The following is a 54,898-nucleotide window of genomic DNA, read 5'->3' on the forward strand; positions in this document are numbered from 1 at the left end:
TAAAAAAAGCAAGCTGGGATGACAATTATCGGGCACAACTATTCTTTGGTTAAATAACCAACAAAGTATGCTCCCGCCCTGGACCGATGGATGCTTCCAGCGCATTAATACTTCGGCGCCACAGATTTCATGGCTTTTGGCATCCACCAGGGGCTGGACGAAGGGAATAAATTCATGCGCCCGAATCGCGCGGGCTATTTCACCAATCGGCGAGCGGGGACGCCCCAATAACCACCAGGTCACCGCAGAAACCAGCAGGGAGAATAGTGTTAAAAAGCCAACACTCACTTTATTGCTGCTTAACGCATCGCTAAGACGGTTGACTGGGGATAAGAGAATATGAATAGAGAGGGGGAACTTTGTCGAGCTCAATGTTTCATGACGAAAGTGTTCCGAAAAGGTGGCGTTATGCCTAAATTCGCCTTGGCTATCCAGCCAATAATAGCCGACATTTAATAGTGCATTTGAATTTTCCCGCCGCGTTGATAGTACGTATCTGAGTGTTTCAGAATCAATGGTACTGACTACTTCGCCATTGGGGAATGCGGAGCGTAAAGATAGAAATGGATGTTCAGGGGTGACAAAATTACCCGGGAATAGCTGTAACCGACCCGCTTGATAGTCGGGGTCTTTTTCTCGCCAGGAGCGAACACCAAAAATAGAGGAACAATAAAACTGACCATCACGGGCCAGACTGCTGGAGCGAATCACGGGTGATAAGGCCGCAATCTTACTCAAGGCGATGGTGACATTCGCACAGGGAGCAGTTAATAATTTGGCTGCTTGATGATTGCTCTTATCTGCTTCAAGGAGTAACGCCTCGACATCCGTCAAGATACGCTTGGCATCGCGCAGCGAGGCTTCTTCTAACTGAGTTTTATAACTCTTTTGCAGTAACAGCATGCCGACACAGAGGAATAACAGAAAACACAGCAGGGCATAACACAATCTCAGCCAAGGGCGGGAGATATCCAGAAAAGGTAGGGTCATAGTAGCCTGTACCGAGTGGCAAAATTATTTAAATGACTTGCGAAAAGCCCGCCTAAACAGTGAAAACAAAAGCCAACTTACAATCGAAATTTGTTACTTTTGAATTTAAAATTTCGAATAAGTCTAACATGATACATCTATCATTTAGATGATTCCATAACAAACGAGCCCTGTAAATACACCTCTGCAAGCGCTTTCATGATTTTTTATTTCAATATACATGTGGCGCGAATGGATCTGAATGTCGGGGCGGACTAACCAGGAAAGCCATTATTTGGATTCTTTTGGGGCATATTTGGCTGCGCCAGAGGGCAATACCAGTCCGTGAGCGAAGGCGAGATCGCCAGCGGCTGGGAATGAGGAGGGATGGAGTCTGGACGAAAAGCAGACCGATGGCGGCAGGGATGCCGCCATCGAGATTATTCGGCTATACGGATAGTTTCAGCCGATCCAGGGTGTAGGCTCTGACCTGAGCCGATAGTTCGGCATCCGTGATCAAGGAGCGGCCGAAGGAGGGGATCATCGCCTTGAGCTTGTCCTGCCAGGCGGCCGATTGCATCTGCTGCGGGAAGCAACGCACCAACACATCCAGCATGGTTTTGACACTCACAGAGGCGCCGGGCGAGGCACCCAGTAACGCCGCCAGGCTACCATCCTCGGCGGCAACTATCTCGGTACCAAATTCGAGTTTTCCCCATTTCTGGTGACAGCCCTTGATGATCTGCACCCGCTTACCGGCGTGCGCCAGTTTCCAGTCCTCCGGACGGGCCAGCGGCATAAACTCCGTCAGCGATTCCATGCGTTGGCTGTGGTTTTTGAGGGCCTCTTTCACCAGATATTTCGTCAGTTCCAGGTTATAGGTGCCAGCGCCAATCAGACTCTTCAGATTGTTGGGTTTCACCGATTTGACCAAATCCAGCCGGGAGCCATGTTTCAAAAACCGGGTGGTAAAACCGGCGTAGGGACCGAACAGCAGACTGGGTTTGCCATCAATGATCCGGGTGTCCAGATGGGGTACCGACATGGGTGGGGCGCCGACCGGAGCCAAGCTATACACTTTGGCATGATGCTGCTGAACGATGGCCGGATCCTGGCAAATCAACCACTGGCCACTCACCGGAAATCCGCCATAACCTGCGGCTTCCTTGATCCCCGATTTTTGCAGTAAGTGCAGCGCACTGCCACCAGCGCCTAAAAAGACAAATGGGCTTTCAATGGTCAGCGTCTCGCTGCCGGGCTGTTTTCTCGCTTTCAGGGTCCAGCTTTTTTTCCCGCCATGGCTTGGGTGTAGCCCCATCACCTTGGTGTTGGTCAGTAATTCGAAACGACCATGCTGCTGCAAATAGTGGATCAAGGTTCGGGTCAGGGCACCGAAATTGACATCCGAGCCATGCGCCACGCGAGTGGCTGCTAGCTTGGGCTCGACCGCCCGGCCAGCCAGCATCAAGGGCATCCATTGTTGCAAGGTGTGCGGATCGTCCGCCCATTGCATCGACGCGAACAGGGGGTGAGATTTCATCGCGGTATAACGTGATTTAAGAAACGCGATATTCTGCTCGCCCCACACCGCACTCAGGTGCGGAACCCGGTTGATAAAGGTTGATGCATCGAGTGTGGGGTCGGACTCCACCAGATGGGACCAGAACTGCAACGAGATCTCGAAAGCGGCATTGATCTCCAGTGCTCGCTGAATATCGACGTGCCCCTGTGAGTCGGGCGGGGTGTAATTGAGCTCGCAATAACCGGCATGGCCGGTACCGGCGTTGTGTAACGCTTGCGAGCTTTCCTGAGCCACATCCGAGAGCTGTTCAATCATACAGATATGCCATGCCGGGTTCAGACGGTGCAGCAACATGGCGAGTGTTGCGCTCATAATACCGCCGCCAACCAAAGTAACATCTGCCTGAATCGAAGCCATGGAGCCCACTCGCTAGTAATGCCAAAGGACTAAATTATATATATTTTCTCCGGCCCATGTCGCACGTTTTCTAACGTGCGGAAGCATTCGGCATGGGCGCAGTTTGGCCGCCAGTTGGGGAGAATGGTGCTGTCACGGGGATACCGGCTTAGTCGCTCACGGGATGAGTAATATTTTTCGACATATTAAAACCGGTGATAGCGAACCCGAGCTCTTGATAGAGTTTGCAAGCGCGTTGATTGTGGTAGGCCACTCGCAGTTTGATCTGCTGAATGCCGAGCGGTTGCAGTTGTTGCTCCAACGCCACCATAGCCTGCTTGCCAAAGCCCTGACTGCGATAGGCCGCTTCTACATACAAGTCATAGATAAATGTCGAGTGATCGGCAGCATGGATGGCATGCCATAAATAGCCAACCCGGCAGATCTGGCCAGCAATCTCGGCATCCAGACACAGCAGGGAATGGCCCTGGCTGACCGGACCGGCAGGGAAATAACGCTGCAGGTCACTCTTGGCTAATTCAATAGCCAGCGCTTTGGGGTGGCCATAATTTTCGACCAGCTCCTCGCTGTAGTCGGCGATAAAATAATCACAATAAGCAGGAAACTCTTCCGGCAACATGGGTCTGAGTCTAAGCATGAATATCTCCTACGACACTTGTCGCGTGAATGGGGCGACGGCGCTACCGCTATGGACGGAGTTCGGAGGGACAGATCATTCTAATGATTTTTTCCACAATCGAATCCGCCGCTTGGTCATCGATATTGAAATTATGGTCAGTATCGAAAAATGAAAGTTCAACCCGCGGACTCAGCATATAACGCTCTGGAACATCCAGGCCGCCATATTCATCCTGGGCGCCCTGAATAATAATCATCGGCGTATTGATCGCGGACAAATGTAAATACCGCTCCGGCTCATCCGGTTGTTGGGGGTGTTTAAATGGATAACCCAAACAGATAATCTGTTTTAGTGCCATCTTGTCTGCGATAAGGGATGAGACCCTCCCTCCGGATGAGCGTGATAACAGGGTCACGCAGTCGGCTATGCCGAGTTCCCGAATGCGCAGCTCCAGATAGTTACAGCGGCTCTCGATAGCCTGTTTTTTGCGGCGGAAAAGATAGCTGAAATAAGATGGGTGAAGCAGTGCATAGAATAACTGCACGATTCGTAAATTAAATGTCTTAACGCCCTTGGGGAGTCCGCTTATTTTTTGTTCGAGCTGTCGCAGTCGATAAATGACGGCTCCTGCCGGATCCTCCCAATAGATCTCGATAGGTGTCTTGCGGAGCCTGGTCAGTAGTTTCTGGTTCAAGGCTTCGTCTTTCTGCCAATTATCACGGCCAACCAACAGCAGTGCGTGCGTTTTGCGCGGCATGATATCCCAGAAGAGGCGTTATCAATCGATACGGCGCATTGTAATGGAGAGCTGAAGCAAGTGCGATGGTTAGAGGATAAGTTTTAGATAAACGATTATTTATGCATTGAATTGTTATTCATTGCCAATGAATGGCGCATCAATATATGCGCCATCCACGGATTCAAATAAATGTCATTGGCTAACAATCAACTTGGATTCCTGAACACCTTTTTTCCCTTGGAAATCACTCACCACGGATAATTTTGTTCTGGCATATAAAACACCCATTTTGACTTCTTGCCATACATATGTGAGTGTGCCTGGCTTGGCATCTATTTCGATGGTGTCAGTATTTTCTGATTTTGAGGTGATGCTGTGTTTTCCGGGAATAAATAAAGGTATGTGCTGCAGTTTGTCCTACCGGCGCGCCATCAATCAATACATCCATCTTCACACCAGCACCCATACCTTCATTACGGAAGATATAAAGTGCAGCTTTATCTTGGGCCACGGTAAAAAATTTGAATGATATTGGCTTGGAATTTAACGGGATCCATGCAGTCCCATTAAGAGCGAGACTTCGCGCATAGTGTTACGTGGAAAAATTGAAAAAAAGCCCGCGGATAATCGCGGGCTTTTGAGCAGAATAACAGCGGGATTACAGGACGCGGACGACCAGGCCCTTGAGGTAGAAACCTTCCGGATAGGCGACTGATATCGGGTGGTCGGCGGCCTGGCCCATACGCTCGATGATCTGCGCTTCGCGGCCGGCATCCAGTGCGGCATCGGCGACCACTTTCTGGAACAGATCGGAAGTCATCAGACCGGAGCAGGAGAAGGTCAGCAAGATGCCGTTCGGGTTCAACAACTGGCAAGCCAGCAGGTTGATGTCCTTGTAGCCACGGCAGGCGCCTTCAAGCTGGGTTTTGCTCTCGGCAAACTTCGGCGGATCCAGCACTATCATGTCGAACTTGTCGCCACGCTCGCGACACTCGCGCAGCATTTTGAACACGTCCTGCTTGAGAAACTGGGCCTTGCTCAGATCCAGCTGGTTGAGCTCGGCATTGCGCCGGGCCAACGCCAGCGCTGGCTCGGAGACATCGACGTTGATCACTTCACTGGCGCCACCTTGCAGGGCATAGACACCGAAACCGCCGGTGTAGCAGAAGCAGTTGAGAACCTTGCGTCCCTTGGCATAGCGGCCAGCAATGGCGCGGTTATCCCGTTGGTCCAGATAGAAGCCGGTCTTGTGGCCGGTCTTGATATCGATGGCGATCTTGACGCCATTGTTCTCTTCGATCACCAGCTCATCCGGAGGGGTTTCACCATACACCACGCCATGGCGTTCGCTCAGGCCTTCTTTCTTGCGTACCGGCACATCGGAGCGTTCGTACAGGCTGCACTCCGGGAACAGTTGTTTGAGGGCATCAAACAACTGCTTCTTGTGGAATTCAGCGCCTGCGGAGAGCAGTTGGCAAACCAGAAAATCGTTGTAGCGGTCGATGATGATGCCGGGCAGGCCATCGGATTCCGCGGCCACCAGACGATAGGCCGACAACCCTTGCTGCTCGATCAGGGTCTGACGACCGGCTTGGGCGGCAGCCAGACGGCGGACGAAGAAATCGGTGTCGATCTGCTCGCTACGGGTAAAGGTCCAGACCCGGATGCGGATCTGGGATTCCGGAGACCAGGCACCTCGTGCTAACCAGCGGCCATCATTGCTGAAGACTTCGACCGGTGCGCCGTTGTTCGGTTTACCTTTGACGTTCTCGATAGCCTTGGAAAAAACCCAAGGATGACGGCGTAAAAGGGACCGCTCCCGCTCTTTTTGCAGGTAAACGAAGGTGCTCATGGGATTCTCTCAGGACAATTACAGAATAAGGGCGCACATTTTAGTGCTGTCGACGACAAAAAGGAAATGGCCGCGCCAATAACACCGGTGAATATTGCTGATTTCACGCAATTTATTGAATTGCTTGTGCTATGCAAAATCTTGTAAGGTTCCTTAGAGGTCCGACCGCGGCTATTTATCATGCTCGGCGTTACCAAAAGCCCTATGTCTGCGCGGACAAGTATCATGAATGAGGAGAGGGGATGAAATCCTGGGTGCTGCGTTATCGTGGCCGTGTCGTACTGTCATTGATAGCGGCCGGTTTATTATTCTGGTGGGGCATGCCCTTGATATTTCCACCGCCGGTCGAATACATGACGGTGCCGGTCAGTCGTCAGGATATCCGCGAAACGGTACTGGCCACCGGTTCGCTGGAGGGGCGTAAACAGGTCAATGTCGGTGCCCAGGTTTCCGGTCAGCTCAAGCAGCTCAAGGTTCAGCTCGGTGATACTGTGACTCAGGGCCAACTGCTGGCCGAGATCGATCCGGTGATCCAGCAAAATGATCTGCGTGATGCCCAGGCGGCGCTGGATAACGTACTGGCGCAAAAACAGGCCAAACAGGCGTTGCTGAAACAATATAGTGCCGCACTTCGTCGCCAGCAGACGATGCGCCATCAGGATGCCAGCGCCGAAGCGGATCTGGAGCAAGCCGTGGCGGCAGAGGCCCAGACTCGAGCCGAGTTGCGGGCACTGGATGCGCAAATTCGTCAGGCCCATATCAAGGTTGACACCGCCACCGCGAATCTGGGATACACCCGCATCAGCGCGCCCATGGATGGCGTTGTGATTGCCATTGTAACCGAAGAGGGGCAGACCGTGGTCTCATCTCAATCGGCACCGACCATTTTGAAACTCGCCGATCTGGATACCATGACCGTCAAGGCCCAGATCTCGGAAGCCGATGTGATCCGGGTGCAACCGGGTCAGGCCACCAGTTTCACCATCCTCGGTGATCCAGATAGCCGCTATCAAGCCACCATGCGGGCCATTGAACCGGCACCGGAATCGGAAAGCTCGGACTCCACCAGTACCACCACCAGTTCGACGACCACCTCGGCCATCTATTACAACGGCTTGTTTGATGTGCCCAATCTGGATCACAAGTTGCGTGTTTCCATGACTGCCCAGGTGGAAATCACTCTGGGGGAGAGCAAGCAGGTACTCGCGATCCCACTGTCGGTGCTCGGTGCCCGCCAAGAGAACGGTCAATATGAGGTACTGGTACTCGATCAGGGTCAACCCCAGCGCCGTCTGGTGACCATAGGACGTAAAGACAGCGTGAATGTGGAAATTCGTGCCGGCTTGCAAGAAGGGGATCGGGTGGTGATGGGTGACAGCATGAGTGCCGCCGCCGCGCAAGCGAACTCATCCGAACGGCGTGGCCCGCCACCCCGGGGATAAGTCATGACCGAACCCTTATTGCAGCTGGAAAATCTAGAGCGCTGCTTCCTCAGTGGCGAGGAGGAAGTCAGCGTGCTCAAGGCCATCAACCTGAGCATCTATCCGGGCGAGTTGGTAGCCATTATTGGCGCCTCCGGCTCCGGTAAATCCACCTTGATGAATATTCTCGGTTGTCTGGATCGACCCACCCGGGGCGATTACCGGGTACGCGGACAATCAACCCGTGAGTTGTCGGTGGACGATCTGGCGGCGCTGCGGCGGCATCACTTCGGCTTTATCTTCCAGCGCTATCATCTACTGCCCCATCTGGATGCGGTAGGCAATGTGGAGATCCCGGCCATTTATGCCGGTGATGACAAGCCACGGCGCCATGAACATGCCCGTCAGTTGCTGACCCGATTGGGATTGGCGGATCGGCTCGGTCATACCCCCGGACAGCTCTCTGGTGGACAACAGCAGCGGGTCAGTATTGCCCGGGCATTGATGAATGGCGGCGATGTGATCCTGGCCGATGAGCCGACCGGGGCGCTGGATAGTCGCAGTGGACAGGAGGTGATATCCATACTGCGCGAGTTACATGCCCAAGGGCATACCGTGATCCTGGTGACCCATGATCCGCAAGTGGCGGCTCATGCCGAGCGGATCATCGAAATCCATGATGGCGAGATCATTGCCGATCGACGTCATCAACCCGAGCAACCACAACAACCACAACAACCACAAAAACCACAGGTGGAATCGACGCCCGGCAATGCCAGCGCAGCAACCGCCAGCAAGCAGGATACGGTCGGCACCTTGCAACGTCGCCAGCACTGGCGAGCCCGCTGGGGACAGTTCAGCGAGGCCTTCAAGATGGCCGGTATTGCCATGGCCTCCCATCGCATGCGTACCTTGCTGACCATGCTGGGGATCATCATCGGCATTATGGCGGTGGTCAGTGTGGTGGCGTTGGGGCAGGGCGCCCAACAAAAAGTGGTCAACGACATCAGCTCCATCGGCACCAACACCATCGATATCTATCCGGGCAAAAGTTGGGGTGACGAGCGGGCGGCGGCCATCGAGACCCTGGTGCCTGCGGATCTGGTGGCTTTGCAAGCCCAAGTTTACACCGATAGCGTGACCCCGAGTCTGAGCAGCAGCCAGATCCTGCGCTATGGCAATATCACCGCTAATGGCTCGATTGGTGGTGTCGGCGAGCAATATTTCCGGGTGCGCGGCTATACCGCGGCCCAGGGAATGCTGTTTAGCCGTGACGATGTTCAGCAACAAGCCCAGGTGGTGGTCATTGATCACAACACCTGGAAGAAATTCTTCCCTCACGGCGAAAATCCGCTGGGGCAGGTGATGCTGCTCGGGAGTTTGCCCTGCCGCATAATCGGCGTAACGGCGGAGAAAGAGAGCCCGTTTGGCAACTCCGATAGCCTGAATGTGTGGATCCCCTATACCTCGGCCATGAGTCGTCTGTTGGGGCAGAACTATTTCAGCTCGATCACGGTACGGGTAAAAGAGGGGATGTCGAACGCGATTGCCGAGCAGGGGATCCTGAAACTGCTGACCCAACGCCACGGGGTGCTGGATGTGTTTACCAACAGCAGTGACAGCATCTTGAAGACGGTACAAAAAACCACGGGCACCCTGACACTGCTGATTTCGGCCATAGCAGTGATCTCGCTGATTGTCGGCGGGATCGGGGTGATGAATATCATGCTAGTGTCGGTCACAGAGCGTACTCAGGAGATCGGGATCCGCATGGCGGTAGGGGCGCGACAGAGCGATATCCTGCAGCAATTCCTGATCGAGGCGGTGCTGGTCTGCCTGTGTGGTGGCGCTCTCGGCGTACTGTTGTCGCTCGGGATCGGGGTGGTGTTCTCCTGGTTTGTGCAGGCCATGAGTATGGTGTTCTCATTTTCCTCCATTCTGGTCGCCGTATTCTGCTCGACGCTGATTGGCGTGTTGTTTGGGTATCTTCCGGCGCGCAATGCGGCGCAGCTTGATCCGATTGAGGCGTTAGCTCGTGAATAAATCAACATTGACCCGACGTGTGTGCCAGCATCCGCTGGCACTGTTGATCCCGATGTGTCTGGGACTTCCCTTGCTGCTGAGCGGTTGCACGGCGCTGCACTCCGACTATCAGCGCCCCGTCGTTTCATTGCCGGAGCACTGGCAGCAACAGACCACTGCGGATGGCGATTCTGCTCGACAGAATGCTCTCTGGTGGCAAGCCTTTGCGGATCCGACTCTCGACCAATTGATCACTCAGGTGCTAGCCCGCAATAACGATCTGGCGGTAGCGGGCATCAAATTGCACAAGGCCCGCCTGCAGGCCGATCTGACGGCTACCAATCGCACGCCGGACTTGGCCGTTAGCGCCAGCTCCCAGAGCTCGCGCCCCTTAAGCTCGGGCGGTAACTCGACGCAAAGCCACACCGTAGAAGCCTCGGTTAGTTATGAGCTGGATCTTTGGGGACGCCTAGCCAGTAGCCGTGATGCTGCACGTTGGGAGGCCGAGGCAACGGCGCAAGATAAGGCAGCAACCGAGCTGAGTCTGATTGGCACCACGGCCCAGCTCTATTGGCAAATCGCCTATTTGCATCAAAGCCTGACCCTGGGGGAAGCCAGCCTGCAAGATACCCGTCGGGCACTGGAGCTGGCGCAACTAAAACATCAAGCCGGTGCGACCGACGGTCTGGATCTGCTGCAAGCCGAGCAGGATCTGGCCACTCAGGAGGCGAGCCTGACCCAGACCCGGCAGCAACTCACGGCCCAGCGCCATGCCTTGGCGATCTTGTTTGATGCCCCCCCAGAACAACAGCAGGCCGAGCGTACCAGCCTGAATGGCGTTGTGCTGCCGCAACCGCAGGCCGGAGTCCCGGCGCAGCTGTTGGCGCGGCGGCCCGACTTGCAGGCCAGTGAATATCGGCTGCGCTCCACTCTGGCCAGTGGTGATAACACCCGTCTGAGCTTGTATCCGGTGTTGTCATTGACTGGGAGTGCGGGCGGGCAAAGTACCGACTTGAGCCAGGTGCTCCAGGATCCGGTCGGTACGCTGGGTGCCGGATTGAGCTTGCCTTTCGTCAACTGGAACCAGCAGCAGTTGAATGTACAACTGGCCGATGAGGAGTACGCCCAAGCGGTGGTGGAGTTCCGGCAATCGCTGTATCAGGCGCTCTCCGATGTTGAAACTGCGTTATCGGCCCGTGAGCACTATCAACAACAGCAACGCTATCTGGCGCGCGCGCTGGCACTGGCGGAGCGCAGTGAGCAACTGGCCGAAGTGCGTTATCGCCAAGGTGCCACCGGCGTGCAGGAGTGGCTGGATGAGCAGGAGAAACGCCGCACTGCCGAGCTGGCGCTGGCGGGCAATCTGCGCGATCAGCTAAATAACCAGATGACCTTGTTCCAGGCCTTGGGCGGTGCCGAGCAGCCAGCATCGACAACCTCCGGCTCGTAATCGCGTCGGGTAGAAATATAAACGCCTGGTATTAACCAGGCGTTTATATTGGCAGCTACCGACGATCAGACGGCGGGTTCTTCCAGCTCAAGTGGCTCCGGAGTCAGATGATGACAAAACAGTGCGTCCAGCAACTCCAGCCCCCGAGACAGTGCTTCTTCATCAAAATCGAACAAGCTGGCGTGATGGCCGGCACTGAGCGTCGCTCCCAAGACCAGATACGCCGCTTGGCCGCCGTTTTTTTGCACGCGTTCGAGCAAGAATCCGGCGTCATCACTGGCGCCGAACGGCCGGTTGTGGATAACGTTGAATCCCAACTGACTGGCCACCAGGGTCACGGTATGGACCAGCGCCGGCGAGTTATGGATGGAAATCGCTTCCCCCTGACGGCGGATACGGTAATCCACATCGTGGGCGAGGGCAGTGCCCTGCACGATCCGTTGCACCGCAGAAAAGACATAGTCGTTGAGTTGCGCGGTGCCACCACGGGTTTCCCCTTGCAACAAGGCGTAGGCGGGCACCACATTGCGCTCCCCATTGCTGGTTAGCTGGCCGATGTTCAGCCGCGTCATGCCATCGCGATGACGCGGAATGGCCAGCATCTGACCTACGGCCTGGCAGGCAGCGGCGAGGGCATTGGCTCCGGCGTTGGGCTCCAGTCCGGCATGGGCGGCGCGCCCGATAAATTCCACATCAAACTTGGTAGAGCTTAAAAATCCATCCGGGCAAACCACCAGTTCACCACTGGCCGCATGGATCCCCAGATGAATGGCATACAGCTGGTCGACATCATCCAGTTCGCCACCCGATGCCAGGGCCTTACCACCGCGACAGCCTTCTTCAGCCGGTTGGAAGACCAGCTTGATGCGACCACACAGCTGATCTTTTTTCTCGGCTAGCATCAGACCCAGTACCACGCCTAAAGCCGCATGACCATCATGGCCACAGGCATGCATGCAGCCCGGATTTTGCGAGGCAAAACCGGCTTGTACCGGATAGTGATCTGCTTGCTCCGATTCCTGAAGATGGACCGCATCCAGATCAACCCGCAGCGCGACACAAGGGCCGGGCCGACCGGTATCCAGCTCGGCAATGAGACCGGTCAGGCTGATTTTATCCAGCCACTCGGCATCGGCCCCTTGCGCCAACGCCCGCGATTTCTCCTGCTCTTCATCAATATGGCGACCCATGACTGCCGAAATGGAGACGATCTGATCGCCGAGTTTGATCTCATAACCGGCATGGGCCAAGGCCGCTGCAATCAGACTGGTGGTACGGTACTCACACCAGGCGGGCTCCGGAAACCGGTGAAAATCCCGGCGCCAGTGACGTAATAATTCGTGTGTGGAATGCTGCATGAAATGCTCCGCTTCAGATCCAGGATTACAGATCGGCATCAATAGAGGGGGCAGGGAGCTGGGTCACCAGCAGTTGGTCAATCTTGTAGTTGTCGATATCAACCACTTCAAATTTGTAACCGGCAAAGTTGACCGAATCGGTGCGCTTGGGGATTTTGCGCAATATATACATCATGAAACCAGCGATGGTTTCATAATTCTCCGCCTCCGGGAATTCCAGGATCGACAGTGCTCGCATCACATCATCGATCGGGGCTGCGCCATCAATCAGCCAGGAGTTTTCATCTCGTTTCACGATCTGCTCTTCGAGGTTGTGCGGCGATACCAGATCGCCCATCAGGGTATTCATCACATCGTTGAGTGTGATGATGCCGACCACCAGTGCATATTCATTCAGCACCACGGCGAAGTCTTGGCGATTCACCTGGAAGCTTTCCAAGGTTTCTGAAAGCGTCAACGAATCGGGGATCATCAAGGGGGCTTTGATCAGACTTTCACTGCGCAGGGAAACGCTCTGTTGCTGGATAATCCGCAACAGAATGTCCTTGGTATCGACGAAACCGATGACATGATCGATGACATCCTCACACACCAGAAACTTGGAGTGCGGATTATCGGCAATTTTCTGTTTCACCAGCTCTTCGTTGTCCAGTCGATCGAAGAAGATGATGCTGTCGCGGGCTGTCATGGCCGAAGGGACGGTTTTAGTATCCAGCTCGAAGACGTTCTCGATCAGCTGATGCTCCTGTTTGCGCAGTGCGCCAGCCTGAGCACCAGCAGCCACCATGGCATAGACATCATCCGGCGTGATCTCTTCCTTTTGCTGGATATGCATATTGAACACCCGCAAAAACAGACTGGCCGAACCATTAAACAGCCATACCAGCGGCCGGAATACCAGCAGCAACAAACGCATCGGGCGCACGATCAACATGGCGATGGATTCGGGCAACATCATGGCAATGCGTTTAGGGATAAGATCGGCGAACAGGATAAATAATGAAGTCACAATCACAAACGACAAGATGAAGCTGACGCTACCCAACATGGGCGGCTCCAGCCAGAACACCAGCAAGTCCGAGAGATAAGGCGTCAACGCGGATTCGCCGATGATACCGGCCAGGATCGCCACCGCATTTAAACCTATGGTCACCACAGTGAAGAAATGGCCCGGGTGCAATTTCAAATCTAGGATCTGTTGGGCGCTGAGATGCCCATCCTCAGCAAGTTGTTGCAGCTTTAACTTGCGTGATGCGGCAAACGCAATTTCCGATGCCGTAAAAAACGCACTGGCAGCAATTAATCCAAGAATGATGAGAAGACTGGAAGTCATAATGGCTCTCGTAAGTAACGATTATACCGATGGGTAACAGCGGAATGCGCTTAGGATAGCATGACATAGGCCCATTTTGAGGAACAAGTTTAACTTCGCATTATGCCGCCTTATGGTAAGTGATGGAAAAATAAGGGGGTTCGCGCAACATGCTTAATTTTAAGGCATAGGGCGTGAATAGAAAAAACATTAACGAAAACTTCATTTTTAGGTTCCACAAGTGCGGATTGAGTCTGGAAAAAACATCGCAATTATGTGACGTAAGTCAAAAAACCGTTGAGGGCTGGGATAAAGGAAAACCAATACCCAGTCATCATAGGCGACTGATGGAACTGTATAGTGGGCTCGATTTGGGGTACCACCACGCAAGCTGGAAGGGATGGAAAATACGAGGCAAGTGGATTATTTCGCCGTATGGCGACAGGATCACGATGGAGCAGATCATGTTTATCGCGATTCGAGATCAACCGCTCGAAAGAGCCAGGAGAGGGATAAAGAGGAAATGAAGAAAGGGCCGAACGGCCCTTTTTAATTTGCGCCAGGTAGCGAACCCATGCGGGAATTTCCCCCCGTATTACTGTACGGGGGGTGGTCGGCCTTCGGCCTCCCGCGCCAACAATGCAGATCAAGAACAAATGCTAATGCTGCGCACTAGGAGCAGTTTGGCAGGAAGGGGGGGAGTTGGGCATAGCAAGACCGAGCGACTACGCGCCGGATTGACCTGGAGACGATAGAGGAAACGGTGGCGGCTTGTGTTGCGGTGCTCCGCACCTTATATGCTGGACGCGTCCAGCATGCCACTGGTAATGCTTGTTACACGCAGGAAGACGATGGCAGCACAACCAGCAATGGTGGCTGCGCGTATCCCATCGCTTTCCGCAGTCGTCGCTTGGCCGCTCCTCCCTACGGAAAGCTCTGGGATGTTGCTAAAACCGGATTGCTAGTCGAGGCAATAATCTGGGATGAATCGACACGGCCAGAGCTAGCCGGATCATGCTGAAGAGGTTTGCAGGTAACAACCTGCTTGTGGCCGTGAGAGTCAGAAAGCTCAATCACGCAATCAGTCCGGATCTGATATGAGTACCCCATCGCCTGGAGTACGGAATCATCAATCGAGGACTCATCCTTGCCATGCTCAAGATTAAAGACGATCACCCCTTTGAAGTGCTGGAAATTATCGATATAGCCAGAAACGCCGGAAACCCAAATCTTGTCGGCCTCGAAAGGCATCACAAAAATATCGCTGCCAACAACCATTTGCTTAGAAACATCAGCGCCAGCAGACCCAGAACGCGGAGCAGCAGCCTTTTGAACAGGCGTAGAAGCGGCAATAGCAACCGGCGCGTGACTGGACGTAGAACGCTCATAAATAGACCACGATAAATAGACCAAATAGCAGAAACAAGCTGGAATAACTCCGAACACCACGAGCTTACCCTTAAATGTTGATAACGGCCCCACAGATTGACCGCTTTTAACCGTTGCCCCAGTTTGAGTTGATTTGTAAAGCATATGAACCGCGACCGGAACGTGACGGGTAAAGACTGGGGAGCGTGGTCCGGGGATACCGGATTCTTTGGGAGGGTGCTCATAGATGCGCGGCTTCCGTTTGCGAAAGAAAAAAGAGTCCTTGCTGGCATAACTAAAAGCTACTTCAGCACAGGCGCGAACAAGGTCATTAAATTCTTTGAGGTTCGGAGTAACAAAAACAATATCCCAATTAAAATGACGATGACGGGAAAACGCTTCATTCAGATTGGGCGGGTAAATAATTGAGCCGTCATCATTCAACAGCAGGCGGCCGGCGTCATCAGTATCGCAAGAGCGTATTTCAGGACGAAAGGCATCATGAGTATCTTTAAAATGTTGAATAAGGGATTGAGGCAAATAATTGCGATAGTAATCGATCGGCTCTAAATCAAGACCTTTAGGGCTCCAGCCGGATAATGAAAAAATGTCCTGGCATTCATCAATAACAACCAATGCGCCGATGGGCATCCAGTGAAACCAACGCCGCCATAATTCGCGAGTATCATCAGCGACAGCAAAGATTCGGAACAGTCTGGCAGAGTCTGGGAATTTCTCCCCAAGCCGTTCTTCTATCTCTTCTATTGGGTACAGGCCAAGAACGTTAGTAACCACCACGCGACCTTCACGCAGAGCGGGAATGATGCGAAACCAGACAACAGACGCAGTCTTATAAGAACCATTGGGGCCGTGCTCAATGACAATCGCCATATCACCACCCAATCATATTCAGAATAAAACGAGTGCCCCAGCAGTTCAGTAAAAAACTAATGCCATTCACGAAGCCAAGCTCATTAACGCAATATTGCAACTTGGAGGGCAAGCGGGATACATAGCCTTGAATTGTTGATGTAACATTAAAAGAAGAAATAATTCCCGATGCCATGTTGTAACAGAATTCAAGCGTTTCCAGTTTGGTCTGGAAATAAAACAAAATCACTTGGCGCGACAGATAAGACATGGCGCGACCAATCATGTCTGGCAGTTCAGAAAAGAACTGGCCGATAGAGTGGACAGTATCGCCAATTGCGGCCAAACCAGTCGAAGGTTCAGCAGCAAAGGAAACAGCAGGAACCAGAAAAAGGAATAACAGAAAGTAACGTATCATTTTTTATTACCCCCAAGCAGAACACCAAAGCCAATCAAAGAAAACAAAAGAGAGACAATAGTTGCGGCACCGTTAGCAACTAACATATCAAATAGAGCGCCGCCAGATAAATCAACCTGTTGCCCTTTTATATCGTGAACATCAGCAGCATAAGAGCCACCACCGGACACAGAGCCAATATTCAGACGGGAGCCAGCTTGACCAACGAGCGTTGAAAAATCGGTTTGCGCCTGAACAATTTGTTGTTCGAGAGCAGATATATCCGCATCGCCAAAAATATCTTTGAACGGATTTTCTGATTCAGTGGGAGCAGTGATATTGAGCGTGTCGGTTAAGTCTTTAATCGCGCTTGTGGATTCATCAACAGCAGTGATAATGCCGTCTTTATCAATGCCCTCCAGCGTAGCCATGCGGGCACCGGTACGAGCGTTGACCATATGAACGTCGATGCCGTCTTGCACAGCCAGAACGGAATCACCATCTTCGCCGGTATCGCCTTTCTCACCTTGAAGACCTTGTATGCCCTGGAGACCTTGAGCGCCATCCGTGCCGTTCTGACCGTCGACACCATCACGGCCAGCAGCACCGGCAGCACCAGAGGACCCAGCTTCACCGGTATCACCTTTATCGCCCTTGTCGCCCTTCTCACCCTTTTCACCTTGAGGGCCGGTAGCACCCGCTTCACCTGGAGCACCAGCCGCACCAACGCCACCCTGTAAACCCTTCTCGCCTTGAGGGCCAGCAGGGCCAGCGGGGCCGGTATCGCCTTTCTCGCCTTTCAACGCGCCGGAATCCAAACGGCTTTTGATGTCATTAATGGAAATCTGATGATTGCCTAATTGCACAGAATGATCGTTCAGGGTTTTATCCTGTGCGGTATTAGTTTGAGACAACGCAACAAGAGAATCATTAATGGGCTGTAAATCAACCGTCATTTCCCCATTCTTGCCACAATCAACGCCCTTAACTTGCCCCAAATCCCATGCGTAACAAGTGCCGGTATCGTCGTTATCGCCTTCTGTATTGGGTTTGCGGTCGAGCCAGCATTGAGTAGAGCCAGAACACGAACAAGTATCACCGCTACCTTTGGCAATAAAAGCGTTTGGTCCGACATTGGATTGAAACGATGACGTGACAGTATATTTACAACCGAATGAACAAGCGGTGCCTGTGCCTAATTCCATAGAATTACTAAACCAGTTGTTATTCGATAAACAAGTTCGTTTATAACAAACCTTTTGCCCATTTAAATCCATAGGGCCAACAGAATAATCTGGGTTGCCAGTTGGAGGGCATTGATAGGTTTCACCAGAGCCCGCAATAGGATCGAATGAAACAGAGATAGGAGAATAGGCAGTAGTAACATAACAGGCGGCTTTATGGGGTACGCCTGGAGATTCATTACAAGTAGAAGACCTATAGTTAGACCCAACAACTGTTTTAATATTCGAAAGAGCAGCAGACAAGCAGCTTCCATTAGCGGAAATAGTTCCCCAGTCCTTATTCATCAGATCATCTCGACATGTATATGACAGGCCGAGATTATCAGCAGGAACATAATCGTCGGCCGCAAAGGCAGAGCCAATCGAGAAAACAAGCAAGAATAAAACAGCAGAATATGTGAGGACACGAAGAAGCATAGAAATTCGGGGGCTATTGCTAACCCCCGATCCGCAATTATGACGTAAACACGCCGGACAAAAACCCCATAACGAAACAGAGAATGCCCGCCGAGGCCAAAATAGCGGTAACGAGCATTTTACTTGCTCAGCCAGGACTTCATCATACCCAAGCCGAACGCCAGAGCGGCCAGAGCGATGACGCCACCCACAACGAGCTGAACAACGGTAGTGCCATCAGTAATGGCACCGGTAACAGTTTCGGAAGTGGTGGCAGCCATAGCGGTAGAAGCCAGGATCAAAGTACCAACAACAACAGCACCAGAGCGACGAGCAACGTTCATGTATTTCATAGGTAAAAACTCCATTTAAATACGCATCAGCCGAGAAATTCGGCCAGCTATATGACCCGAGACGAAAGACAATAAAAACCACCCAACGAACTCGGAAAACAAAGCAGCATCGAAAACAAACGGGCCTTCGAGTGTCTGCTGATATTCCGCCGGAGTCAGCACAGCAAAACCAGTGCACGACTCAGCGGGAATAGTGGAGACGCTGATAATGTTGTTATCGAGCGTCAGGCAATTCATTTTTTACCACCAAAAACTTCAGGTTCATTTTTAGCGGCAGCGGCACTTGACGAAGGCTGGACGGAGGTCTTCGGGCCAAGCGTGAAGCCGTCCGCATCCATCCAGCGAAGAACGCACGGATCCAGGCGATAAAAACGGAAGAGCTTGATTTGGCCTGTTTTGCCGTCTGGATAATTGCCTTCGTGGTCTTCAATCGGAAGGAACAATTTCTGATCAAGCTTGGTTTTCAGCCATTCCAAAACACCGGCCTCGAGCAGGTCGGGCGAGACTCGAACCTCCCACGTCTGGGAAGGGCTAAACACAGAAGCGCGGAAAATAGCCTGTTTGATAGCGGGGCCGTCATCCCGTGTTTTGGATGTCACATTGATGTCGTCAATGTCGTTAATCCGGACTTCAATCTTTGCCATGTTGGGGTTCCTCAAGAGATTTAACAGTTATTGACACAGGTCCAAGGTAACGGGCTGCGCCCGTTACAAGAGCAGAGCCTCTTCATAGATAAAGGGGTCATCGAGTGGGGTGGCCGCGAACGCGTCGAAGTCATAATCGGCGGTAAGATCCAGAACGAGGGAATCCTCTTCCCAAGTGCGGTCAATCATGGCTTGATACTGCTCATAAGCTTCGTCGGCCATGGCGTAATAGGTCTCGGCATCCTGGAGGTGATCGAACATGTTGCGAGTAGTCTGGAGATACTCACGGACACAGCGCATATGACCGGCCTTGTCCTTGACCTGCCATTCCTTGAAGCGGGTTACGATGAAGACCTGATGCCACATCACGCCCTCAATGCGGCGAGCAGCGTCATCGCCAAAGCGGGTGAGCTTCTTGGTCATTTCGCCGGTGAGGCGGTCCATAATCCCGGGCATGTCATAGGCAACGCGCAGGTTCTGGTCCTTGCGGCGTACAGTGATGCCACCCATGGCCTTGCAGAACGCGGCCCAGTCGGCAGAATCGGCAGCACGGCGGAGCTCTTCGAGCGCGATCCATTCGGCCTTGGTGAGTGAATGCATCAAAGGTGAGTCCTCATCGAATTGTTCGCGTAGGCGGCGGAGCTGGCGCCAGGCAGTGACGGACGGGCCGCCAATCGGTTGAAATTGACGAATGCGACAACCGCTTTTCCATGCGTCTACACGGATAGCCATTTCGTCAGCGGGTTTGCCGGTTTCTTCGTCATCGCCAACCTTGTGGCCGTCGATGTTCTTGGAAATGTATTTGCTGCAATAGGCAACGGCGGAGCCCTTGGAAGGGTCTATCCACTCGACCGTGAAGCGGCGTTTCTTCGCCCCTGGCTCATCACCCGAATCAGCAAGCATCACAGCGCGACAAATGCGGAGCATCTCCTTGGCTTGAGCTTTTGGGACGAACAGGACGGCGTGCCAGTGCGGGGTGCCATCGTGATGGGGTTCGACCATGCGGAAACCGTAGGGATGGATTTCAGCCTGGGCCCACTGGACGCGGATGTTCTTGAACTGCTTGTTGAGCCATTCATGGCCATCGATCGCCAACGGGCAACCGGCTTCGAGCCAGTTCGGGTTGATAGCGCCGTCAGTGCCATAGGCATGGAAACGGGAAGGGGTGGTCATCGTCAGGAACAAGGGCTGATGCCCGAGCTCAAGGGCGCACTCTTCGGTGCCCCGTAGGCGGACCATCAATTCGGTGCGGCGGATCATGGGATTGGATACCGAGCTATCAGCCACATCGCTCAGGGTGAACCAATCCGTATCGTCATCCTGATTGACGGCCACAGTGCGGCTCAGGCACTCGGCATTGCGCTTGCGCTGGTACTGGCGGTCAGACACGCAAATGTCTGCAACATAGGGTTGCATGGCCTTGTTGACGACACCGGCTGCGCGAGTGGCTTCGAGGGTTGATAGCTGCTTGAGAACGCGCAGGCGTTGGCGAATAAACACGGCATCAGCAAGGCGATTGGCAAGCGGCTTTTCGCCAAACTTCTTGAGCTTGGCGGCCAGAACGTCATGGTCCCAACGCAGATAGGATTGTGCCTCCACAATCATGCCATCCCATTCACCACGGGCGTACATCTTGCCCAGCATCTTAGCGAGCTTTTCGGCAAAGTCGGCTATCAGCTCTTCAGAGCTGGTCAGACGGAAGCGGCCAGCGCGGCCATCAACGGTCAGCAGGTTGGTGAGCTTACTCAATTCGGTTTGTGCTTTGTGAACATCACCGACTTTCGATAACCGGTCATAGAGTTTGCCCAGGTAGTTGGCAACCGGCTCACGGGATGGAGTTTTGCGAAGTGCGCGATTGAGCGACCAGGAGAAGTTCGGCAGGTGCCACGCATCACAGGGGTCTAATCTGGAAACAGCGATAGCGCCGTGAAGGTCATCGTCCGAGCCGTCCAGTGCAGCAGCATAGGCAGAGTCGAAAGACTCGAACACGGCAGAACTCAGCGGCTTGATGTCTGGAAAGCGTGACTTACCGAATGCGCGGGCCTTGACGCGATCGAAGTGAGGACGCGGCGCGGTGATCATGCCGCTTTACCCAAGAAAACGTAATCCGGCTCATGCTCACACTGGAGACGGTAAGGGCGAGGCAGAAAACCACGCAAGTCAGATAGGGCTTGCTCGGGCGTATCAAAGGATTCCATTGATTCAACCAGCGATTCAATCCCTGAATTACTGTCGGTATAAGACCAAGACCAGGAGCCGTCTGGCAGAGCAAAAACGCGAGCCTGATGGACAAAGGCGCTCATTCCGACACCTCGACGTCATCCAGCTGGAACACTTCGCCGTGACCGTAGCAGTTCGGGCACTCAATAGCGTCATCGAGATAGCCAGCGCCAAGGCACTGGGGGCATGTATTGGAAGGAAGCGGTTCAAGAACCGGGGCGGACATTGCTTCACCGGGGCGGCCCATGATGCGAAGAATCATTCGGCCACCTCGGTGTCATCATCTAAAAATTCTTCAGGATCATAACCATTGAGTACGATATGCAAACGATTCAGAAGCGCCAAAACATCATCAGCATCTAAAGAGTCGTGAGGATTCAAGCGCCAATGAGCAACCTCAGAATAAATAATCGAATTGACCTGTTGAATACGAAAACCGACAGAGGAATCAACCGACGAGAACTCAGGATCAGCTAACAGGCGAATCGGAAAATAAAGACCAGGAAGCTGTGCGGCACAAGCATCACCAGCCTCACATTCATCATCAAAACCAGCCCCCCGGGCGATTTCTTCACCGTCACGAAACAGGCGGAAGGCCCACTGGCCGGAAGCGGCGCAATAGACAGAACCGCGATAGGAGACTTCTTGTTGCGGGGCGTTGGCTTGTGTCATGGTGTTAACCAGTTGAACAATTGGTGAATTACACACTAATGCACCAATCAGTAAATCGTCAACTAACGAAACAATTGGTAAATCGTCTTAAACTGAGGAGACCGAAAGCGATGGAGAAATGGAAATGTATTCAAAAACACTGCTAGATGAGTACCTAAAGGCAAAGAAATTCACGCAATACAAGCAAGCAGCGGCAGAGTTGGGTTTTTCCACGGCTTACATCGCCAAGGTGAATACAGGAAGAGAAGAATTCACAGAAGAAACAGCACTTTACATAGCTGTTGAATGTGGCATGGACACACAAGAAGTAATAATGAAACTAGCCGAAGCTAGAGCCAAAACGCCGCAAGCCAAGAGCGTATGGTCACAAGTTTTAAAAAGGTACTGCGCAGGCCGTGAGGCCGCATCCTGTGCGGGTTTGAGTGCCATAGCGGCCATTTCCATGGCCAAATTTAACTTCGCATTATGTATATTATGTTAAATTGAATATGCGAATCCATGCCTGCGTCTTTATACTGTCCCTATCCATCTTCACCTGGTCGATTCGATTGTCATGAGTTCATCGTTACGCGTTGTGTCTCATCGTGGCCATCGAACATTAAGACCCAATCTCTTGTCAATCCTTGGAACTAAGTGGCTGGTTTAACACAGTTCTGAGACCCAGCTAACCATGATTCAGTTGGTGCAGAGTGTCCATTTGATCCACCCCGCGTTATTGAGTGAATTGTTTAGATGTTTAGTATCGGCAGCGCTTAACATATCCAGACACTCAGTTCTGCAAGGAATTTTTATCCAGTGAGCTTCAGATTCGATACCTGGTTGGACAAGCATTGGCTTCAAGCGTTGAACCAACGAGGTGATTGTGTCTTTGTGCATTCTCGAGCCGGCGCCTTGTTGCGCGCCGTACTGGATGACTACTGCCTCCAGCGTAATATATCGCCACTGCGGTGGCGGATGACCGAACATGATGCGGTCGAGCCCTACTCGCCTCTGTTGCCTTTGCTGCGCAGCTTGTTGCATCGCAATAAGATGAGTGTCGCGGCGGCTCTGGATGCGCTGCAGCTCAATGGCATCGAACGCAGTCTGCTGGCGGACTACTTTATCGGCCGTGAACTGATGCGGGTTGAATTTCCACTGCCCGATGATCTCTTCTTTCAATCACGCCGCATTCGTTCCTTGTTGCTGCGGCTGTTGTCGTTGCTGACGGCCGATGCGCCACAACTCTTGTTGGTCACTGGCGTTCAGTTTGCGGGGCCGACCACCCTGAAGCTGCTCGAAGAGCTCATCCAGTCCTCCCATGATGGCAAATTTTTATTGGTGATTGGTATTGATCCCAGCTACCAGCATAGCGATGAGAGTCACCAGCAGTTGTGGGAGCAGTGGGTCAGCCTGATCGATAGCAGTGGTATCGTCTATCCCCATGCGTTTGATAGTACCCCTGCACCTTTCATGCAGTGGCCTGGGCTTGCCGATCTTGGTGCCCAGCATGATTATGCCGCCCTCGCCCGTTGTGAACAGCTCCTGGATCTGCTCTGTTTTGACGAGTCCGTAGTCGCAACCCGAAAGCTGGTCCAACGTCTGGATCGGGGCGATTTCGACCAGGATGGCCACTATAAATGGCAGGTCTTGCTCTGTCTGGGGCGCGCTCAACTCTATTGTGGCGAGCACGAAGAGGCGATCGCAACCTTCGATCGACTGCTGGAACAAGCCCAAGTCGCCAACCATTCCGCACACCTATGCATGGCGTATCGGGAACTGGCGATGGCGCACATCTTTCGCTCCGATTTAACCACGGCGGTTCGCTATAGCCAGCTCGCGGTCAAGCTCGGCAGTGCGCAAGAGGACGAGCTGCTGCAGACTCAGGCGCTGTTTTGTCATTTTGTCGCCTGTGACAAGGCCAATATTCCATTCGGTTTGGGGCGCCTGCGACAACTCTTGCAACTACTCGATAGCCACCAGATGGTCAGTGGCCGTATCTATGTGTTGCGCAACATTTTCGCCCAGGTGCCGTTTGAGGAACAGCTGGATCATGATTCAGCGCTGGATTGCTCCATCGAGGCGATCCGACTGGCGCATCACTATGCCTATCAGGCTGATTTAGCGGCGGCGTTTCAAAGTCGCGGGGTTATTTACAGTCAGCTCAATCGTTATCGGCGCGCCCTGCGCTGTTTCCGCATCAGTGAACATTTACGCGAACAACTGAATGTGCCCGGCGAATTAGCCCGCATCCGAAATGGCATCGGCTATATGCTCTGCCAGCGCGAAAACTACACCGAAGCCCACCGCTACTACCTCTCGGCGCTCAATACGGTGCTGCGGTTGAACGACTTTTCCGAAATCACCATCAGCTTGTATAACCTGGCGTGGCTCTATGCCGAGGTGCAGGAAAATAGCAGTGCCTCTCTGGTGCTTAATACCCTGCGCGAGATGCTACGCATCCGTGGTACCACCTATTTCCCGTTCCGCAACTTGCACGACGTGTTGCTGCTACAAGGCGTCATTCATCTGCATCAGGGGGAATGGGTGCGCGCCGAGCAGGATTTGGAGCGCAGCTACAATCTGGATATTCAGGTTTCTGCCGAAGGCAAGTTCATGCGCCCGCTGTTGAAGGCGCTGCTGGAAGCACATCAGCGTAATTTTAGTCAGGCCCTGATCGAGCTAGAGGAAGCGACCGAGGTCTGTGCGTTGGAACACGACCTGACGGTCCATCACCAAATTTTGTTGCATGAAGCGGCAATTCGCATCCATCGCCAACTGACCGACATCGATGCCGCCTATCGTCACTTGCGTCGGGCCATCCAACTGTGCGGCCATTATCAGTTGCCAACCAGCCGGCAACGCATCCTCTGCGCCTGGCGCTTGCACGTGATGCCGAAGGTCCATGACATGCTATCGCCGCCCAAATTGGAGCTGGATCAACTGCTGCATCTGGTCAGCCAAGAGCAACGCATGAATCAGCTGTGGCAGCGGGTCCACGAAATGCGGTTATTAGCAACTTTGCAGCAGCTCGCCGTTGATATCGAGAGTGAACAGGATATCTCCGCCGAAACCTTGCGGCTGATCTGTACCCATTTCAACGCGCAAGCCGGCTTTTTGCTGGTCAATCACGAGCAGAAAATCTACGAACTGGCGCAATATAGCCAGGTGCCGGATAACCAACTGGATAGCCGGACCTTGAGTGACTGGTTAGGCAACCATGCCACGACCCGTTTGTTGTTTAACGGTGAAGTTCCCACCGCCAAACAGGCGTTGCGGTTTTCTTCGGTACTCTGTCATCCGCTGCTGGAGGGACAACGCCAGATCGGAGAGATGATCCTGCTGACATTTGCCGATAGTGCCCCGCTGAACAAGTCCGATCGGGATACCCTGCAATTCATCGGCAACCAGTTGGCCGGTCAGTTGGTAAACTTGCGCCAGCGCCGACAGCTGATCGCCTTGAGCTCCACCGATGCATTGACCGGACTGAGCAATCGCCAGAAATTCCAGACCCTGCTCCGGCAAGAGCTAAAGCGGGTTTCCCGCTATGGCACCGAGGTCCCCTACTTGTCGCTGGCGTTCATTGATTTGGATAACTTCAAGTATTACAACGACACCTTTGGCCACGACATCGGTGATCAACTGCTGCGTTGGTTTGCTGATTTATTACGCGACACGCTGCGGGATTTTGATGTGGCTTGCCGTTGGGGTGGCGACGAATTTCTGGTGATGTTCCCGCATACCAAATCCAGCGAGGCCATGGTCGCCCTGCTTCGGCTCATCGAATCGTTGAACGCCTGCGAAGGCTACACCAAGGCGCTGGCCGACTATCTGGGGCATGCCGTGCAACTGCCGCAGGAACATTGGTTGAGCTGTTCGATCGGTGTCACCGACAGCACCCACCTGTTGGATCCGCTGGATGATGCCGAACTGCTGCAAAATGCCGACCAGATGTTGTACGAAGTCAAACGCAATGGCAAAGGCCACGCTTTGCAGACCCAGGCCAACCGGTCCCGACGGACGACAGACCTCATCATCAGCTAATTGCAACTTTACAAATGGTTGGCGTTTGCTACCCTGCGCCCCCATTCAGGCAGGGTTTCGGCTGCCGTTGTTACTGCGAGCGTGAGCCATGCCACACCAAGAGCTGATCTACCCCATCAATGAAATTTTCCAAAGCATTCAGGGCGAAGGGTATTTCACCGGCCAACCGGCAATTTTTATTCGTTTGCAAGGCTGTGATGTCGGCTGCTCCTGGTGTGATACCCGTCATACCTGGGTTGTGGATCCGGCTCGCGAAGTGGTCAGCTCCCAAATTCTCGATCGCTCCAGCAACTCGGATTGCTGGGCCAGCATGACGACGGAACAACTCTGCAAGTCGCTGCGGGATCTCGGCTATACCGCGCGCCATGTGGTGCTGACAGGGGGCGAGCCTTGTCAATATGATCTCCGTCCCCTGAGCCGCGCCTTGCTGGAGCAAGGTTATCAGGTGCAGATCGAAACCAGTGGCACAACTGAAATTCTGGCCGATGCCGGTTGCTGGGTCACGCTCTCGCCGAAGATTGGCATGAAGGGCGGCTATCCCATCCTCGACAGTGCCTTGTTGCGCGCTCAGGAGATTAAACACCCGGTGGCCATGGAGAAGCATATCCACGATCTCGACCATTTACTGGCCCGCTGCCAGCATGGTGCGGGCAAAGTCATCTGCCTGCAACCCATCAGTCAGCAACGTCGAGCCACCGAGTTGGCCATTCGGATCTGCATCGAACGAAACTGGCGCTTGTCCGTGCAGATGCACAAATATCTGAATGTCGACTAAAGCGATCCCGCTCATAACCTGCGTCAAACTTATCTCACTTAATGCCGATCGTGTTGTAGAAACATCCTGTTTTTGTTAGCGATTTGTTGAGCCGTAACCTATAAATTTGAACATGGATCGCGACAGCCCGGGATCATTCCTTGGAACTGGAATCACATTGTGTCTCGTCCCGCCTGCTTCTGGTGGATGACAGTCCAACCAATTTACGTTTCCTTGCCCATGTTCTGCATCATATGGGCGAGCTATTTTTTGCCACCGATGGGCCTAGTGCACTGCAAATCGCGCGCGATAAGCAGCCGGATCTGATCCTGCTGGATGTCGAGATGCCGGGTATGAGTGGTTATGAGGTGTGCCAGCAGATCAAACAGGATCCACTGCTCGCCGATGTCGCGGTTATCTTTGTAACCTCTCATCAAAGCATGGAACATGAGGTGCGGGCACTGGAAGTTGGCGGTGTCGACTTCATCAGTAAACCACTCAACCCACCCATAGTTCGGGCCCGCGTCCGAACCCATATGACGTTGAAACAGCAGTCGGACAAATTACGCCGTCTGGCCAATCGCGATGGCATGACCGGCGTCTTTAACCGTCGCGCGCTGGATGAAATTCTGAGTGTGGAATTTCGACGCCATATGCGCATCGGCGCCCCGTTGGGATTGGCGATGCTGGATGTGGATTTTTTCAAACATTACAACGACTGTTATGGCCATCTGCAGGGCGATGATTGCCTGCGCCATATCGCCAGAACCATAGTGGCATCGACACGTCGGCCCGCCGAGTCTGTCTGTCGCTATGGCGGCGAAGAGTTCATGGTGGTGTTGCCGAACTGCAATGCCGAGCAAACGCTGCAGTATGGACATTGGCTGCTGGATCAGATCCACCGACTCGCCCTTCCCCACCAGAACTCAGACTCCGGCATAGTGACCATCAGTGTCGGTTTGCACTCTCAGATACCGAATGAAACAACCAGCATTCCAGAGCTGATCCAACACTGTGATGAGGCACTCTATTGTGCCAAACATCATGGGCGGGATCAGGTCTGCGTCTATCAGGCTGCAGACGCAGGGGTTGACGCATGACACGTTGGCCATGGGTGCTGTTAAATCCAATTCCCGAGTCCTATCGTCACACTATTCTCTATACCTTGCTCTTCACGCTACTCAGTTGCGCCAGTTGGCAACTCGATGTCACCAGCTATGTGTTATCCGCCAACTGGCTGGCGACCAGCATTGCGGTGGTATTAATCCTGCACTCACCCCGCACAAAATCCCGGAATATCACACTCAGCTATATCGTCGCCATCTCGGTCGTGAGTATAGGATTGAGTCCCCATTTCTGGTTAGGCATGGGGGCAATCATCAGTAGTGTTGTCATTGTTTTTGTGATGATTGGGTTATTTAGAAAATATCGACCGTTGCATGAACAATCTGTCGGACAGACACTCTTGCTACACCTGATCTTGGGTTATTTTGCCGTGGCAACCCCCACCGGAATAATCATGGGTGGCTTGTTTGTTGGGTATTTTCATGGCGACCATGATATCCATGTCTTACTTTTATCCTGGCTGTATAGCAGCCTTGGATTTTTGCTACTGTTAATTCCGAGCCTCAAGATTTCTCGCCAGCAGCTATATAGCTTATCCCTAAGGCAAGCGGTTTTCATTATGGGGCTGATATTTTCTTCCTGCATTTTTTGCTTAATTATTGCACATGTCTTTAATAATCCATTTATTTTTGTTGTGATGTTTTTGGCGCTGGTTGCACTGTATTGCTCGGTATTTATTGTTAGTCTATGGACGATTGGAGCTCTACTGTTACTCTGGCTACTATTGTCCACACACTGGATCCCTGCCCCCGAATTAATGTTCATCATGTCCCCCGCCGAGGTATGGACATCCAGTGTAGCCACGGTGTTTTTTTTACAGCTTATCAGCTTATTAACCGAGCTGATGAATAAAAATGCACTGCGCTTGCAGCAAAGTGAGGCGCGTATGCGCGGGGCTCTGGAGTTTGCGGCAACAGGTTTTGCATTAACCTCCCAGCAGGGTGAAATTCTGGAGGCAAACGCCTGTTTATGCCGGATGTTAGGGTATTCGCGCGAGGAACTCAAAGGGCTGACCGCTTTTGAAATCAGTCATCCAGATGATCGACAGCGCTCGAAAATAAATCTGGAGGCGATCCAGCGCGGCGATATTGATCATTACGAGTTTGAAAAACGTTATTTGTGTAAAGATGGTCATCCGATTTGGGTTAATGTCCGGCTCTCTTTACTCAATTATTCCCCCTCCCAGCCCAAAGAATTAATTCTTCAGGTAGATGATATTACTCATCACAAACAGGCCGAGAGCGAGCTACAACACAAAGAAACCCGATTGAAGCTGGCGTTGGCCGCGGCCAACGCCGGGGCTTGGGAATGGGATCTGGCGGATTTGCAGACTTGGTGGGCCGATGAAATTTATAGCATTCTGCGTCTGACGCCGGACGACATTGACGCAAGTCAGGAGAGCTGGCTGGCCTTGGTTCATCCTGAAGATCGACCCAGGGTTCAGGAGTGCATCCAGCACGCGATCACCCACGCGGCCGGGTATCGCGAAACCTATCGGATCGTTCGACATGACGGCTCAACTGCCTGGATTGAGGACTACGCGGATGTCGAGCTCGATGCCAGCGGGCAACTCTGTCGTGTCTATGGTATCAGCCAGGATGTCACCGAGCGCACCCTGATCGAGCTGGCCGTTCAGCACAGCGAGAGCCGACTTCGGGCAATCCTCAACTGTGCGGTAGATGCCATCATCACCATGGACAGCCAAGGCCGGATCCACTCGTTTAATCCGGCGGCGGAAAAAATGTTTGGTTATTCGGCGAGTGAGGCGCTGGGCGAAAATATTACGCTGATCATTCCATCGCCGCATAAAGAACTCCACCAAAGTTATTTGGATCGATATTTGAAAACCGGTGTGCCGCATATTATCGGCCAGGGCCGCGAAATGATGGCTCAGCAGAAAAGTGGCCATTTACTTCCGGTCGAGTTAACTATTACTGAGGTGGAAAATCAGGGTGAGCGCTTTTTCACTGGCATGCTGCGTGATATTTCCTCCCATAAACAAGCAGAAGCTGCCTTGATTTCCGCACGGAGTGAGTTGCAAGGGGTGATTAATGCGGCTAGCGAAATATCTATTATTGTCACCACCCAGGATGGCGTTATTACCTTATTTAATAGCGGCGCTGAGCGCATGTTAGGTTACTCAGCCAGTGAAATAGTCGGCAAGCGAACGCCAGTTCTATTTCATGACATGAATGAAATCGTCTCCCGCAGTATAGATATAACACGGGAGACCGGAAAACCGATTACTGGTTTCGCCACTATTGTTGCTGAAGCGGTTCGTCTCGGATTTGAGTCCAGAGAGTGGAGCTATATTCGCAAAGATGGTACGCGCCTGACGGTACTGCTAACCGTTACCCCTATTCGGGATGGGGATCATGTTCTCACCGGATTCTTGGGCATTGCCAAAGATATCACCCCCTTGAAAATAACTCAGGCTGAGTTATATCGAGCCAAAAACCAGGCCGAACAGGCGAATAAAGCCAAGAGTGAGTTTTTGGCTAATATGAGCCATGAGATCCGCACACCACTAAATGCGGTATTGGGGATGGCTTTCTTGCTGGAAAATACCACGTTGGATGCCAGCCAACAGCAATATGTGAAAATGATCAGCGGTGCGGGCCGCTCTTTGTTGTTAATCCTCAATGACATCCTCGATTTTTCCAAGATTGAGGCCGGGCGGATGGATATATCCCCTGTCGAATTCAGTCTGAATGAAATACTAAATAGCTTGGCCAGTATTATGTCGGTTAATGCCGCCGATAAGACACTTGATTTACTGATCTGCGTGCAACCCGATGTGCCGCCTACCCTGATAGGCGATGGCATGCGGCTGCAACAGATCTTGATCAACCTGACCGGAAATGCCATTAAATTTACCCATCAAGGCTCGGTGAGCTTGCATATTTCGCTGCTTCAACTCGGAGCTGATACGGTGACGTTGCGCTTTAGCATTCGGGATACCGGAATTGGCATGAGCCCGCAGCAGCAAGAACGATTATTTGCCCCCTTTACCCAGGCCGATAATTCGATGACTCGCAAATACGGCGGGACCGGTTTGGGGCTGGCCATCAGCAAACGGTTGGTCGAGCTGATGGATGGCACTATCGGAGTCAATAGCCAACCCGGCTCGGGGAGTGAATTCTGGTTTTGTCTCCCCTTTGCGCTCAATCCCCAAGCCTCCATCGATCCGTACCCGCTGAAGTCGCTACGCGTGTTGATCCTGGGCGATCACCCTGTCGTGACGGAGGCGCTCACCTTGGTGGTTCAGGCCCTAGGCTGGAGTGTGACTACGGTGAGCAACCGTGCTGAGGCGGAAACCTTGCTGGATCAGGAGCCCTACGATGTGTGCCTCGGCTGTTGGCCCCTGGCCACGACCGATGATCTGCAGTTGTTGAGTCGCACCGAGCATTGGCCGAATACGTTATTTGTTGCCATCTCCCGCCTGCAGCAAAAAGAGCACCTGCGCCAACATCCCCTAGCGGCCAGACTGGCTGCGATTTTGGTTCAGCCGGTCACCAGCGCCAACTTGTATCATGCGGTTCTCGATGCCCGCAGTCGTGGTGTGGGTTCAACGGTTCTCCCCCTTCAACCACTGGATCCGGCCACCACAACCGCCCAGCCATTTGCTGGTCTGGTGATGCTGCTGGTTGAGGATAATGAGATTAATCAGCTCGTTGCCTGCCGGATCCTCGAGCAGGCCGGTGCCCGGGTTGAGGTGGTCAACAATGGCCTGGAGGCCGTTGCTCGACTGCGGCAGGACAATCCATTTGCCATCATCCTGATGGATGTACAGATGCCGGTGATGGACGGCTATACCAGCACGCGCATCCTGCGCCAGGAGCTGGGGCTCACCACGCCGATCCTGGCGATGACGGCGGGTGTGATGCGAAGTGAACAAGAAGAGTGCCGACGCTGCGGCATGAATGACATCATCAGTAAACCACTGGATGTACAGCAGATGTTTGCTTGTATCCAACGTCATCTGCACACCGACAGCCACGAGTCGGGCACATTGCCCCCTGCGACCCTGGCCGCCGCCCAGGCGCTTGACTTGGCCGAGTTGCGGCAGACGCTGGGCGATGATGACCAATTGATTGCGCGCTTGTTAATTCAGTTCCAGCAAGAAACCCGGCAGCTACATGCCCAGCTCAAGCAATATCTGGCCGACCATGATCAGGCGGCGGCGGCCCGATTGATACATACCCTCAAAGGGCACGCCGGTACTTTTGGCGCCGCCCGGCTGGCCAAACTCAGTCGCCAGATTGAGCAGGCCATTCGTGAGGAGCGCTCGGCTGAACAAGCCACCTTACTGCCGGAGCTGTTTGCCTCACTCGATGAGCTACACCATGCCATCACGCTGTGGCTGGCCAGACACGAGGACCAGGGCTGTGAGGCTGACGCCTTGAGTGAGCCAGAGTTTCAGGCAAAACTGCGTCAGCTGGAGTCACTGCTGCAAGCGCAAAACCTAGCCGCTCTGGACCTGTTCGCCGATCTTCGCCTCTCGCTGCTGCAACGCGGCAGCCTACCCACCATCAATTCATTGATTGCGGCGATAGAAGCGCTGGATTTCAAATTGGCCTCCCAACTGCTCCGTCAGTTAGCGCCCTACTCCACCTGAGCCCCCTTCGACCCGGACTCACCGCCACGGATGCGGTGTGGGAACCCACTCACCTGAGCTGCCCGGTCATCCCAGGCTGACTCGTCAGGTGGAGAATTCCTGCCGCTGCCGATAACAATTGCCGCATAATACGCCCCCACACGACCCGCTAGCGGCCATGCCAGGTTTTGCTGTCCTCGATGAGGTGTCGTGCAAGCACTCGGACCACGGAGACCACACATTGGAACACTATTGGGGTGAACTGGCGGCATTGGCTGGCGCCTTGAGTTGGGCGATTGCCACCCTGATCTTCAGCCAATTTGCCCATCATTTGAGTGCCATGCAAATGACCCTGACAAAAGGCTGTCTGGCGTTGACACTGATGCTGGGTACCTTGCTGTTGATGCCGCTCCCCAGTGCTCATATTGCTTTGGAGCCTATGCTCTGGCTGGCACTTTCCGGGTTTATCGGTATTGCCATCGGTGACAGCGCCTATTTTGCGGCACTGCGGCGGATTGGGCCAAACCGGACCCTGTTGCTGGAGTCCCTCGCCCCACCCTTGTCGGGTATTCTGGCCTTATGCCTCTTGGGCGATCATCTGGGTTGGCAAAGCTGGCTCGGCGTCGTGGTCACCACCGCGGGCGTGACCTGGGTGGTGATGAAGCCCGATCCGGAGAAGGGCTATAACCGCGCCGGTTTGGCGTACGGCTTGCTGGCCAGTTGCTGTCAGGCGACGGGGGTGGTGATTTCTCACTATGCGCTGGTCACCAGTCAGTTGCCGGCCCTGTGGGGGGCGACGTTACGCCTGGGATGTGGCACCTTGGCGGTAGCTCTCTGGCTGGCGGTGAGCCAACCCACGGCCCTGCGGCAGCTCAGCGGGCTGATTTACCGGCAGCCGGGCCGCCGGTATCTCTTTCTTGGCATCCTGGTGGGCACCTATCTGGCGCTCTGGCTACAGCAATCGGCATTAAAGCTGGCCAATCCGGCCGTCGCGCAAACCTTGCTGGCAACCAGTCCGCTATTTTTGTTGCCGCTGGCCCTCTGGCAAGGCGAAGCGCTTTCGAAACGTCTGGTGCTGGGTACCGGCATGGCCCTGTTCGGTATCCTGCTATTCTTCTGGCGCTGACGTGACGGTGGGTTTGCGCGGCGTGGCGAACAATCGCCATCGAAATTGTTGGCTAAAGGGGTCATACGAGATGCGCCGGCTATCCGCCAGTGCCTCCAGCCCCGGGTTTTGCAACACCAGCAACTGACGCTTGTCCAACTGGGCCGCGCGAATACCGTCCGCATAGAAACTCAACCAGAGCTTCTGCAGATCGCCATCGACAAAGGCTTGCTCCAGACCACGATCGACGCGTTGAAGCAACGCGCTATGACGGGCGTTGGTATAAAAAAAGCGTGGTAATGGGTAGTAGAGCAGCAGGTGGGAGTCCAGAGCCAATTGTGGAAGGTTCTGATGGCTTTGCAGCTCGGGCATGGCTTCATTGATGCCGCGGCAAAACAAGTCAAATCGACCCGACGCGACCATTTTAAACAGGCTCTCGTATTGACCCACCTCCTGCACGGCAAAACCGTTATGTCGCAAGATGGTGACATCCTGCCAGCCGCTGCCTTGGCCATGGCTAAAGGGGCGCAATGCCTGCAGGCTGCCTATCTGGCTGAGCTCAGGCAGTAAGGTGCGACGGGTGAAACAGATCCGGTAGCTAGTGATATCCAGATCCGGCTCAAATCCGCCCCGCTTCAGACCTGCGCGCTCCAGCTCGGGGTCATAACTGAATTTGACGATAAAATTCTCATAGCTATTGGTGAGCAGGGCTTGACGGGCTCGAGCGGTGTTCATCGGGAGCGAGGGTTGTAACAGATAATCGCCATACTCATCCCGGGTCTTGTCCAGGGCCAGTTTTAACACCGCTATGGTGTAATCATTGCGCCGATCCAGCGCACTCTCGGCCGCACGATAGGTCACCAGGGTCACGGGTGTGGCGGCCAGCGCAGCGCTGGCAATCAGATAAGCGCCGACCCCACATCCGAGCCAACACCGGACCCACCATGCGGCTCGACTCGCCAGCAGGCAAACAGGGTGCACCCCCATCACAACCTCCACTATCCGCCTGATCCAGTGCATGGATTATGGGCGATCCGGCGAGCATAAACCTTGACGCTGTCCGTAAAGAGGAGAGACGCAGATGACAGCGCCATGGCATTTGTGGCCGCCAGATGAAAAGTTTGGTGAGTTAAGGGGGAAAAAATGCATGGAATACAGTAGCATGGCTAGCTACTACGGAAGGTATCATCAGCATAAGGAGCCAGTATGCTTGCGACATGGACCATTCATCCGCTACTTCGTGACCAGGAAACGGCGATTCAAGCCCGGATCGATCAAAAAACTAAACCGCTCGGTGCGCTGGGCCGACTTGAAGAGATCGCCTGCCAACTGGCCCTGATCCAGCAGCAGGACCAAGTTGCCATTACCAAGCCGACATTACTGGTTTTCGCCGCCGATCATGGCATCGCCGGGCACGGGATCAGCATAGCGCCCAGCGCCGTAACCCGACAAATGGTGCTGAATTTCCTGGCCGGTGGCGCCGCCGTCAACTGCTTTTGCCAGGCCAGCCAGATGACGTTAAAGGTGATCGACGCCGGTATTCTGGAACCGATCGCCGATCCCCGACTCATCCAGCAGCGCCTGGGACGCTGCAGCGGAGATATCAGTATCGAAGCCGCCATGACTCCCGAGCAGTTGCAGCAAGGGCTGGATTATGGCCGCCAGATTGCCAATGAACAGATAGCGGCTGGTTGTAATCTGCTAGCCTTCGGTGAAATGGGGATCGGTAATACTTCGCCAGCCGCAGCCCTCCTTGCCGCCATGACCGGCCTGCCCCTGGCGGCTTGTGTGGGACGCGGAACTGGCATTGATGATGCGCAGTTGATACGCAAAAAAGCCTTGCTCACCCAAGCTTTGAACCGCGTCGGGCAGCAGTCTGACCCGCTGGTGTTACTCCGTGAACTGGGTGGTTTCGAGATCGCCCAAATCACCGGTGCCATACTGGGCGCCGCAGAGCAACGAATCACCCTGTTGATTGACGGTTTTATCGTCACCGCGGCGGCCATGCTGGCGGTCCGCATCGCCCCTGCCTGCCGTGATTATATGATCTTCAGCCACGGCTCTGCCGAGAGCGGACACGGGATGATGCTGGAGTCGCTGCGCGCCCGACCCTTGCTGGATTTAGGTCTGCGCCTGGGTGAAGGCACGGGAGCCGCTTTGGCCTTGCCTCTGCTGCGTGCCGCCTGCAGTTTTTACAACGATATGGCCAGCTTCAGCAGTGCCGGAGTCACAGTGTGACGGTCGCTTGCAAACTCCTGGCGGCGCTGCGACGGCAAGGCAACTACTTCCTGTTGGCGCTGGCGTTCTTCACCCGGATCCCGATCCCGGCTTCGACGCCGTTTTCAGCAGAGCGCCTCAATCACGCCAGTCGTTACTTTTCCGCCATCGGTCTACTGGTCGGACTCTGGGGCGCTGGTGTCTGGCTGCTGGCCCAGTCGCTGCTACCGCTCTCGGTCGCCGTATTGATCAGCATGGCCGCCACAGTCAAGATCACCGGTGCCTTTCATGAAGATGGCTTGGCGGATATGAGCGACGGTTTGGGAGGTGGCATGGATACCGCCCGTAAGCTGGAGATCATGAAGGACTCGCGACTCGGTACCTATGGTGCCATCACACTGCTGCTGGCGGTGTTTATCAAATATGTTTCATTACTGGAGATCAGTCGGCTTTCACTGATCGAAGGCCTACTGGCACTGATCCTGTTGCACGCCACATCACGCGCACTGGCGGGTAGCCTTATTTTTGACATGCATTATGTGCGTGACGACAGCGGCAAGGCCAAACCACTGGCGCAAAATCAATCCCCGACTGATCTGCTGGTCCTGCTGTTTTTTGGGGCTTTGCCCTTGTTATTGCTGGATATTTATAGTGCACTCATCCTGCTGGTGATCTTCATTGTGCTGCGTTACTGGATCAAACGCTGGCTCACCCGGCAGTTGGGTGGCTATACCGGAGATTGTTTGGGTGCGGCCCAGCAGATCAGCGAGGTGGCGGGCTATCTGATCTGGCTGTCGCTGCAACAATTGCAGATCATTCGCATCAATCCGCTGATCGACTCGTTATTGTTTTCTTAAGGTCCCAGATGGCAAAAATCACCTTGATACTCGGCGGTGCCCGCTCCGGCAAATCTGCTCTGGCATGCCAACTCGCCGCACAGAGTGAACTGGCGGTGACCTATATCGCGACCGCCACGGCCCGGGATGCCGAGATGGCGACCCGGATCCAGCATCATCAACAAGAGCGCCCCGCGGATTGGCAACTGGTTGAAGCGCCTGTGGCATTGGCTCAAGCCATCGCCGCGCACGCCGGCGATGGTCGCTGCCTGTTGGTGGATTGTCTGACGCTTTGGCTCACGAATCTGCTGCATGATGCCGACGGACAACCGCAGCCTGATACCCTGCTGAGCGAGCATTTTTTGGCTCTGGAGCAAGCGCTGGAGCAGGCCGCAGGCACCATTGTACTGGTCAGTAATGAGGTGGGTCTGGGCATTATTCCTCTGGGGGAGCTGACCCGGCGTTTCGTGGATGAGGCCGGGTGGTTGAATCAACGTCTTGCGCGTTTGGCTGATCATGTCTTTTTCGTCGCCGCTGGACTTCCTCTGCCATTAAAAGGTTAGAGCGACAGGTTCGCAATCAGGATGAGATCTGTATGGCTGATATCACACAGCGCCACATAGGACTGTTGCGTCATGGCAGTCTGGATGCCGCACCGGCCCTCTACGGGCGTAGCGATCCGCCACTCTCCACTGAGGGATGGCAGGCGTTCAGTGCATTATTCGAGGCTCAGCAGCTGCCCTGGCAGCGCATACTCTGCTCCCCTCGCCTCCGTTGCCGCCAGGTGGCCGAGCCGTTGGCACAAAAATTTAACCTCCCGCTGGAGATTTGGCCTGAGCTAGCGGAGATGGATTTTGGACGCTGGGATGGCATCCCCTACGACGAACTGGTCGCGGAGTGGCCCAGACTGGAGCGCTTCTGGAGTGATCCGCTGCGTTTTCCGCTGCCGGAGGCCGAACCTCTGAGCGATTTTCATGCCCGTATCTCTCAGGCTTGGGAGCGCGTCTTGACCCTGAGTCAGCAGCAGTCGCTATTGTTGGTTACCCACGGCGGCGTTATTCGCCTGATCCTGGCTCAATTGCTCCACGCTGATTGGCGGCGCGGAGATTTCTATCAGCGCCTGAATATCCCCTATGCCTCGCTAACGCAGTTGGATATTTGGCATGGTGAGGGTCAACCCGCCCTTCAGATCCGCCAGTTGGCTGCTCTTCCTGCCGAGGTATAAGCATCTTGTTGCAACAACCAGACTCCCAACCCACGCTGATGGTACAAGGTACCAGCTCCGATGCCGGTAAAAGCCTGTTGGTGACGGCCCTGTGCCGGATTTATGCCCGTCAGGGCCACAGCGTGGCGCCCTTCAAACCGCAGAATATGGCGCTGAACAGTGCGGTAACCGCCGATGGCGGCGAGATTGGTCGTGCCCAGGCGGTGCAGGCCCTGGCCGCGGGTCTGGCGCCGAGTGTTCATTTCAACCCGGTCTTGCTCAAACCCAACTCCGATACCGGCTGTCAGGTGATCTTGCAGGGGCGCGCCCTCGGCAACATGGAGGCCGAGGCCTATCACGATTACAAGCAGGTCGCGATGGCGACGGTGCTGGATTCCCACCAACGGCTGCGGCAGCAGTATGCGCGCATTATCGTCGAAGGCGCGGGTAGTCCTGCCGAGATCAACCTGCGAGCCGGAGATATTGCCAATATGGGATTTGCCGAAGTGGTCGATTGCCCGGTGATCCTGATTGCTGATATTGATCGCGGCGGTGTATTTGCCCAACTGGTGGGCACGCTAGCGCTGCTTTCGGAGTCCGAGCGTGCGCGGGTACAGGGGTTTGTCATCAATAAATTCCGCGGCGAGCTGGCGTTATTGCAATCGGGCCTCGACTGGCTGGAGCAAGAGACCGGCAAGCCGGTGCTTGGCGTCATCCCCTACCTGCAGGGTCTGGAAATCGCCGCAGAAGATGCAATTGCCACCCGTCAAACCACGCACGAGGGCCAGATCCGGATTGTGGTGCCGGTATTGCCCCGGATCAGCAACCATACCGACTTTGATGCCTTGCGCCTGCATCCGGATATCGATCTGCAGTTCATCCCCCTGCATCAACCTCTACCGGCTTGTGATTTGGTGATCCTTCCCGGCAGCAAAAACGTAAGAGCTGATTTAGCGCTATTCCGTGAACACGGCTGGCAGCCGATGTTGCGCCGTCACCTCAGGTACGGTGGCAAGCTGTTCGGTATCTGTGGCGGCTATCAGATGCTGGGACTGCGTATCGAGGATCCGCTCGGCATCGAAGATGTGCCCGGCGAAAGCGCCGGGTTGGAGCTGCTGCCGATAGACACCGAGCTGATGCCGGATAAACAATTATGCCAACGTCACGGCCAACTTCAGCTCCATAACGAAACCGTGCCGGTGCATGGCTATGAAATCCATGTTGGCCGCAGCCGCGTCGCCCCTGGTTCGACCCCACTCCTGATCTATGGTGATGGCTCGACCGACGGTACTATCAGTGGCGATCGGCAGGTTGCCGGTTGTTACCTGCACGGCTTATTCGACGCACCGCAGGCGTTGTCTGCTCTGATGGCCTGGCTGGGGCATAGTGCGACAACCCCCGTTTCTTATGTGCAACAGCAGCAGGATGCCATCGAGCGTCTGGCTGATTGCGTAGAACAACATCTGGATATGGCGAAGCTGGAATCGCTGTTCCATAGCAACTGGAGACAGAATCATGGTGAATGAACAGCAGCGGGATGAGCGGCACAAGGCCCGCCAACAACGGCTGAAAGAACAGGTCGATGCGCGGATTGCGGCAGCCCAGGAGGATCGGGGGCTGCTGATTGTCATCACCGGTGATGGCAAGGGCAAGAGTACCTCCGGATTTGGTACCGTCTGTCGCGCGGTGGGACATGGTCTCAAAGCGGCCGTGGTGCAATTTATCAAGGGCAACTGGGCCTGTGGAGAACGCAACCTGCTGAGTTCGGCCGGGGTGGAGTTTCATGTGATGGCCACCGGCTTTACCTGGGAAACCCAGGATCGGCAAGCCGATACGCAAGCGGCTCAGGCGGTCTGGCAAGAGGCCAAGCGCTTGCTGGCGGATCCCGATATCCAGTTGGTGTTGCTGGATGAACTGACCTACATGGTGGCCTATGACTATCTGGATCTTGATGAGGTGCTGGACGCTCTGGTCCATCGTCCGGCGATGCAACATGTGGTGATCACCGGCCGGGGGTGTCACCGGGCGCTGCTGGAGCTGGCCGATACCGTCAGCGAGGTTAAAAATGTGAAACATGGGTTTGATGCCGGGATCAAGGCTCAGCAAGGGATTGATTGGTGAACTCAGTCCTCCCTATTTCTGGCGACGGCTCTGCGGCCTTGATCGTCGAAGGCGGCGCCATGCGCGGGATCTTTGCCGCCGGAGTCCTCGATACCTGGAGTCGGGCTGAGTATTACCCGTTTGCGCTCTGTCTGGGGGTCTCAGCCGGTTCCACTGCACTGGCGGCCTACCTGTCCGGACAAATCGGTCGCACCCATGGCGTGATTACCGACGTCTCCTGCCGAAAACCTTTCATCAGCCTGCCCCGCTTCCTGGGCGGCGGCCATTGGCTGGATCTGGATTGGTTATGGCCGGTGAGCCTGGCGGAGTACCCCTTCGATGTGGCTGAGTTCAGTCGCAGAAACACGCCCCTGCTCATAGTGACCACCCGGGTTGCAGACGCCACGCCTTGCTATCACCTAGCTGAGCCGGAGTCGATGATGACGGTTGCCAAAGCCTCCTGCTCGGTGCCTGTGGCCTACCGAAATTTTGTTCTACTCCACGGCGAGGCCCATACCGATGGTGGCGTGGCCGATTCCATTCCCGTCATCGAGGCATATCGACGAGGCGCCCGACAGATCACGGTACTGTTATCCCAACCCTGGGGATACCGCAAACGCCCGGCTCGTTATCCACAGCTGCTACGCTATCTGCTGCGACAACAGCCAGTATTGGCGGAGGCCATGCTCATCCGGCATCAACAATACAATGCGGCATTAGACTTTATCCGCAACCCGCCGGCTGATTGCGAGGTTCGACTTCTCGCTCCGCCGCCAGATTTCAAGGTCGGGCGATTAACTCGAAATCGGCAAACATTAGAGCACGGCTATCAGCAAGGGATAGCCGCAGGCGATTCTCATCTACAGCGTTACGCGGGTTGTTCCGAGCTGACAGGTAGTGAGAATTGCTGACGGCGCTGGGCGAGTAACAGTATCCCCATCACCGACATGGCATCGCTGATCTGACCGGTTAATACCATCGACAGCGCCTCATCGAACGGATAAATCTCGACCTCGATATCTTCACTCTCCTCCAACGATTGCTCACCGGGCTCCAGCTCAGTGGCGACAAACAGGGCCCCGATTTCATTGCTGATCGAATTGGAAAGGTGTACCCCCTCAAACAGCGGCATGATGCTTCCGGCGCGATAACCAGTCTCCTCGGCTAATTCCCGACTGGCGGTGTCATGCCACGCCTCACCTTGGGGACAGCCGCCCTTGGGGATTTCCAGAGAGCTGACATTGCCGATGGCATAGCGAGTCTGCCGCACCAGAATGAGCTGGCCATCGGCGGTGAGCGGTACCACGCCAACCGCCCGATTTTTGAACTCCACCACCACATACTGACTGGGCGTTCCGGCTGGGGTTATGACCTCATCCTGACGTAAACCCAGCCACGGGTTGGAAAAAAGGTGTCTGGAGTCCAGGGTCTGCCATCCCGCCATCAGGTTATCCTCTTGCTAATTGACTTGATACTTACTGCAGGCACTCGCGAAGCGCGCTATCCTGCACCGGTTGGGAATGTATCGACATTCACCCGCAGTTGCACCCCATTTTAATACTCAGATCATGACGGAGTGATGATGAAAAAACAGAACATTGGCTACCAGCATAGCCGCGGCACCATCGCCGATAACGCCTTGGCCGCCTTGATGCACGACCCACTATTTCGCTGCCGGGTCGAAACCAATAAAAAAGGTAAGGGTAGTTATCAACGTAAAGCTAAGCATCACCGGGGCTACGAGCCCAGTGCTCAACGGTTGGCAACCATCCATTGAGCACTGGGCTTGTGCTCACCCCACAATCAATTTCTGTACCAGTCCACATCTAGGCAGAAAACTGGTTGTCATTTTTTGCACTAGAAATCATGCTGGACTCTGAATGGTTCACCAGCCAGACCCGATCAAACCTCAGCCGGAATCGCTGGTTATCCGCATGGACATGGAGCTAGCTATGCGATGGAATACCTTGATCACAACCTTGTGCGCTCTGGGGTGTAGCCTGCAGAGTTTGAACGCTGCCGAAGTGTATCGCTGGGTGGATGACAAGGGTGTCGCTCACTACAGCCAGTTGCCGCCACCGGATAGCCAACAACAGTTCGGCAAGGTCAACACCGCCTTCACTCCGGCCCAACAAGCCTTGATTGCCGAGGCCGAACGCGAACGCTTGCAGAAGCAAGTGTTACAGCAAACCTCCATCCCCCCCTCAGCCGCAGGCGCGGAACAGACTTGTCAGCAGTTGCAGCAAGACAAAGAGTCCTATCTGCAGCGACGCATTGAAGAGCAGTACCTCAGTGATCGCAATGACTGCGACATGAGTCATATCGGGACGGCGGCACTCAAACAGCGGGAAGTCTGCTATCAGAGTGCCCGCCACACCATGGATCGCAGCATCTCCCAGCTGCCATCAGTGAAATTGTGTAGTAGCCAATAGCGATACGCTTCACAAATCCAAAAGCTTTCTTGCTTATCACACCCTCTCCCCCTCTGAAGGCATCATGCTGTCGCATACGTTTTCCCAACCCAGGCAAACGTATACCCGGATCTCGGGTGCGAATTTTTTCGTGGTCGTGAATTTTTTTACTGTACTGCAGTCGATTTTTCGGTTGATCTTCGTCACGCTTTTTCTTGAAAACGCTGTCTAGACTGGCCGCCATGAAGAGCCACATGCCGTCATTCAATCTGCTATCGGAGTCTTACCATGAATAAAACCGTCGATGTATTTCACCTTGGACTGGCGAAACAGGACTTACAAGGCGCGACTTTGGCTATCGTCCCTGGAGACCCGGACCGGGTCAAAAAAATAGCCGAGCTGATGGATAATCCGCGCCCTTTGGCCAGCCATCGTGAATTTACCAGTTGGTTGGCCGAGCTGGATGGTAAGCCGGTAGTCGTCTGCTCGACCGGTATCGGAGGCCCTTCCACCTCGATCGCCGTTGAAGAACTGGCACAGCTTGGTGTCTCGACCTTTCTGCGCATAGGCACCACAGGAGCCATCCAACCCCATATCGCCGTGGGTGATGTGCTGGTGACAACGGCTGCCGTGCGGCTGGATGGCGCCTCGTTGCATTTTGCACCGATGGAGTTTCCGGCGGTGGCGGATTTTACCTGTACCACGGCGCTGGTTGCGGCTGCGAAACAGTTGCAGGCGCAGGTCCATGTCGGTGTCACAGCGTCATCCGATACCTTCTATCCGGGCCAGGAACGCTACGATACCTATTCAGGCCGAGTGGTTAGCCGCTTCAAGGGTTCCATGGCCGAATGGCAAGCCATGGGCGTGATGAATTACGAGATGGAATCTGCCACCCTGCTGACCATGTGCGCCAGCCAAGGTCTGCGGGCTGGCATGGTCGCGGGTGTGATTGTCAACCGGACACAGCAGGAAATCCCGGATGCGGCAACCTTGCAACACACCGAGAGCCAGGCGGTACGGATCGTAATTGAGGCCGCCCGACAACTGATCTGAGCCTTATTCTGCCGGGACAAAAAAGGGGCTCGTTATGAGCCCCTTTTTGCTATCTGGAACCTTATTAGTCCACGCGCCCGAGCTTGAATTGCTGAACGGTTTTCTCTTGTTGCTCACACAGAAGATCCAGGGCTTCGGTCTGACCGGCCATATCGTGCATGGTCTTGCTGCTAAGTTCGACCACTTCGGACATCTCATTGATGCTGCGACTGATCTCGCGGCTGGCAATGGTTTGCTCACGGGTTGCGGTAGCGATCAGCTCCGCCGAATTTCTGACATTCAGCATGTGGTCGGCTATCAGACCAATGGAGCCATTCACTTGCTCCATCTTGGCTCGGCCATCCTGCATCAGATGCAGACTGTCGCGCATGCTGGATACGGCGCCTGAGGACTTGTTTTGCAATTCGGAGATCATGGTATTGATCTCTTGCGTGCTCTGGTTGGTCCGGCTGGCCAGATTGCGAACCTCATCCGCCACCACCGCAAATCCGCGGCCATGTTCACCGGCACGCGCGGCTTCAATCGCCGCGTTCAACGCCAGTAAATTGGTTTGTTCCGAGATGCCGGAGATGACTTCCAGAATGCCGCCAATGTGTTCACTCTGGACATAGACCTGCTGGATGACTGATTCGCTATGTTGGAGATTCTCAAATAAAGATGAGACCAAGCGGCTATTTTCTTAGACCAGATTGCGTCCCGCCTGGACCTGCTCATCGACCGACAGCACCATGTTGAGGCTGGATTCGGTATTGTTGTTCACATCCTGGATGGCATGTTCCATTTCGGTCACGGTCGCGGCCAGGGTATTCATGGTGCCGGATTGCACCTGCACCTGGGCCGCAAGAGTATTGGCAAACTCCCGGTTCTTGTTGGCGGTGTTGCGTGTCTGTGCCGCCCCCTGCTTGACGATGGTGAGGGTGTGGTTGAACTCATGGATCACCGCATTGATATCACGCTGCAACTCGGCAAACTCACCACTGAATTTGCCCTCGACCCGCTGGGTGAAATCCCCGGTCGCCAGTTGCCGCAAAATTCGCTGCAACACTGACATAGGTGCATTGATGGTGCTGGATAGCCGCCACCCGACCACACCGGCAAACACCAGGCTGAACAGCAAGGACAACATCAGGCTCATGGTGGTACTGCTGATACTGGCATTCGCTTTGGCAAATGCCTCGGCACCGATAGTTTTGGCGGCTTTCTGCAGCGACTGTACCTGCTTCATTGCCGTTTCTACCGTCGCAGAAATCTGTTCGACACGGGCCAACAGTTGTGCGCGCTTATCCTGTAAGGCGACATAACGGGCGATGGCGCCCTGCTTCATCCCGTCGTTGGATTTGAGAGCGACAATCCCGGTGGTGAAATCACTATTGTCCTTGGTCGCCGGGACTTCCTGCTGCAGCACCTCACTGTTTTGCAGAATCATCTGCGACACGGCTACTGAGTTGCGTTGAATAGCCTGCATCTCTTTGAGCGATTGAGTGCTGAAGATGGCGTTAACCATGTATTCCATTGTGCCGATCTGAGAAACCATCTGTTTCGTCAGTGACGAGATATAGGGATCTTCATCGGCATACGGCTTGAATGTTAGATCTACCGCCACCTTGGCAAAGCTGATTTTCGTCAAGAAATCGGCTTTGATCTTATCGATCTGCGCAGCCTCGGTCATCACCTCCGAGCGGATCCGACTAATATCATTTCCCCCTTGAATAATGGCCTGCAATGAAACCTGCAGCGCCTGTGCCGCGCGGGAGGCTTCGCCGCCTTGCTGTTCCATGGCATTGAGTTTGTCGAGTAATGCCTGCAATTGTGCATTCAGCGCCTTAGACTGTGAGTCGAAATGTTGCCGCTCTTGCTCGAGTTCCGGTTTGGTATCGGAAAACATCATGTCAGTGGCGGTTTTATTGATGCGAAGCAATTCCTGACCAATGGAATTGGCATCTTCGCTCAACGCACTGATATCCTTGACCACAAAGGTAAATGCATCGTTGATTCTCGCCATATTGAAATACGAGAAGCCCCCACCCAGGGCCATGAGTCCACAGAGAATGGCAAATGCGATCCCCACTTTGATTGTCAGCTTCATGCAGATATTTCCTTCTCATTTGTTATGTATTCAGATCTCGGGGTTCTTTATTTTTATAGGTCAGTGAAACTGACATGAACGCCAAGGCAACACCGGATGGAGAAAACTCCTACGGCTATTTTAGGTGATTTTCAGCCAGGAACCTGTGCAAAGAGGTCAATCGTTATGTTTTTATTAGAAAAAGCGGCCCGAGTCACCCACCTTGCTATCGATTCGCGTCATATGAGCCCGATTGAGGTCGCCACTCATGACCATATCGAGGAGGGTATTCACTACGTGCTGCGCATCGCCGCGGGGCTCAAGCATAAGCCACAGCCGACCGGGGCTCGCACTCCGAAATCAGATCCATTTATGCCCTACGAGGCCGAGCTGTATGTTGCCGATGTGGCGCCCGCACATGTCTGCCTGTTGAATAAATATCCGGTGATCGCCAATCACCTGCTGCTGATTACCCGGGATTTCGAACCGCAAGAAAACATGTTGACCGAGCAGGATTTCATCGCGTTAACCCAGTTGCTCGATGAAGCCGATGGCCTGGTGTTTTATAACTGTGGTGCCAGCGCCGGAGCCAGCCAACGGCACAAACACCTGCAGTGGGTGCCCAGGACTCTGGGCGAATGCCGTGCCTCGTTACCGTTGGAGCCGGGATTGCAAACCCTGCGCTTCAACCATTACTGGTCACCACTGCAGGGCACCGAACAGGCCGATACCCTCTACCAGTGCTATCAGCAGGCTCTGCGGGCCCTCGCCTGGCGGCCGGGTCTAGCCTATAACCTGCTGCTGACCCGGCAATGGTTGTTGCTGGTGCCGCGGCATAGCGCCTCCTGGAATGGGATCTCCATCAACAGTCTGGCGTTTGTCGGCTCCTTCTTCGTGATGGATCCCCAGCAAGCCGAGCAACTGCGCAGCGCAGGCTTTCAAGCTGCCCTCCAAGCCGTCAGCGGTTGGCCAGATTGAGGCCACCATTTGGTGTTCACCAATTCAATTGAAAAGGTCGCCTAACTTCGTAGGGAGTCGTTGTGGCGCTATCCCCTTGAGCTGCTGTTGCAGACCCTGCCGCAGTTGCCCCCCCATATCCAGAGCATAGTCAGGGGCACTCCAGGTGCCGCTGATGCGGAGTGGAATCGTCAGGTGAGCCAGGCTCTCCAACCCCTTGCCACCCTGCCCTTTGCTGGTCGCCACGACGGAAACATCCAGCTTGAAATCCAGGCTTTCCCGCACCAGATGGGTGTTTCCCCGGCCCCGGACACGTAATAACGGCGACTGCATGCTGATGTTGTTGCTGGATGCCACACCCGATTGCAACTGCACATCGGCGGTCAACGCCGAGAAGTCGGTTTTCTTCGCCTCCTGAGCGGAGGTCTCTCCGTGCAACATGGCTTTGGCACTGCGTAGTTTGGCGGCCAGGTTATAGCCATTCACGGAGCCATCGGCCAGTGCCACGCTCAACTTGCCGCTGATGGTTCGCCGTATGGCCGCCGGGAGTAGACCAACACCGTTGACCACACCCTGCACGGTCGCGGCCCCTGACAAGGGCTCCTTACCCAGCCACTCTTTGAGCAGCGGCTGGATCTGTAGCTGGTTGATCTTCGGTGCTAACTGCCAACGTGCTGGCATCATGGTGCCATCCAGCATGCCGGTCGCTGCTACCCGTCCTTGATAGAGGCGAGTCGAAAATTCGGTCAGTCGCAACACCCCTTTCTCGAGTTGAAGCGCCATGTTCAAATCCCGGGTATCAAGCCGGGTTCCCTTAAGATGTCCGATCCGGAGCCGCCCCTCACCATTGATGCCCTTAAACCACGCCAGCGAAGGCTCAGTGGGGGTTTGGGAACTCTTATTGCTCTCTTGAGCAGCCGATGGGCGGTCAAACCAGGTCAGATCCAGTAACGGTAGCTGGAGATCCAGCATCACCTGGGGGACCTGCGACCATAATGCCGAGAGAGTCCCTTGCCACTGCAGTGGCCCCAGTTGCCCGGCACCACGCTCAAGGCTCAGCCGAGATGCCTTGTGCTCATAACGCCACTCCCCCGTCATTGCCAACGTCTCCAGCGACTTGGGGATCGCGGGCCCTGTTTGCTGGCCGCTGAGCTGCCATTTCTCCAGCAGGAGATGAGGATTGTGATCATCCCAGTGTGCACGCAGGTCGCCCCGACTTTTCCAACTACCGGTTAGATCCGGGGATGTGAGCTGGGTGGTCAGCTGCCAACCGGGCAGCGCCACCTCGTAACCACCATCGGTTCGCAGATCCAGCTGGGCATCTCCTTGGCTCATCAGCTGTACTTGTTTCCCGTCGCTCGGGATCACCTGCATGTTTAGTTTCCAATCGCGCGCCAGCCATCGAGAGCCCTGGGCTTGCTGTTGCAACTGCAATTGGGTCTCCACATGGCCCGTTATCTGCGCTAGGCGCCAGTCGGTAGCCAGGGCAATGGCCACGGGTTGATCAGCGGACCAGGCACCTGTTTCCAGGGTGAAATGCGAGAGGCTGTACTCTTGTCCTGTAGCCTGGTCTTGCAGCGTCAGCTCTGCATCCTCGATCCGGATCCCGGCCAACTGGATCTGATAACCCTCAGCGCCCTTCGCGGAGGCTGGGGCCGCCGGTGTGCCGGGGCCAGTTGACAGGGCCAGCAGATCATCCAGGTTGCTGTGCCCTTGCGCGCTGCGCAACAGATGGATCTGTGGTTTGTTCAGCGCTAGCTGCTCGATCATCAACTGGCCGGAGAAGAGTGGCAGCAGCGCCACACGAATACGGCCATCCGCCACCGCCACGGTTGGCTCAGCAGGAAAACCAGCCGGATTGAGCAAGCGGACTTGCTCGATGGACAATCCGAGTGACGGATAAAATGACCAGGAAACCGGACCATCGATGAATAACTCGCGTCCGGTTTGTTGCTTAACCTGGCTGATCAGCGCCTGCTTGATGTCATCGGTGCTGATCAGTGCCGTCAGGGTCAACATTCCCGCCAACGCGACCAGGATCAGCGTCAGCAGCAGGTACAGTACCTTTTTCATGGGGCCTCCGGATCCATCAAGCCCAGCTTGATGCTCTTCAGCCGACATGAGGTCAGACGCCGTTAATCCTGACCGATACGGCTGGCAACAGCTCCTTGTTGGCTCTTGTACTTGGCATTGGCACGTTTGTTATAGGGGCGAGCTGCAGGCCCGGATAACAGTTCAAAATTGAGCGCGCCTATGACCATCTTAGGCCGTAATGCCAATGGCAGCCTGCCACCGTTGTAAAATTCCAGCACAATACGCCCCGACCAGCCCGGATCGATACGATGGGCGGTGACGTGTACCATCAAGCCTAAGCGGGCCAGCGAGGAGCGGCCATCCAGCCAACCGACGATATCGGGCGGCAGAGTGACCGACTCCAGGGTGACGGCCAGGGCCAATTCACCTGGATGTAAAATAAAGGCTTCGCCGTCAGGGATGATGATTTCGTCACTCATCACCCGATTGATGGCATCCGCGACCTCTTCTTTCGGACCACTCAAGTCGATGAAGGCCGCGGTATGAGCTTGAAACACCCGGAACTCATTGCCGAGTAAGACATCGACGCTGACGCCGCTGATCCGATCCTGGCCCGGCATGGGCTCGATGACGATCTTGCCCTCAGCCAGATATTTCTCGATATCACTATCGCAAAGACGCATTCCCTTCTCCTGGTGATTAAGTGGCGCTTTTATGCCTGCAACATATGCAGGATACGGGCTTTGAGCATATCGATGGCGATGCGATTGCGGCCACCACGGGGCACTATCACATCGGCATACTGTTTGGATGGCTCAATAAATTGTAAAAACATCGGTCGAACTGTGTTCTGGTACTGTTTCAGCACCGACTCCATGGTTCTGCCCCGCTCCTGTACATCCCGCACCAGCCGCCGGATTAAGCAGATGTCCAGCGGGGTATCCATGAAGATGCTGACATCCATCAGCTCGCGCAGCCGGGGTTCATTGAGTAACAAGATCCCCTCCAAGATGATGATGCGTTTCGGACTGAAACGTGAGGTCTCAGTCAGGCGAGTATGCTCGGTGTAGGAGTAACGGGGGATGTCGACGGCTTCCCCTTTGAGCAGGCAAGTCAGATGCTGCGCCAGCAAGCTGTGATCAAACGCACTGGGGTGGTCATAATTGGTTTTGACCCGCTCCTCCATGGACAGATGGGTCTGATCCTTGTAGTAACAATCTTCCGTGATGACGCCGATTTGATCCTCGCCTTGCTCCTGCACCAACTCTTCAAAGATGGTATGCGCGATCAGACTCTTGCCGGAGGCCGAGGCCCCGGCGATCCCAATGATGACACAGGAACGTTGCGATTCAGACATGGTGTAAATTCTCAACTACGGCGATATTGCCCACGGACGGCGGCATGATACTAAATTTGCCCGCCAAGCAGAATCATCCTCTTGGCAGGTCGTTCTCAGCCTTCATTGACGGTCAAAATCGTGCTCGGGATCGCCTTGCCGCCAAAGTAGAGCATGGCTGCCACTTTGCGCGCCAATCGCTGGTAATTCAGTGCCAGGGAACTATCCGGCTCGGCCACGACCGGGGGGCGCCCGGCATCCATCCACTCGCGAACCTGAATATGCAAGGGTAACTCGGCCAACAACGGCAATCCCTGTTGTAAGGCCAGCTGCTGACCGCCACCACAACCAAAAATCGCCTCCTGATGGCCGCAGTGGCTGCAGGTGTGATAGCTCATGTTTTCGATGATGCCGAGCACCGGAACCGTTACTTTGTTGAACATGGCAATGCCTTTGCGCACATCGATCAGCGCCACATCCTGAGGTGTGGTGATCATCACAGCGGCAGTGGTCGGGACCTGTTGTGCCAGCGTCAGCTGGATGTCGCCCGTTCCCGGAGGCATATCCACCACTAGATAGTCCAGCTCGCCCCAGCGGGTCTCATGAAGGATCTGCGCCAGTGCCTTGCTGGCCATGGGCCCGCGCCATACCGCGGCCTCCCCTTCAGGAACCAGAAAACCGATACTGTTACAGACAATGCCATAGGCCTGAACCGGTTGCATAAACTTGCCATCATGGGAAACTGGCCGCTCATCCGGGCAGCCCAACATCACCGGGATGGAGGGACCATAGATATCGGCATCCAGCAGCCCGACCCGGGCGCCTTCGTGCTGTAGCGCCAATGCCAGATTCACCGCAGTCGTCGATTTACCAACGCCACCTTTGCCCGATGCGACGGCAATGATATTTCTCACCCCGGCAATTCCCGGAACCGGGGTCATCCGTGCCATGGTCGCCACATCCTGCAGCCAGTGCCAGGTGACCAACGAGGCTCCCGTCTGTTGCCGCAGCTTTTCCTCCAACTGCTCCTGGAGCTGCGCCAGCCAGCTGTGACCGGCGAACGGAACGCGCAACGCGATGTGCAAGATTTCATCCTGTTGCGAGATGGCGGTGACAAACCCGGCGGCGACCAGATCTTGCGCCCAACCTTCGGGTTTAAATTGGCTCAGCAGCTGATGGACTTCCTGCATGTAATCTCCTCATAAACAATCAATTCCCGGCACGGATCCCATTGGTCGCCCACATCAACAACACAGCAGTGTCTGATAGAGCGGCTAACCTGGTTCGGACCCGCGGGATCTCGGCCGAGTGTACAAGAAAAGTGTTATGGAAACAGAGGCAATTGCCGCTTGCCATGGCATTGCGCCTAGGCAGATCGCCGTTGCATCGGGTAACATGTTGCTCCACTTCATTTTCCCGACACAGACAGGAACTATGGCCAACGCAGCTCGTAAAATTCTGGTTACCTGTGCCTTGCCTTATGCAAACGGCTCTATCCACCTCGGGCACATGCTCGAACACATTCAGGCTGATATCTGGGTGCGCTACCAGCGGTTGCGGGGCAACACCATCCATTTTATCTGTGCCGATGATGCCCATGGCACCCCGATCATGCTCAAGGCCCAGCAGTTGGGGATCACCCCGGAGCAGATGATTGCCGAGGTATCCACCGAGCATCAGGCGGACTTTGCCGGTTTTGGCATCAGCTTTGACAATTATCACTCCACCCATAGCGATGAGAATCGCGAGTTGGCGAGCCTCATCTATACCCGTCTGCGGGATGGTGGCTATATCAAGAGCCGGGGTATTTCCCAGCTGTTTGATCCGGAAAAGTCGATGTTCCTGCCCGATCGTTTCGTCAAGGGTACCTGTCCCAAGTGCAAGGCGGTCGATCAGTACGGCGATAACTGCGATGTCTGTGGTGCCACCTATAGCCCCACCGAACTGATCAACCCCAAATCCGCAGTCTCCGGGGCAACCCCCGTGATGAAGGAGACCGAGCACTTCTTCTTCGACTTGCCACAGTTTGCCGACATGCTGCAGAACTGGACCACCTCCGGTGCCTTGCAAGAAGAGATGGCCAACAAGCTCAAGGAGTGGTTCGAATCCGGCTTACAGCAGTGGGATATCACCCGCGATGCGCCCTATTTCGGCTTCGAGATCCCCGATGCCCCAGGCAAGTATTTTTATGTCTGGCTGGATGCGCCCATCGGCTACATGGGTTCGTTTAAGAACCTGTGCGCCAAGCGTCCGGAGCTCGACTTTGATGCCTTCTGGAGCAAAGAGAGCGACGCCGAGCTGTATCACTTCATCGGCAAGGATATCCTCTACTTCCACACCCTGTTTTGGCCGGCGATGCTCGAAGGTTCCGGTTTCCGGAAACCGAGCAATGTATTCGTCCATGGCTATGTGACGGTGAATGGCGCCAAGATGTCCAAGTCCAAGGGCACCTTCATCAAGGCAGGGACCTATCTGCAACATCTGGATCCGGAATACCTGCGTTACTACTACGCCGCCAAGCTCAACAGCCGAATTGACGATCTGGATTTGAATCTGGACGACTTCGTCGCCCGGGTGAATGCCGATGTGGTCAACAAGCTGGTCAATCTGGCTTCGCGGACTGCGGGCTTCATCAGCAAGCGCTTCGATGGCCAGTTGGCAGCGACCAACACCGAGCCAGCCTTGTATAGCGAATTTGTTGCCGCCCGGGAGCGCATCGCCGAAGCCTACGAGGCTCGCGAATTCAGCCGTGCCATTCGTGACATCATGGCGCTGGCAGATATCGCCAATCGCTATGTGGATGAAAAAGCGCCTTGGGTGATCGCCAAGCAAGAGGGCCGTGAAGTCGAGTTGCAGGAAGTTTGTACCGTGTCGCTGAACCTGTTCCGGGTGCTGATGACCTACCTGCAGCCGGTATTGCCACAACTGGCCGAGCGTAGCGCCGCTTTCTTGCAAACCAGTCTGAGCTGGGACGGAATTGATGCCCCGTTGTTGGCGCATTCAATCGCCCCGTTCAAGGCGTTATTCAGCCGCATCGATCCGAAGAAGATCGAAGAGATGGTCAGCGCATCCAAGGAAGATCTGGTTGCCGAGGCCAGCAAGACCCAGGGCAGCAAGTCCCAGCACCAAAGCGCACCGGGGAAGGACACGACCGAAATCGAGCCGATTGCTCCGGAAATCGCCTATGACGATTTTGCCAAACTGGATCTGCGTATCGCCCGCATTGTGAATGCCGAACTGGTCGCCGATGCCGATAAGTTGCTGAAGTTGCAGCTGGATATCGGGGGTGAAACCCGTCAGGTGTTTGCCGGTATTCGCTCCGCCTACGATCCGGCGACGCTGGTGGGTAAATTGACGGTGATGGTGGCCAATTTGGCGCCGCGCAAGATGCGCTTCGGCATGTCCGAAGGCATGGTGCTGGCCGCCGGTCCTGGCGGCAAAGAGCTCTATATTCTCGAGCCTCACGACGGCGCCCAACCGGGTATGCGCGTGAAGTAAACTGAGCAGCAGAATAATCTCGAACGGCCTACGGGCCGTTTTTTTATTCTCGATCCATACCCATACCATTCAGCCATTCAGCGCCGTGATTCAGACCCTCTGGGCACTGGCTTGCAAACCGAATGCTCGCACTAACTGCGGACACTCGGGCACAGGAGTTGCCATCACCCGGGTTAGCAACTGCTCGATATCCTCACGCTCGGCCCACAATATCTCGGCCAACGCTTGCCGCCGCCCGCACACCAGCGCCGCCAATCTTGGTTGCTGCTGATGTTTGAGCCAACGGGTTAGCGCATTCAGGTCTGCAAAGTACCCCAGCTTGTCCTGCCAGCACCGACAATGGCCGCTCAGCACTTGGTAGTCCGCAGAAACGGTCGCCAGCAGATCCAGCAGATAGCGCAAAGATTTAATTGCCAGGCGCAATTGATGCAGGTTCCGCGGTGACGGCTGCCGCCCTTGCTGCAGGGACTGACGGATGCTCTCAACATACAGCGCCCGCACCACAACCAGTTGTTGTTGAAAGAGCAACGGCGTCATCCATTGCTGCCACGTCACTAGCGTCTGCTGCAACCCCTGCAGCATAGTCAGCAACTGTGGCTCGGGTGGTTTTCGCGGAGCTCGGGTCTGTGATGCTAACCGTTTGCACAGAGCCCGTGAGTGCGGGAGGGTCTGTAAATACGCCGCAAAGACATCGTGGTTACGTTGCCGACTCACGCTTTTGAGTAAACAACGCCACTGTTTTGTCTGGCGACCCAGATCCGCGGGCAAGGCGGTAATTTGCCACAATGGCTGCCAGGCAAGACAGGCGCGCAGACTCACGCGGAATTGGTGCAGCGACTCCATATCCCAAACCTCGGCGGCCGTCAGGGCGCCAAGCTCGTCGCAGCGCTGGATGAACAGATGCCGAGGTTCAATATGCGCGAAATTCATCGCCCTGCACTCCTCGTGGTAGGGCATCGAGTCGATTGACTACGATACGCTCCACCGTCGCCGAAGGGGGACCCTGTCGCAGCCACTGGATTAATTGCTCAACATCAGAGCTTTCGCCGATCGCCAAAACCTCCACCGAACCATCGGCCAGATTGCTCGCTCGGCCGCGCAATCCCAGCGCCATGGCCCGTTGGCGGGTGAAATAACGAAAGCCTACCCCCTGAACCCGGCCAAAAACCTGAATACGCACGGCTTTATCCGACATTTTGTGATCCTCCCGGCTTCGGTTCTTAGGCCATCACGGTATGATGAAAGCAGTTTCATCATTAGGATTCCGCGCATCATGAAAGAAGTCAAATTTCGCTGGGTAGACCGTATTCTGATTAATATGACCATTCAGGAAAAATTCCACGTTCTCTTCTGGTTCCCTCTGTTATTAATTGTGCTCATCACGGCTGTCTTAATTCATCAAAACAACCAACTGCGCCGAGCCGATCTGATCGAAGGTCTGGAGCTAAAGCTGCAACATGTAGTGGTCTTGCTCGATCAGGTAAAGGATGTCACCGATCTTAAATTACCCGACGGCATCCGTATGGCAGACAGTGGTGTGAAGGGCCAGCACCAAGTTGGTGATGCCATGACCATTACCGTGCCAACCGCCAACCAAAGGTTCCTGAGCGGCACCGTGGACCTGAGCCAGTTATCACTGTGGAATGGACATAATACGACCTCATGTACAGAACCTTAAGCGGCAAGCGAATTAATAACACCGTCTAACGTGTTGTTTTGCTTGGATTTTCTCTGCCTACTC

At 54.6% G+C, this 54,898-nt stretch carries 50 protein-coding genes; 22 read left to right on the top strand and 28 right to left on the bottom strand.

What is annotated here, in order from left to right:
* From ACYVG7_RS18550 to ACYVG7_RS18575, 6 genes are all read right to left on the bottom strand, one after another.
* The coding region (locus tag ACYVG7_RS18550) for a CSS-motif domain-containing protein (protein WP_460884581.1) at positions 1-903 on the bottom strand (903 nt) is incomplete at its 3' end.
* 514 nt (positions 904-1,417) lie between these two features.
* Positions 1,418-2,908: a malate dehydrogenase (quinone) gene (gene mqo / locus ACYVG7_RS18555; RefSeq protein WP_460884582.1), complete on the bottom strand. Its 1,491-nt coding sequence runs from the start codon at positions 2,906-2,908 to the stop codon at positions 1,418-1,420.
* A gap of 148 nt (positions 2,909-3,056) precedes the next feature.
* Positions 3,057-3,545 (bottom strand): GNAT family N-acetyltransferase, encoded by a 489-nt coding sequence (locus tag ACYVG7_RS18560; protein ID WP_460884583.1) that lies wholly within the window; start codon positions 3,543-3,545, stop codon positions 3,057-3,059.
* A gap of 49 nt (positions 3,546-3,594) precedes the next feature.
* Positions 3,595-4,284: an alpha/beta family hydrolase gene (locus tag ACYVG7_RS18565; RefSeq protein ID WP_460884584.1), complete on the bottom strand. Its 690-nt coding sequence runs from the start codon at positions 4,282-4,284 to the stop codon at positions 3,595-3,597.
* 328 nt (positions 4,285-4,612) lie between these two features.
* Positions 4,613-4,777 (bottom strand): hypothetical protein, encoded by a 165-nt coding sequence (locus ACYVG7_RS18570; RefSeq protein ID WP_460884585.1) that lies wholly within the window; start codon positions 4,775-4,777, stop codon positions 4,613-4,615.
* A 147-nt stretch (positions 4,778-4,924) separates the two neighbouring features.
* Positions 4,925-6,118, bottom strand: coding sequence for a class I SAM-dependent methyltransferase (locus ACYVG7_RS18575; protein WP_460884586.1), 1,194 nt, complete (start codon positions 6,116-6,118; stop codon positions 4,925-4,927).
* A gap of 242 nt (positions 6,119-6,360) precedes the next feature.
* Between ACYVG7_RS18575 and macA the strand changes: the two genes are divergently transcribed.
* The 3 genes from macA to ACYVG7_RS18590 are packed head-to-tail and all read left to right on the top strand — an operon-like array spanning position 6,361 to position 11,011.
* Complete coding sequence (gene macA, locus ACYVG7_RS18580) at positions 6,361-7,560, top strand: macrolide transporter subunit MacA (RefSeq protein ID WP_460884587.1); 1,200 nt, start codon at positions 6,361-6,363, stop codon at positions 7,558-7,560.
* A gap of 3 nt (positions 7,561-7,563) precedes the next feature.
* Positions 7,564-9,582 (top strand): MacB family efflux pump subunit, encoded by a 2,019-nt coding sequence (locus ACYVG7_RS18585; protein WP_460884588.1) that lies wholly within the window; start codon positions 7,564-7,566, stop codon positions 9,580-9,582.
* Positions 9,575-11,011: an efflux transporter outer membrane subunit gene (locus tag ACYVG7_RS18590; RefSeq protein ID WP_460884589.1), complete on the top strand. Its 1,437-nt coding sequence runs from the start codon at positions 9,575-9,577 to the stop codon at positions 11,009-11,011. The genes ACYVG7_RS18585 and ACYVG7_RS18590 overlap by 8 nt, the downstream gene beginning before the upstream one ends.
* Positions 11,012-11,076: 65 nt before the next feature.
* Here ACYVG7_RS18590 and ACYVG7_RS18595 read toward each other — a convergent pair whose 3' ends face one another.
* The 12 genes from ACYVG7_RS18595 to ACYVG7_RS18650 all read right to left on the bottom strand — a co-directional run bounded on the left by ACYVG7_RS18595 (position 11,077) and on the right by ACYVG7_RS18650 (position 21,845).
* Complete coding sequence (locus tag ACYVG7_RS18595; protein ID WP_460884590.1) at positions 11,077-12,369, bottom strand: amidohydrolase; 1,293 nt, start codon at positions 12,367-12,369, stop codon at positions 11,077-11,079.
* A 25-nt stretch (positions 12,370-12,394) separates the two neighbouring features.
* On the bottom strand, positions 12,395-13,702 hold the full coding sequence (gene paeA / locus ACYVG7_RS18600; protein ID WP_460884591.1) for a polyamine export protein PaeA: 1,308 nt from the start codon (positions 13,700-13,702) through the stop codon (positions 12,395-12,397).
* Positions 13,703-14,605: 903 nt separating this feature from the next.
* Positions 14,606-15,940 (bottom strand): zonular occludens toxin domain-containing protein, encoded by a 1,335-nt coding sequence (locus ACYVG7_RS18605; RefSeq protein WP_460884592.1) that lies wholly within the window; start codon positions 15,938-15,940, stop codon positions 14,606-14,608.
* Between the two features lies 1 nt (position 15,941).
* A complete protein-coding gene (locus ACYVG7_RS18610; protein ID WP_460884593.1) occupies positions 15,942-16,337 on the bottom strand; it encodes a hypothetical protein in 396 nt (131 codons plus the stop codon).
* Positions 16,334-17,977, bottom strand: a complete 1,644-nt coding sequence (locus ACYVG7_RS18615) for a hypothetical protein (protein WP_460884594.1) — start codon at positions 17,975-17,977, stop codon at positions 16,334-16,336. Before ACYVG7_RS18615 ends, ACYVG7_RS18610 begins: the two co-directional genes overlap by 4 nt.
* A 119-nt stretch (positions 17,978-18,096) precedes the next feature.
* Positions 18,097-18,309 carry a hypothetical protein gene (locus tag ACYVG7_RS18620; protein ID WP_460884595.1) on the bottom strand — a complete coding sequence of 71 codons (213 nt, stop codon included), beginning with the start codon at positions 18,307-18,309 and terminating at the stop codon, positions 18,097-18,099.
* Positions 18,310-18,324: 15 nt separating this feature from the next.
* Positions 18,325-18,546 carry a hypothetical protein gene (locus tag ACYVG7_RS18625; protein WP_460884596.1) on the bottom strand — a complete coding sequence of 74 codons (222 nt, stop codon included), beginning with the start codon at positions 18,544-18,546 and terminating at the stop codon, positions 18,325-18,327.
* Entirely contained in the window at positions 18,543-18,953 is a 411-nt protein-coding gene (locus ACYVG7_RS18630) for a hypothetical protein (protein ID WP_460884597.1), read from the bottom strand. Before ACYVG7_RS18630 ends, ACYVG7_RS18625 begins: the two co-directional genes overlap by 4 nt.
* A 63-nt stretch (positions 18,954-19,016) precedes the next feature.
* On the bottom strand, positions 19,017-21,035 hold the full coding sequence (locus ACYVG7_RS18635; protein WP_460884598.1) for a replication endonuclease: 2,019 nt from the start codon (positions 21,033-21,035) through the stop codon (positions 19,017-19,019).
* Positions 21,032-21,256, bottom strand: coding sequence for a hypothetical protein (locus tag ACYVG7_RS18640; protein WP_460884599.1), 225 nt, complete (start codon positions 21,254-21,256; stop codon positions 21,032-21,034). The genes ACYVG7_RS18635 and ACYVG7_RS18640 overlap by 4 nt, the downstream gene beginning before the upstream one ends.
* Positions 21,253-21,435 (bottom strand): hypothetical protein, encoded by a 183-nt coding sequence (locus ACYVG7_RS18645; protein WP_460884600.1) that lies wholly within the window; start codon positions 21,433-21,435, stop codon positions 21,253-21,255. The genes ACYVG7_RS18640 and ACYVG7_RS18645 overlap by 4 nt, the downstream gene beginning before the upstream one ends.
* A complete protein-coding gene (locus ACYVG7_RS18650) occupies positions 21,432-21,845 on the bottom strand; it encodes a YegP family protein (protein ID WP_460884601.1) in 414 nt (137 codons plus the stop codon). The genes ACYVG7_RS18645 and ACYVG7_RS18650 overlap by 4 nt, the downstream gene beginning before the upstream one ends.
* 124 nt (positions 21,846-21,969) lie before the next feature.
* Here ACYVG7_RS18650 and ACYVG7_RS18655 point away from each other — a divergent pair, with 124 nt between their 5' ends.
* The 6 genes from ACYVG7_RS18655 (at position 21,970) to ACYVG7_RS18680 (ending at position 33,467) form a co-directional block, all read left to right on the top strand.
* Positions 21,970-22,326 carry a DUF3693 domain-containing protein gene (locus tag ACYVG7_RS18655; protein WP_460884602.1) on the top strand — a complete coding sequence of 119 codons (357 nt, stop codon included), beginning with the start codon at positions 21,970-21,972 and terminating at the stop codon, positions 22,324-22,326.
* A gap of 314 nt (positions 22,327-22,640) precedes the next feature.
* On the top strand, positions 22,641-25,865 hold the full coding sequence (locus ACYVG7_RS18660; protein WP_460884603.1) for a diguanylate cyclase: 3,225 nt from the start codon (positions 22,641-22,643) through the stop codon (positions 25,863-25,865).
* Between the two features lie 88 nt (positions 25,866-25,953).
* A complete protein-coding gene (queE, locus tag ACYVG7_RS18665) occupies positions 25,954-26,640 on the top strand; it encodes a 7-carboxy-7-deazaguanine synthase QueE (protein ID WP_460884604.1) in 687 nt (228 codons plus the stop codon).
* 140 nt (positions 26,641-26,780) lie between these two features.
* Positions 26,781-27,719: a GGDEF domain-containing response regulator gene (locus tag ACYVG7_RS18670; RefSeq protein WP_460884605.1), complete on the top strand. Its 939-nt coding sequence runs from the start codon at positions 26,781-26,783 to the stop codon at positions 27,717-27,719.
* An 869-nt stretch (positions 27,720-28,588) separates the two neighbouring features.
* Positions 28,589-32,362, top strand: a complete 3,774-nt coding sequence (locus ACYVG7_RS18675) for a PAS domain S-box protein (RefSeq protein ID WP_460884606.1) — start codon at positions 28,589-28,591, stop codon at positions 32,360-32,362.
* A 220-nt stretch (positions 32,363-32,582) separates the two neighbouring features.
* Positions 32,583-33,467, top strand: a complete 885-nt coding sequence (locus ACYVG7_RS18680) for a DMT family transporter (protein WP_460884607.1) — start codon at positions 32,583-32,585, stop codon at positions 33,465-33,467.
* Here ACYVG7_RS18680 and ACYVG7_RS18685 read toward each other — a convergent pair.
* On the bottom strand, positions 33,450-34,433 hold the full coding sequence (locus ACYVG7_RS18685) for a hypothetical protein (protein ID WP_460884608.1): 984 nt from the start codon (positions 34,431-34,433) through the stop codon (positions 33,450-33,452). The two genes, ACYVG7_RS18680 and ACYVG7_RS18685, sit on opposite strands and share 18 nt — an antisense overlap.
* 219 nt (positions 34,434-34,652) lie before the next feature.
* Between ACYVG7_RS18685 and cobT the strand changes: the two genes are divergently transcribed.
* Genes cobT through ACYVG7_RS18720 form a run of 7 tightly spaced genes read left to right on the top strand, consistent with a single transcriptional unit; the run spans position 34,653 to position 40,714 of the window.
* Positions 34,653-35,684 carry a nicotinate-nucleotide--dimethylbenzimidazole phosphoribosyltransferase gene (gene cobT, locus ACYVG7_RS18690; RefSeq protein ID WP_460884609.1) on the top strand — a complete coding sequence of 344 codons (1,032 nt, stop codon included), beginning with the start codon at positions 34,653-34,655 and terminating at the stop codon, positions 35,682-35,684.
* Positions 35,681-36,520 carry an adenosylcobinamide-GDP ribazoletransferase gene (locus tag ACYVG7_RS18695; protein ID WP_460884610.1) on the top strand — a complete coding sequence of 280 codons (840 nt, stop codon included), beginning with the start codon at positions 35,681-35,683 and terminating at the stop codon, positions 36,518-36,520. The genes cobT and ACYVG7_RS18695 overlap by 4 nt, the downstream gene beginning before the upstream one ends.
* Before the next feature lie 8 nt (positions 36,521-36,528).
* A complete protein-coding gene (cobU, locus tag ACYVG7_RS18700) occupies positions 36,529-37,062 on the top strand; it encodes a bifunctional adenosylcobinamide kinase/adenosylcobinamide-phosphate guanylyltransferase (protein ID WP_460884611.1) in 534 nt (177 codons plus the stop codon).
* Between the two features lie 32 nt (positions 37,063-37,094).
* A complete protein-coding gene (gene cobC, locus ACYVG7_RS18705) occupies positions 37,095-37,724 on the top strand; it encodes an alpha-ribazole phosphatase family protein (RefSeq protein ID WP_460884612.1) in 630 nt (209 codons plus the stop codon).
* A gap of 5 nt (positions 37,725-37,729) precedes the next feature.
* The gene (locus ACYVG7_RS18710; RefSeq protein ID WP_460884613.1) at positions 37,730-39,229 is read left to right on the top strand and encodes a cobyric acid synthase; all 1,500 of its coding nucleotides are present in this window, start codon (positions 37,730-37,732) and stop codon (positions 39,227-39,229) included.
* Positions 39,219-39,824 carry a cob(I)yrinic acid a,c-diamide adenosyltransferase gene (gene cobO / locus ACYVG7_RS18715; protein ID WP_460884614.1) on the top strand — a complete coding sequence of 202 codons (606 nt, stop codon included), beginning with the start codon at positions 39,219-39,221 and terminating at the stop codon, positions 39,822-39,824. The genes ACYVG7_RS18710 and cobO overlap by 11 nt, the downstream gene beginning before the upstream one ends.
* Positions 39,821-40,714, top strand: coding sequence for a patatin-like phospholipase family protein (locus tag ACYVG7_RS18720; RefSeq protein ID WP_460884615.1), 894 nt, complete (start codon positions 39,821-39,823; stop codon positions 40,712-40,714). The genes cobO and ACYVG7_RS18720 overlap by 4 nt, the downstream gene beginning before the upstream one ends.
* Here the strand turns inward: ACYVG7_RS18720 and ACYVG7_RS18725 are convergent.
* The gene (locus ACYVG7_RS18725; RefSeq protein WP_460884616.1) at positions 40,672-41,247 is read right to left on the bottom strand and encodes an NUDIX domain-containing protein; all 576 of its coding nucleotides are present in this window, start codon (positions 41,245-41,247) and stop codon (positions 40,672-40,674) included. The genes ACYVG7_RS18720 and ACYVG7_RS18725 overlap by 43 nt on opposite strands.
* 138 nt (positions 41,248-41,385) lie before the next feature.
* Here ACYVG7_RS18725 and ACYVG7_RS18730 point away from each other — a divergent pair, with 138 nt between their 5' ends.
* The 3 genes from ACYVG7_RS18730 (at position 41,386) to udp (ending at position 43,267) form a co-directional block, all read left to right on the top strand.
* Complete coding sequence (locus ACYVG7_RS18730) at positions 41,386-41,580, top strand: alternative ribosome-rescue factor A (RefSeq protein WP_460884617.1); 195 nt, start codon at positions 41,386-41,388, stop codon at positions 41,578-41,580.
* A gap of 175 nt (positions 41,581-41,755) precedes the next feature.
* Positions 41,756-42,235 carry a DUF4124 domain-containing protein gene (locus ACYVG7_RS18735; protein ID WP_460884618.1) on the top strand — a complete coding sequence of 160 codons (480 nt, stop codon included), beginning with the start codon at positions 41,756-41,758 and terminating at the stop codon, positions 42,233-42,235.
* A gap of 267 nt (positions 42,236-42,502) precedes the next feature.
* Positions 42,503-43,267 carry a uridine phosphorylase gene (gene udp, locus ACYVG7_RS18740; protein ID WP_460884619.1) on the top strand — a complete coding sequence of 255 codons (765 nt, stop codon included), beginning with the start codon at positions 42,503-42,505 and terminating at the stop codon, positions 43,265-43,267.
* 64 nt (positions 43,268-43,331) lie between these two features.
* Here the strand turns inward: udp and ACYVG7_RS18745 are convergent, their stop codons facing one another.
* Positions 43,332-43,934, bottom strand: a complete 603-nt coding sequence (locus tag ACYVG7_RS18745) for a methyl-accepting chemotaxis protein (RefSeq protein WP_460884620.1) — start codon at positions 43,932-43,934, stop codon at positions 43,332-43,334.
* A gap of 12 nt (positions 43,935-43,946) precedes the next feature.
* Complete coding sequence (locus ACYVG7_RS18750; protein ID WP_460884621.1) at positions 43,947-45,353, bottom strand: HAMP domain-containing protein; 1,407 nt, start codon at positions 45,351-45,353, stop codon at positions 43,947-43,949.
* Between the two features lie 165 nt (positions 45,354-45,518).
* On the opposite strand from ACYVG7_RS18750, the gene ACYVG7_RS18755 reads away from it, so the two are divergent.
* On the top strand, positions 45,519-46,310 hold the full coding sequence (locus tag ACYVG7_RS18755; protein ID WP_460884622.1) for a DUF4922 domain-containing protein: 792 nt from the start codon (positions 45,519-45,521) through the stop codon (positions 46,308-46,310).
* A gap of 24 nt (positions 46,311-46,334) precedes the next feature.
* Here ACYVG7_RS18755 and ACYVG7_RS18760 read toward each other — a convergent pair whose 3' ends face one another.
* The 4 genes from ACYVG7_RS18760 to apbC all read right to left on the bottom strand — a co-directional run bounded on the left by ACYVG7_RS18760 (position 46,335) and on the right by apbC (position 50,849).
* On the bottom strand, positions 46,335-48,362 hold the full coding sequence (locus ACYVG7_RS18760) for an AsmA family protein (RefSeq protein WP_460884623.1): 2,028 nt from the start codon (positions 48,360-48,362) through the stop codon (positions 46,335-46,337).
* A gap of 62 nt (positions 48,363-48,424) precedes the next feature.
* Entirely contained in the window at positions 48,425-49,006 is a 582-nt protein-coding gene (dcd, locus tag ACYVG7_RS18765) for a dCTP deaminase (protein ID WP_460884624.1), read from the bottom strand.
* 29 nt (positions 49,007-49,035) lie between these two features.
* Positions 49,036-49,680 carry a uridine kinase gene (gene udk, locus ACYVG7_RS18770; protein WP_460884625.1) on the bottom strand — a complete coding sequence of 215 codons (645 nt, stop codon included), beginning with the start codon at positions 49,678-49,680 and terminating at the stop codon, positions 49,036-49,038.
* Positions 49,681-49,775: 95 nt separating this feature from the next.
* On the bottom strand, positions 49,776-50,849 hold the full coding sequence (apbC, locus tag ACYVG7_RS18775) for an iron-sulfur cluster carrier protein ApbC (RefSeq protein ID WP_460884626.1): 1,074 nt from the start codon (positions 50,847-50,849) through the stop codon (positions 49,776-49,778).
* 244 nt (positions 50,850-51,093) lie between these two features.
* Here apbC and metG point away from each other — a divergent pair, with 244 nt between their 5' ends.
* Entirely contained in the window at positions 51,094-53,157 is a 2,064-nt protein-coding gene (metG, locus tag ACYVG7_RS18780; protein WP_460884630.1) for a methionine--tRNA ligase, read from the top strand.
* A gap of 90 nt (positions 53,158-53,247) precedes the next feature.
* Here the strand turns inward: metG and ACYVG7_RS18785 are convergent, their stop codons facing one another.
* On the bottom strand, positions 53,248-54,087 hold the full coding sequence (locus ACYVG7_RS18785; protein WP_460884627.1) for a CHAD domain-containing protein: 840 nt from the start codon (positions 54,085-54,087) through the stop codon (positions 53,248-53,250).
* Positions 54,068-54,352 (bottom strand): acylphosphatase, encoded by a 285-nt coding sequence (gene yccX, locus ACYVG7_RS18790; RefSeq protein ID WP_460884628.1) that lies wholly within the window; start codon positions 54,350-54,352, stop codon positions 54,068-54,070. Before yccX ends, ACYVG7_RS18785 begins: the two co-directional genes overlap by 20 nt.
* Positions 54,353-54,430: 78 nt before the next feature.
* On the opposite strand from yccX, the gene ACYVG7_RS18795 reads away from it, so the two are divergent.
* The gene (locus tag ACYVG7_RS18795; protein WP_460884629.1) at positions 54,431-54,835 is read left to right on the top strand and encodes a hypothetical protein; all 405 of its coding nucleotides are present in this window, start codon (positions 54,431-54,433) and stop codon (positions 54,833-54,835) included.
* Positions 54,836-54,898 lie beyond the last annotated feature (63 nt).

This window comes from Pseudaeromonas pectinilytica (genome assembly GCF_054780855.1).

Excerpts from the sequence above, each read along its gene's own strand:
- ACYVG7_RS18685 (WP_460884608.1), bottom strand. The coding sequence starts at position 34,433 with ATGGGGGTGCACCCTGTTTGCCTGCTGGCGAGTCGAGCCGCATGGTGG.
- ACYVG7_RS18795 (WP_460884629.1), top strand. The coding sequence starts at position 54,431 with ATGAAAGAAGTCAAATTTCGCTGGGTAGACCGTATTCTGATTAATATG.
- mqo (WP_460884582.1), bottom strand. The coding sequence starts at position 2,908 with ATGGCTTCGATTCAGGCAGATGTTACTTTGGTTGGCGGCGGTATTATG.
- ACYVG7_RS18620 (WP_460884595.1), bottom strand. The coding sequence starts at position 18,309 with ATGAAATACATGAACGTTGCTCGTCGCTCTGGTGCTGTTGTTGTTGGT.
- metG (WP_460884630.1), top strand. The coding sequence starts at position 51,094 with ATGGCCAACGCAGCTCGTAAAATTCTGGTTACCTGTGCCTTGCCTTAT.
- ACYVG7_RS18625 (WP_460884596.1), bottom strand. The coding sequence starts at position 18,546 with ATGAATTGCCTGACGCTCGATAACAACATTATCAGCGTCTCCACTATT.
- paeA (WP_460884591.1), bottom strand. The coding sequence starts at position 13,702 with ATGACTTCCAGTCTTCTCATCATTCTTGGATTAATTGCTGCCAGTGCG.
- ACYVG7_RS18575 (WP_460884586.1), bottom strand. The coding sequence starts at position 6,118 with ATGAGCACCTTCGTTTACCTGCAAAAAGAGCGGGAGCGGTCCCTTTTA.
- ACYVG7_RS18635 (WP_460884598.1), bottom strand. The coding sequence starts at position 21,035 with ATGATCACCGCGCCGCGTCCTCACTTCGATCGCGTCAAGGCCCGCGCA.
- ACYVG7_RS18605 (WP_460884592.1), bottom strand. The coding sequence starts at position 15,940 with ATGGCGATTGTCATTGAGCACGGCCCCAATGGTTCTTATAAGACTGCG.
- ACYVG7_RS18675 (WP_460884606.1), top strand. The coding sequence starts at position 28,589 with ATGAATAAAAATGCACTGCGCTTGCAGCAAAGTGAGGCGCGTATGCGC.
- udk (WP_460884625.1), bottom strand. The coding sequence starts at position 49,680 with ATGTCTGAATCGCAACGTTCCTGTGTCATCATTGGGATCGCCGGGGCC.
- yccX (WP_460884628.1), bottom strand. The coding sequence starts at position 54,352 with ATGTCGGATAAAGCCGTGCGTATTCAGGTTTTTGGCCGGGTTCAGGGG.
- cobT (WP_460884609.1), top strand. The coding sequence starts at position 34,653 with ATGCTTGCGACATGGACCATTCATCCGCTACTTCGTGACCAGGAAACG.
- macA (WP_460884587.1), top strand. The coding sequence starts at position 6,361 with ATGAAATCCTGGGTGCTGCGTTATCGTGGCCGTGTCGTACTGTCATTG.
- udp (WP_460884619.1), top strand. The coding sequence starts at position 42,503 with ATGAATAAAACCGTCGATGTATTTCACCTTGGACTGGCGAAACAGGAC.
- ACYVG7_RS18595 (WP_460884590.1), bottom strand. The coding sequence starts at position 12,369 with ATGCAGCATTCCACACACGAATTATTACGTCACTGGCGCCGGGATTTT.
- dcd (WP_460884624.1), bottom strand. The coding sequence starts at position 49,006 with ATGCGTCTTTGCGATAGTGATATCGAGAAATATCTGGCTGAGGGCAAG.
- ACYVG7_RS18560 (WP_460884583.1), bottom strand. The coding sequence starts at position 3,545 with ATGCTTAGACTCAGACCCATGTTGCCGGAAGAGTTTCCTGCTTATTGT.
- ACYVG7_RS18730 (WP_460884617.1), top strand. The coding sequence starts at position 41,386 with ATGAAAAAACAGAACATTGGCTACCAGCATAGCCGCGGCACCATCGCC.
- ACYVG7_RS18650 (WP_460884601.1), bottom strand. The coding sequence starts at position 21,845 with ATGACACAAGCCAACGCCCCGCAACAAGAAGTCTCCTATCGCGGTTCT.
- cobC (WP_460884612.1), top strand. The coding sequence starts at position 37,095 with ATGGCTGATATCACACAGCGCCACATAGGACTGTTGCGTCATGGCAGT.
- ACYVG7_RS18655 (WP_460884602.1), top strand. The coding sequence starts at position 21,970 with ATGTATTCAAAAACACTGCTAGATGAGTACCTAAAGGCAAAGAAATTC.
- ACYVG7_RS18630 (WP_460884597.1), bottom strand. The coding sequence starts at position 18,953 with ATGGCAAAGATTGAAGTCCGGATTAACGACATTGACGACATCAATGTG.
- ACYVG7_RS18785 (WP_460884627.1), bottom strand. The coding sequence starts at position 54,087 with ATGAATTTCGCGCATATTGAACCTCGGCATCTGTTCATCCAGCGCTGC.
- ACYVG7_RS18760 (WP_460884623.1), bottom strand. The coding sequence starts at position 48,362 with ATGAAAAAGGTACTGTACCTGCTGCTGACGCTGATCCTGGTCGCGTTG.
- ACYVG7_RS18640 (WP_460884599.1), bottom strand. The coding sequence starts at position 21,256 with ATGAGCGCCTTTGTCCATCAGGCTCGCGTTTTTGCTCTGCCAGACGGC.
- ACYVG7_RS18755 (WP_460884622.1), top strand. The coding sequence starts at position 45,519 with ATGTTTTTATTAGAAAAAGCGGCCCGAGTCACCCACCTTGCTATCGAT.
- ACYVG7_RS18585 (WP_460884588.1), top strand. The coding sequence starts at position 7,564 with ATGACCGAACCCTTATTGCAGCTGGAAAATCTAGAGCGCTGCTTCCTC.
- ACYVG7_RS18565 (WP_460884584.1), bottom strand. The coding sequence starts at position 4,284 with ATGCCGCGCAAAACGCACGCACTGCTGTTGGTTGGCCGTGATAATTGG.
- ACYVG7_RS18615 (WP_460884594.1), bottom strand. The coding sequence starts at position 17,977 with ATGCTTCTTCGTGTCCTCACATATTCTGCTGTTTTATTCTTGCTTGTT.
- apbC (WP_460884626.1), bottom strand. The coding sequence starts at position 50,849 with ATGCAGGAAGTCCATCAGCTGCTGAGCCAATTTAAACCCGAAGGTTGG.
- cobO (WP_460884614.1), top strand. The coding sequence starts at position 39,219 with ATGGTGAATGAACAGCAGCGGGATGAGCGGCACAAGGCCCGCCAACAA.
- cobU (WP_460884611.1), top strand. The coding sequence starts at position 36,529 with ATGGCAAAAATCACCTTGATACTCGGCGGTGCCCGCTCCGGCAAATCT.
- ACYVG7_RS18725 (WP_460884616.1), bottom strand. The coding sequence starts at position 41,247 with ATGGCGGGATGGCAGACCCTGGACTCCAGACACCTTTTTTCCAACCCG.
- ACYVG7_RS18750 (WP_460884621.1), bottom strand. The coding sequence starts at position 45,353 with ATGAAGCTGACAATCAAAGTGGGGATCGCATTTGCCATTCTCTGTGGA.
- ACYVG7_RS18610 (WP_460884593.1), bottom strand. The coding sequence starts at position 16,337 with ATGATACGTTACTTTCTGTTATTCCTTTTTCTGGTTCCTGCTGTTTCC.
- ACYVG7_RS18645 (WP_460884600.1), bottom strand. The coding sequence starts at position 21,435 with ATGATTCTTCGCATCATGGGCCGCCCCGGTGAAGCAATGTCCGCCCCG.
- ACYVG7_RS18735 (WP_460884618.1), top strand. The coding sequence starts at position 41,756 with ATGCGATGGAATACCTTGATCACAACCTTGTGCGCTCTGGGGTGTAGC.
- queE (WP_460884604.1), top strand. The coding sequence starts at position 25,954 with ATGCCACACCAAGAGCTGATCTACCCCATCAATGAAATTTTCCAAAGC.